Consider the following 56,216-nt stretch of genomic DNA (forward strand, 5'->3'; position numbering starts at 1 on the left):
ATGCGCCACCCGCCCGAATGGCTCAAACGAGAAATCCGGCTACGCGACGGGACCTGCCGCGGGCTGGGCTGCCGCACCCACTGGAAGCACTGCGAACTCGACCACACCCTGGCCTGGGAACACGGCGGCAAAACCGAACTCGATAACCTCGCCCTGCGCTGCAAGCCCGACCACCTGGCCAAACACAACGATGACTGGCACACCACCCAGCAACCCCACGGCGTCATCCGCCACCAAACCAGGACCGGCCAAACCTACACCAGCTACCCCGACGGCTCCTGGATCAACAACGGCCTCCAACCACCCCCACCCCCGCCGCCAGACCCCTACAACGACACCACCCCACCACCCTTCTGAGGCTGTGTGCGCCGTTGGAAATCTTAGGGCCGGGGACGGACCCTGCCCACGTGGAGGTGCGTGCAACTGCTGCGAAATTGCGCCCTAATGGGACTAACTCATTCACGGCCAGACCGGGATGTTGTGCGGTGTGATGATGTCGATCTTCGAGGCCTCTCCGGAGGGATCTTCGGGCAGCGCCCCGTGGTGGTGCAGCAGGATGCGGCAGCACCGGTTCACATCCAGCCGCAGGTCGTGGTGCAGCAGGGCACTGATCCTGCCGGCCCGCAGCAGCTCGAGGTTGTCGGCGTTCAGGTCGTGTCCGATGAATACCTCAGGCTCCCGGCCGACTGCCTCGAACGCGGCCAGCAGCCCCCGGTTGCCTCCGCCGGACGAATACACCCCGGCCGGCGGCTGCTCCCCTGCGAGCGCGCGCCCCATGATCTCCCGGGCGCTGTCGTCGAGCCCGTCCGATCCGTCCAGGTAGAGCACCGGCCGCTCGGGGTCCAGCTTGCGCATGGCGGCGCGGAAACCCATTTCCCGCTCCTCCTCGCCGCGGAACGCGTCATTGCTCACCGTCACCGCGACGCCGCCCGGCCGCCCGCGCAGCCACTGCGAGACCAGGTAGGCCGCCGTCGCCCCGGCCGAGCGGTTGTCGATCCCGACGTAGGCCAGCCGGCGGCTGAGCGGCACGTCGGTGACCAGCGTGACCACCGGGATGCCAAGGGCCAGCAGGCGGTCGACGGCGGCGGCGACCTCGGGCACGTCGGGCGCCTTGAGCACGACGCCGTGGCTGCCCTGCGAGCCGATGCGGTCCAGCTGCGCGACGCATGCGGCGGCGCCCCAGAGTTCGTGCAGGTGGAAGCGCGCCCTAAAGACGGCCGGGCGCAGCAGGGGCAGCTCGGCTTCCAGCGCCGTCCGAACGGCGAGGTGGAACCGGGCGGGCGCATCGGCGACGACGTCGATCATGAACCGGCGGCCGGTCAGTTCCAGCTGCTGCCGCTGCGCCTCGAGCTCCTGGATGGCCCGCTTTACCTGGCCGGTCGTGGCGGCGCGCACGCCGGGGCGGTTGTGCAGCACCCGGTCGACCGTCGCATCGCTGACGCCGGCCTGGCGGGCGATCTCCCGCACGGTGAACGGATGGGCCACGCTGCCTCCGGTGGTCTGGTACTGACGGATCCGTGACGTATCCGTGATGGATCCGGGCTGGGTTCGGATCGATTGCCGCCAGCATCGCACGGCAGCGAACGGCACGGCAAGGCCACCAGCAGCATCCGGCCCGCCCTCGACGCTGAGGGGTTTTTGAGGTACTTGCCCCCTTGCCGGCCCCTGGGTGCGGCGGAAGACTGGATCCAGTGCAGCCGGCCTGCACGCCATGGATTTCCTTACCTCTTCTGCTCCACTCTTCCTCGAAAAGGAGTTCCCTATGTCCACCACAGCCCAGCCCGGAACGGTCGGCCTCCGCCATGACGTCCAGTGGTTCAGCGCGGCCGACTGCCGGCTCGACGACTTCGTTCGCATCGTCGAGGCGGAGACCCGGCGCGAAGACTACCCCTTCGCGGCGGGTGTCGAGCGCAACGTCCTCATCTACGGGCCGGACCTGCAGCACCGGGCCGCGAACCCGGCTGTCCGGCGCGAAATCCAGGCGGAACTCGTGCGGGCCCTGACCGAAGGCCCGGGCATCGTGGTCTTCAAGCGCGCCTTCGCGGACACGGCCGTCGTCGACCGCGCCACGGAGGCCTTCAACCGGCTGATCGAGGACCAGCGGGCGGCGGGCACGGCCGGCGGGGACCACTTCGCCAAGCCCGGGGCAAACGACCGGGTCTGGGGCGCCCTGGACAAGCTGGCCGTCGCGGCGCCCGGGGTCTTCGCGGACTACTACGCCAACGATGTCCTCGCCCTCATTTCCCAGGCCTGGCTCGGCCCCAACTACCAGGTCACCTCGCAGGTCAACGTGGTCAATCCCGGCGGTGCAGCGCAGACGGCCCACCGCGATTACCACCTCGGCTTCATGGGGCTTGAGGAGGCCCAGGCCTACCCGGCGCACGTGCACCTGCTCTCCCCCGCCCTGACCCTGCAGGGAGCGGTGGCGCACTGCGACATGCCGGTCGAGTCCGGACCGACCCTGTACCTGCCGCACTCGCACAAGTATCCGGCGGGCTACATCGCCTTCCACCGGCCGGAGTTCACCGAATACTTCGAGCAGCACTACGTCCAGCTGCCGCTGGAGAAGGGCGACGCCGCCTTCTTCAACCCGGCGCTCTTCCACGGGGCCGGCCACAACCGCAGCGCCGGCATCCGGCGGATGGCCAACCTCCTGCAGGTCTCGTCCGCCTTCGGCCGCGCCATGGAAACGGTGGACCGGACCGGCATGTGCAGGGCGCTCTACCCCGTCCTGCGGCAACGCCTCGCCGCCGGGGCAGGCCCGGAGTGGATCCGCAACGTCGTCGCCGCGGCCGCCGAGGGCTACGCGTTTCCGACCAACCTCGACCGGGACCAGCCGATCGGAGGCATCGCCCCGGAGAGCCAGGCCGCGCTGGTGCTGCGCGCGCTGGAATCCGGGCTGGACGACGCGGCGTTCGAGACCGAGCTGTCGGCCCAGCAGCAGCGCCGCGGCAGCGGAGCCGCCTGACATGGGAGCGGACCGCAACTGCGAAGCCCGGAGGCCCCGGCTCCCCGCCGGGGCCTCCGGGCCCGCTGCCGCAACGGAAGGAGTATCGGCATGGCCCTCGACCACCTGATGCGGGGCAAGGTCCTGCTCGTCAGCGGCGGCACGCAGGGGGTCGGCGCCGGCGTCGCCCTCGCCGCCGCGCAGCAGGGCGCGGAGGCCATCGCCGTCGTCGGCCGCAGCGATGACAAAGGCCGGCGGTCGGTGGACGCCCTGGAGGCGGCCGGAACCGAGGCGTGCTTCATCCGGGCCGACCTGGCGGACCACGCCCAGGTTGGCACCGTGGTGGACACCGCCGTCGCACGCTTTGGCCGGGTGGATGCGCTGGTCAACGCCGCCGGGCTGACGACGCGCGGGACCATGCTGGATACCACCGGGGAACTCTTCGACGCCCACATCGCGGTCAACCTGAAGGCGCCGTTCTTCCTCATGCAGCAGGCCATCGCCCACCTGCGCGGCCGCGGCGCACCCGGCACCATCGCCAACATCATCACGATGAGTTCGCACGGCGGCCAGCCCTATCTGGCGCCGTACGTGGCGGCTAAGGCCGGGCTGGCCGGACTGACGAAGAACGCCGCCCACGCGCACCGCCGGGACCGGATCCGGATCAACGGCATCAACATCGGCTGGACCGCGACGGAAGGCGAGGACGGCATCCAGCGCCGCTTCCACGGGGCCGGCGACGACTGGCTCGAGCGGGCCGGCGCGTCCCAGCCGATGGGCAAACTGGGCCAGGTCGACGAGATTGCGGACTTCGGCGTGTTCCTGCTCTCCGAGCGCTCCGGCGTGGTCACCGGCTCCGTGATCGACTGGGACCAGCAGGTCCCCGGGGCCTACGACTAACGCCACGCGCCGGACCCGCCCTGCCCGGCTATGCGGGGAGGGCGGGTCCGGCAGGCCGCGTTACTGGAAGCCGCCGACGAACTCCTTCATGGTGTCCAGCTGGTAGCGGGCAACCTCGCGGGCGTGCTCGTTCTCGGCGAAGACGCTGGAAACCATCACGGTCTCCGGCCGGTCCAGGAAGCCGTTCTCGGCCAGCGAGCCGAAGAACTCCTGCCAGTCCACGTCGCCGTCGCCGATTTTCAGGTGCTGGTGCACCCGCACCGGGTTGCCCGGCGGGTTGGTGATGTAGCGCAGCCCGTGGGAAGCATGGTGGTCCATGGTGTCGGCCACGTGGACCACCCGCAGCCGGTCCCCGACGGCCTCCATGATCCGCCCCGGGTCGTCCTTCATGTGGAAGGTGTGCGCCGCGACGTACACGAAGCCGAGGTTGGGCGAATTGACGCCGCGGATGACGCGCCAGGCGGCCAGGCCCTCCTCGACGAAGTCGTCCGGGTGCGGGTCGATGGCGACGTGGACGCCCTCGCGTTCGAAGAGCGGCACGAGCTCCTCCATCGAGCGGTAGAACGCGGCCTCGGACTCTTCCGGCAGCTCCGGCCGGCCGCTGAACTCGGTGTTCATCTGCGTCACGCCGAGGTCGACGGCGATCTGCACCGCGCGCTTCCAGTAGCGGACGGCGGCCTCCCGGAGGTTCTCGTCCGGTGACGACCAGCGCAGGACCGGCAGCACCGAGGCGATTTCGACTTCCGCCTCGGCGCAGGCCTTCTTCAGGCCGGCGACCAGCGCGTCGTCGGCCTTCGGGTGGGTGAAGAACGGCAGGAAGTCCTGGTGCGGGGTGAGCTGGAGGTACTTGTAGCCCAGTTCTGCCGCCAGCTTAGGAAACTCCAGCAGCGAGTGGGTGTGGTGGAACGGGGTGGGATCAAGCGCGATCTTCATTGTTGGCGCCCTTCGTTGGCTCGATTCATGGCTCGATTGTCTGCCGGCCCTAGCTGTACAGCGCGGGCTTGTCGTTCAGCCGGACCTGGACCTTGGCGCCGGTCTTCTGGGCCTCGACCCCCGCCTCGCAGCACGCTGCGGTGGCATAGCCGTCCCAGGCGCTCGGGCCGCCGATCCGGTCCTCCAGAGCCGCGTCGACCCAGGCCTGCAGCTCCACGTCGTAGGCCGCGGCGAAGCGCTCCACGAACCCGGGCGTCACCTGCCCGCCCCAGCGCCCCTGGGTGCGGACGTAGGGTCCGGAATCGCTGCCGATGCTGACCACGCCCTGCTCGAAGGAGGCCTGGGTGGCCACCTCGTAGCCGAACTGGGCGTTGACGTAGATTTCCACATCGGCCAGCACCCCGGAAGCCGTCTCCAGCAGCACGTGCTGCGGATCGTGCTGGCCCTCGGGCGCGTTGCGGGTGCGCTTGCCCAGCCGCACCTGCACGGAGGTGATCTCCTCACCGGTGAAGAAGCGCACGGCGTCGAACTCGTGCACCACCGAGTCGTTGATCAGCATCTCATTGGTGAAGCCGGGCGGCGTCGTCGGGTTGCGGTGCTGGTGGTGCAGGACCAGCAGCTCCCCCAGCTCGCCGCTGCGGATGATCCGGCCCAGCTGCGCGTACTCCGCGTCGTAGCGGCGCATGAAGCCGACCTGGATCCGCTGGCGGCCCAGCTTCTCCTCGGCCTGGACCACCCGCCAGGAGGACTCGGCATCCGGGGTCAGCGGCTTCTCGCACAGGATCGGGATGTCCCTTTCGAGTGCCGCGTGCAGGATCTCCTCGTGCAGGAAACCCGGCGTGGCGATCAGCACGGCGTTGATGTCCGGCCGCTCCAGGGCCGCAGGCCCGTCGGTCAGCGCGAGGGCGCCGGGCACATCGGCGACGGCGGCGCGGGCGCGGTCCTCGTCGATGTCGACGACGGCGGCCACTTCCGCGCCGTGGATGCGGCGGTGCAGCCGCTGGATGTGGTCGATGCCCATGCGGCCCGCTCCGATGACGGCCACGCGGAGGTTCTGGTTCATAGCGGTTGGTTCCTTACTGGACGCGGGTGCGGGAGCCGCACGAGAGCAGGTACTTGCAGGTGCGCTGTGCGATGGGCATCGGCACGCCGAAGTCGGCCACCGGATACATGTCCTGCTCCACGATGCCGAAGATCGGCTTGTCCAGCCGTTCGACGGCGTCGATCACCTTGGACAGGTCGGGCAGGCCGTTGGGCGGTTCGATCATGACGCCGGCGGTGTTGGCCGCGGCGAAGGTCAGGTTCTGCTCGCGCACGGTCTTGAGCACCTCGGGGTCGACCTGCTTCAGGTGCAGGTAGCCGATCCGCTCCGGGTACTTCTCGATCAGCTCCACGCTGCTGGCCCCGCCGTACTCCGCGTGCCCGGTGTCCAGGCAGAGCGTGACCAGCTCCGGGTCCGTGTGCTCCAGGAACCGCTCGATGTCCGCCTGCACGCAGACGTGGGAGTCCGCGTGGGAGTGGAACTGCTGTGCCAGCCCATACTCCTCGGCCAGCACCTTGCCCAGCCGGTTGTGCCCGTTGAACAGGTCGTCCCACTGCTGCACCGTCAGCTCGCCGTTCTCCACAGCCTCGCCGGTGACGTCGTCGCGCCACATGGCCGGAATGACCACGATGTGCTTGCCGCCCATCGCTGCCGTCAGCTCCGCGACCCGGCGGGCCGGTTCCCAGGCCTCGTCCCACTGGCCGACGCCGCGGTGGAAGGCGGTGAACACCGTCCCGGCGGAGACCTTGAGGTCCCGCTGGGCCAGTTCGTCGGCCAGCTTGGCCGGGTCCGTCGGCAGGTACCCGTACGGCCCGAGCTCGATCCACTTGTAGCCGGACTCGGCCACTTCGTCGAGGAACCGCTGCCACGGCGTCTGCTTCGGGTCATCGGCGAACCAGACTCCCCACGAATCGGGGGCCGTGCCAATGATCAGCTTGTTCTCAACTTCGGACATTCTTCCAGGTCCTTTCAGTGCGAGTGGTGCGGCGGGACGGGTCAGTTGGACGGGAAGGCGAAGGAGGCGCCGGAGGCCTGCTTCGGTTCGGGCCAGCGCTGGGTGACGACCTTGCCGCGGGTGTAGAAGCGGATGCCGTCCGGGCCGTAGATGTGGTGGTCGCCGAACAGCGAGTCCTTCCAGCCGCCGAAGGAGTGCCAGGCCACCGGCACCGGCAGCGGGATGTTCACGCCGACCATGCCGACCTTGACGCCGCGGGTGAACGCGCGGGCGTACGCGCCGGACGAGGTGAAGATGGCGGTGCCGTTGCCGTACGGGTTCGAGTTGATGATCTCCAGTGCCTCGTCGATGCTGGCCACCCGCACCACGGCGAGCACCGGGCCGAAGATCTCCTCGCGGTAGGCGCTCATCTCGCGGCGGACGTGGTCGATCACGGTCGGGCCGACGAAGAAACCGTTCTCGTGGTCCTTGACCACCAGGTCCCGTCCGTCGACCACCAGCGCGGCGCCGTCTTCCTGGGCCTCGCCGACGATCTTCTGCAGCCGCGCCTTGGACTGCGGGGTGATGACCGGGCCCATGTCGGCGTCCGGCTCCATCCCGTTGGCGACCTTGACCGCCTCTGCGCGTTCCTTGAGCTTGGCGACCAGGCCCTCGGCGGCGTCACCGACGGCCACGGCGACCGAGATGGCCATGCAGCGCTGGCCGGCGGAGCCGAAGGCGGCCGCGTTGATGTGGTCCGCGGCCAGGTCCATGTCGGCGTCCGGCATCACCACGGCGTGGTTCTTCGCCCCGCCGAGCGCCTGCACGCGCTTGCCGTGCTGCGTGCCGGTCTCGTACACGTACCGGGCGATCGGGGTGGAGCCGACGAAGGAGATGCCGTCCACGTCCGGGTGGGTCAGCAGGCCGTCCACGGCCTCCTTGTCACCCTGCAGGACGTTGAAGACGCCGTCCGGCAGGCCGGCCTCCTTCCACAGCCGGGCCAGGAACAGGCTCGCGGAGGGGTCCCGCTCGGAGGGCTTGAGAATGAAGGCATTGCCGGTCACGATCGCCACCGGGGCCATCCACAGCGGCACCATCACCGGAAAGTTGAACGGAGTGATGCCGGCGACCACGCCGAGCGGCTGGCGGAACGAGAACACGTCGATGCCGCCGGAGACCTGGTCCGAGTATTCGCCCTTCAGCGACTGCGCGGCGCCGCAGGCATATTCCACGACCTCCAGCCCGCGGCCCACCTCGCCGGCTGCGTCGGAGACGACCTTGCCGTGCTCGCTGGTAACAACCTTTGCCAGCTCCTGGACGTTCTCCGCGAGCAGTTCGCGGAACTTGAACAGCACCGCCACGCGCTTGGTCAGCGACGTCTCGGCCCAGGATTCGGAGGCGGTCTTGGCGGCGGCGACGACGTCGTCGATGTCCGCGCGGTTGGCCAGCCGCAGCTCGCCCGTGGCCTCGCCGGTCGCCGGGTTGTAGACGGGCTGGGTCCGGTCCCCGGATCCCACGGTTTCCGCGCCGTTGATGAAGTGGGTGATGGTCGTGCTCATGGGTGCTCCTTGAAATCGTGCAGGTCTGGATTCGTGCAGGTCTAGCCGAGCAGCGGCTTCTGCCGGGACTTCTGGTCTGTGTAGGTGCGGTAGGCGTGCTGCGTGGACTCGAGCTCGGAGGCGCCGGAGACCGGCACGTCCCACCAGGACTCGGAATCCGGCGCGTCGAGCAGCGGATCGGACTCGATATGGATGAGCACCGGACCGCTGCCCTCGGGCTCGGCCTTCGCCTTGGCCACGGCGGCCTCCAGGTCCGCGATGACGTCCTCGCCCGGCTCCACGCGGATGACCCGGACGCCGAGGGACTCGGCGTTGGCGGCGAGGTCGATCGGCAGCTTTTCCCCGTCGTCGAAGGTGTGGTGCTTGCGGTCCAGGGTCCGGTACTTCGTGCCGAAGCGCTGCGAGCCGAGCGATTCGGAGAGCGCCCCGATGGAGGCGTACCCGTGGTTCTGGATGAGGACCGTGATCAGTTTGAGGCCCTCGGCCACGGCGGTGACCAGTTCTGTGTGCATCATCAGGTAGGAGCCGTCGCCGACCATAACGACGACGTCGCGCGGCCGGGCTTCGGCGGACCCTTCGGCCGCGCGGTCCGCCTCGTCCGCGGCCGCCCGCTTCACGCCCAGGCCTCCGGGGATCTCGTAGCCCATGCAGGAGTAGGCGTACTCCACGTGGTAGCCGAACGGGTCCCGGACCCGCCACATCTTGTGCAGGTCGCCGGGCAGCGAACCGGCGGCGCAGATCACGACGTCGCGTTCGTCCATCGCGCGGTTCACGGCACCGATGATTTCGTTCTGGCTCGGCAGCGGGGTGTGCCGCGTGTCGAAGGCTTCGTCCACGGTCCGGTTCCAGCGGTCCTTCTCCGCCGCGGCGAGCTGCGCCAGGTCGGCGCCGACGCGGTAGCCCGAGAGCCCCGAGGCCAGCTTCGCCAGCGTCTTCCGGGCGTCGGCGACGATCGGCAGGCTGGTGCCGTGCTTGTAGGCGTCGATCGGGGCGACGTTGATGTTGACGAACCGGACGTCCGGGTTCTGGAAGGCGGTGCGCGACGCCGTCGTGAAGTCCTCGTAGCGCGTCCCGACGCCGATGATCAGGTCCGCTTCGCGCGCGACGGCGTTGGCCGCCGTCGTTCCCGTGGAACCGATGGCGCCGAGGCAGTAGGGCGCGTCCCACGGCAGGACGCCCACGCCCGCCTGGGTGTAGGCCACGGGGATGCCGGTCAGTTCGGCGAGTTCGGCCAGCTGCTCGGTGGCGAAGGCGTAGAGCACGCCGCCGCCGGCGATGATCAGCGGGCGCTTGGCCGCGCGGATCAGCTCCACCGCACGGCGGATGTCCTGCTCCTCGGGCTCGGGGCGGCGGATCCGCCAGTCCCGCTCGGCGAGGAATTCCTCGGGGACGTCGAAGACCTCGGCCTGCACGTCCTGCGGCAGCGAGATGGTCACGGCGCCGGTCTCCGCCGGATCGGTCAGCACGCGCAGGCCGTGGTGCAGGGCGGAGAACAGCTGCTCCGGGCGGGAGACGCGGTCGAAGTACTTCGACAGCGGGCGGAACGCGTCGTTGACCGTGATGTCGTAGGCCTCGGGCCGCTCCAGTTGCTGCAGCACCGGATCCGCGGCCCGCGTGGCGAAGGTGTCCGAGGGCAGCAGCAGGACCGGCAGGCGGTTGGCCGTGGCCAGCGCTGCGCCCGTGAGCAGGTTGGACGAGCCCGGGCCGATCGAGGTGGAGACCGCGAACGTGGCACGACGCCGGTTGTGCCGGGCGTAGCCGACGGCCTGGTGCGACTGCGCCTGCTCGTTGCGGCCCTGGTAGTAGGGCATCAGCGCCGGATCCTTGGCCTGCCACTGCTTCAGCGCCTGTCCCACCCCGGCGACGTTGCCGTGGCCGAAGATGCCGAACATGCCCGGGATGAGCCGGCCGCGGTAGTCCTCCCCGCCGACGCTGTCCACCAGGTACTGCCTGCCCAGGAACTCTACGACCGCCTGGGCGACGGTCATTCTGCGGGTAGCCATCAGCTGGCGACCTCCTGTCCGGTGTGTGCGTTCAGCAACGAAGCGGCGGCGGCAACGGCCTCCTCGACCGTCCCCTCCTTGGGGTAGAGCAGGGCCCGCCCGACCGTCAGGCCCTGGACGCCGGGCAGCTTGAGGGCGGCGCCCCAGCTGGCGAAGACCTCTTCCGGCGAGCCGGACGGGTCCCCGCCCAGGAGCACGGTGGGCAGCGTGGTGGCGGCCATGACTCGTTCCATCTCCGCCACGACCGGCAGCTTCATCCAGGTGTAGGCGCTGGTGGACCCGAGGCCCGAGGCGATGGCGACGGACTTGATCACCGCGTCGGCGCTGAGGTCGTTGCGCACCCGGCCGTTGTCCCAGACGGAGATGAACGGCTCCACCATGGCGACCAGCCGGCGCTCGGCCAGGCTGTCGATCGCCTTCGCGGTCGATTCGAGCGTGGCGACCGTGGCCGGGTCGCCCAGGCAGATGCGGGTGAGCATCTTGCCGCCGTTGGCGCCCAGCGCTTCGAGGGCCTCGGCGGTGTGGCCGGTGAACCGGTCGTCCATCTCGTTGACGAAGCCGGACAGGCCTCCGCGGTTCATCGAGCCGAAGAGGAGCTTACCGTCCAGGGCGCCGAGCAGCAGCAGGTCGTCCATGATGTCCGGGCTGGCCAGCACGCCGTCGACGGCGGGGTTGGCCAGGGCGGCCTGCAGCCGGTCGAGCAGGTCGCGCCGGTCCGCCATCGCCGTTTTGTTGTCGCCGACGGCGAGCGCGCCGCGGGCGGGATGGTCGGCGGCGACGATGAAGTTCTGCTCGCCGAGCTTCAGGCCGGGGTGGGGGCGGCGGACCGCGGCGGCCCGCGAGACCGCGTCCGGGTCCTCCAGCCGGATCCGCGAGAGGTGTTCGTAGCGGCGCGGGTTGTCGTCGAAACGGCTCATCGGACGGCCTCCACGGTCCCGGGCAGGGCGCGCCCGCGTTCGGCCAGCAGCGCGTTGACTTCCTCCGGGGTCGGCATCGCATCGGCGCACGAGAGCCGCGATGCCACCAGCGCACCGGAGGCGTTGGCATAGTCGAGCACGGCGGCCAGCGGCCAGCCGGCCAGCAGTCCGTGGCAGAAGGCTCCGCCGAAGGCGTCCCCGGCGCCCAGCCCGTTCAGCGTCTCCACGGGGACCGGGGCGGACACCACCCGCTCGGTGCGGGTCTTGGCCATGACGCCGTCGGGCCCCAGCTTCACGACGGCGATCTCCACTCCCGCGTCCAGCAGGCGGTCCGCCTGTTCGTCCGGAGTCCCCTCGCCGACGGCGACGGCGCACTCCTTGTCGTTGCCGATGGCGACGGTGACGTGCGGCAGGATCACCGACACCTGTTCGCGGGCTTCCTCCTCGGACGCCCAGAACATCGGCCGGTAGTCGAGGTCCAGCACCGTGTACTGCCCCGGACGCAGGCCCTCGCGCGGCCGCGCCTCATGCGCCGCCAGGTGGGCCGAGCGGCTGGGCTCCTGGCTGAGGCCGGTCACAGTCGACCAGAAGATCCCGGCGTCGCGGATGGCTTCCCGGTCCAGCTCACCGGCGGCGATCTGCAGGTCGGGGGCCGTCGGGAACCGGCCGTAGAAGTAGAGCGGGAAATCGTCCGGCGGGAGGATGGCGCAGAACGTCGCCGGGGTCTGCAGTCCCGGCACCGACGTCACGAAGCCGTCGTCCACCCCGAACTTCCGCAGTTCGCGGTGCAGGTACTCTCCGAACGGATCCTCGCCGGTGCGGGTGATGACCGCCGACCGCCGGCCATGCCGGGCCGCCGCCACCGCGACGTTGGAGGGCGAACCGCCCAGGTATTTGCCGAAGCTGTTGACATCCGCCAGCCCGACCCCGACGTCATTCGGGTAGATGTCGACGCTGATCCGTCCCATGGTAAGCAAGTCGTGAGCCACTAGAGATCATCGGCCTTTCTGTTCGGGGCGAGCCGCCTGGCCGCCTGCCTGGCAGGCTGTGAGCCGAGCCACATTCATACTTTGCCTGAAGGACTTTGTCCTGTCAAACCTTTGTACTGACATATTTACAAGATCGGTTGATGCGGTCTAGCTGCGAACTGCGGTCCTGTCCGGCCCCTACTATGGAACCGATGAGAATCTACGACCCCTCGCAACCGCGCGCGGCCGGGGGCAGGGCGCCCGCCTTCCGCCATGTCCGGAGCAGCCTGCTACGCCCGGGCGTTCGGCTGCCGGTCCGGCTCGCCCGGCGCGGACTGGCCATCGGCATCGACATCGGCGGCACCAAGGTTGCCGCGGGCGTGGTCGACGGCGAGGGGCGGATCCTGGCCGAACGCTACCGGGACACCCCGGGGCATGACCCCCGCGAGGTGGAGCAGGTCATCGTCTCGCTGGTGCGCGAGCTGTCCGCCGAGTTCAGGGTGTTGTCCGTCGGCATCGGAGCCGCCGGGTGGATGGACCGCAGCGGCAGCACAGTCCTCTTCAGCCCGCATCTGGCCTGGCGGAACGAGCCGGTTCGGATGAACCTGGAGAAGCTCCTCCACCGCCGCGTCGCGGTGTCCAACGACGCCGACGCGGCCGCGTGGGCGGAGTTCCGCTTCGGCGCAGGCATGGGACAGGACCGGCTCGTCTGCATCACCCTCGGCACGGGCATCGGCGGCGGCATCGTCATCGACGGGCGGATCGAACGCGGCAACTGGGGCGTGGCGGGCGAGTTCGGCCACCAGATCATCGTGCCGCAGGGCCACCGCTGCGAATGCGGCAACCGGGGGTGCTGGGAACAGTACGCCTCGGGCAACGCCGTCGGCCGGGAAGCCCGCGAACTCGCCGCGGCCAACTCTCCGGTTGCCCAGGAGTGGCTGCGCGCCGCCGGCGGAGACGCGGACCGGATCACCGGAGCCATCGTCACCGCCCTGGCCCGCGAGGGCGACACCGCCAGCATCAACCTGCTCGAGGACATCGGCGAGTGGCTCGGCCTCGGCCTGGCCAACCTCGCGGCGGCGCTGGATCCCGGGATGTTCGTCATCGGCGGAGGGCTGTCCGAAGCCGGGGACCTCCTGCTCGGTCCCGCCCGCAGCGCCTTCAACCGCAACCTCACCGGGCGGGGCTTCAGGCCCGCCGCGCCGATCGAACGGGCCGCCCTGGGTCCGAAGGCCGGCCTCATCGGCGCCGCCGACCTGTCCCGCGTGATCGCCTGGCGCTGACCGGGCGCTGACACAGGGCGGGAGGCCGCGTTCCTTAGCTTCCGCCGCCCGCACCGCCGTCGTCAGTATGCTGGCCCTGAGCCGGCGCTCCGAGGCCGGCCGGGCCCGGAGCGGAGGAATACATGCCGATGTGGCTGCAGGCGCTGCTGTGGGGAACCCTCGCCGGCGCCGCGCTGGTCCTCGGTTCCGCGATCTCCTGGCGCTGGCGCATCAACGCCAAGACCGTCTCGACAATCATGGCCTTCGGCGCCGGGGTCCTGATCTCGGCGCTGGCCTTCGAGCTGGTCGCCGAGGCCGAGAGCAACGGCGGCGTCGTGGCCACCGTAGCCGGCTTCCTCGTGGGGGCCGTCATCTTCGTCGCCGCCAACTTCGCACTCGCCCGCCGCGGGGCGAAGCACCGCAAGCGTTCGGGCTCCCAGCAGCCCAGCGAGCAGGATTCACCTGGCAGCGGGACGGCGATCGCCGTCGGCGCGCTGCTCGATGGCATTCCCGAATCCCTCGTCCTGGGCCTTGGCCTGATCAGTGCCGGCACCGTCAGCCCGGCCATGCTGGCCGCCGTCTTCATTTCCAACGTCCCCGAGGGCCTCTCCAGCTCCGCTGGCATGAAGAAGGCCGGCCGCAGCGCCGCCTACGTCTTCACCGTCTGGGGGTCCATCGCCGTCCTCAGCGGCGTCGCCGCCTGCCTCGGCTTCCTGGCGCTGGACCAGGCTCCCGCGGAACTCGTCGCCTTCATCACCGCCCTCGCGGCCGGCGCCATCCTCGCCATGCTGGCCGACACCATGATCCCGGAGGCGTTCGAGGAGCACCACCTGCTCACCGGCCTCACCGCGTCCGTCGGCTTCGTGACTGCGTTCGCGATCCATGTCGCCGGCGGCTAGCTCCGCCCGCTGGCCGCTCGTGGTCGCCATTCCGGCACGGGGCTGCACGCACTTAGCAAGCATGCTTATGCTGAAGTGCAGCGGGCCTTTTCCCGCAAATGTTCGGATCAAGAATCAACTGTGATTGGAGACGAGAACCATGAGCCATGTTCAGTCCATGCTGGATGCTTACCCCAAGGACCTCGGCGGCATCGACAAGGCCAAGCTCGCCGCCTGCATCGCGGCGTGCTTCGAGTGCGCCCAGACCTGCACGGCCTGCGCGGACGCCTGCCTCGGCGAGGAGCAGGTGGCGGACCTCGTCACGTGCATCCGCACCGACCTCGACTGCGCCGACATCTGTGCGGCGACGGGCAATGTCCTGACGCGGCGCACCGGCGGCGATGCCGCGACGGTCCGGGCGCTTGTCGAAGCCTGCCGGACCGCCTGCCGGGCCTGCGCCGAGGACTGCGAGCGCCATGCCTCCATGCACGAGCACTGCCGCCTCTGCGCGGAGGCGTGCCGGCGCTGCGAGCAGGCCTGCAGCGACCTGCTCGGCGCCCTGGGCTGAAGCCCAGGCGGGCGGCGTGCCGGCTTCGCGAACCATGCCGCCAAGCGCGGTTCCCCGAGGCCGCCGGCTCCCGCCCGTAAAGATGACCGTCATGAAGGCGATCGTCGTGGGTGCCGGTATCGCCGGCCTGGTCACCGCCCGGCAGCTGGGCCTCGCCGGCTGGGAGGTCGATCTCGTGGAGAAGTCCGACGGTCCCCGCCGGGACGGCTACATGATGGACTTCTTCGGCCCGGGCGTGGAGGCCTCCGAGCGGATCGGCCTGTATCCGCGCCTGGCCCGGGTGGCCTACCGCGTGGATGGAGTCGAATATCTTGACGCCCGGGAACGGGTCCGGGCCCGCCTCGACTACGACCGGTTCGCCCGGCTCGCGGGCGGCAAAGTCCTTAGCCTGCTCCGCCCGGATCTGGAACGCGCCGCGCTGGGCGCCCTCGAGGACGTCCCGCACGGCCGGGTCCGCCTCCACTACGGAAACCGTGTCACCGGGGTCTCGATGCAGGACGACGGGGTGCGGGTCGCCGTCGACGGCCCCGCGGCAAGGCTGCCGGCAGCGGACGTTGTCGTCGGCGCCGACGGAATCCATTCCGAGGTCCGCGCCCGCGTCTTCGGCCCGGAGACGGACTACCTGCGCCCGCTGGGCATGCGGGCCGCCGCCTTCATCGTGCGGGAGGCCGAGCTGAATGCCCGCTTCCGGAACCGCTTCGTGCTCACCGACAGCCTCGACCGGACCGCGGGTCTCTACGGCCTCCGCACCGACAAAGTCGCGGCATTCCTCGTGTACCGCGACCCGCCCGCCGGTGCCGGCCGGGACACTTCCGCCCCGCGGGACAGGCTGCGGAACGAGTTCTCCGGCCTCCACCCGGCGGTCGACCGGCTATTGGACCTCTGCCCGGCCGACCCGTACGACGACGTCGTGGCGCAGATCGTGCTGCCGCATTGGTGGAAGGGGCGTGCCGTACTCGTCGGCGACGCCTGCGGAGCCGTCTCCCTCCTGGCCGGGCAAGGAGGTTCACTGGCGATCGCGGGCGCCGCGCTGCTGGGCGACACGCTCGGGAGGGTCACATCGGCCGACGGGATCGCGCCGGCCCTCACGGAGTTCGAGCAGGCTTGGCAGCCCGTGGGGGCGCAGGCCCAGGCATCCGGACGGCGGGCTGCGTCCTCGTTCCTTCCCGCGAACCGGACCCAGCGCCTGCTGAGGCGCTGGGTCATCCGGGCCACGGCGCTGCCGGGAATCGACCGCCTCGTAGCCCGGCAGGTCCTGCGGAGCATTGCGAAATAGACCGCCCCGACCTAGCCCCGGGCAGGACCGAACCAGCGGGCCCCCGAGGCCGCCAGCCCGCCTGCCATCCATATCGCCGGCGGCTAAGGGCAACCGTCGGAGTCGGACCGCCGGCCATCGATGCACCGCCCACGATCGACAGCTCGGCGAACGGCTCGTTAAAATCGACTTAGGGGTATTCCGAGGACGGAGGCGGCTCCATGCCCGTTATCCTGTTCGTCCGGATCACGTCCGGACTCGATGCGCAGGAGTTTGAACGGCGGCTGCTGGAACGGCGGCCACGCTTCCGCGACGTTCCAGGTCTCCTGCAAAAGGTTCACGGCCGCGACAATGCAACCGGCGACGTGTGCGGCATCTACTTCTTCGAGAGCGAAGAGGCGCTCGACGCATTCCGGGAGACCGAACTCGCCCGCACCATCCCCGTTGCCTACGAAGCTGTCGCGGTTCGCCGCGAGGTGTACGAGGTGCTCTACTCGTTGCGGCCCGACCGGGGGCCGTTCGCCGGGTCCAGCCACCCGGCGGCGTGAGCCGTCGGCGGAATGCCCCGGGATTGGGGCTAGCCTCGGGCGGGACCGAACCAGCGCTCCAGCGCGTCCTCCAGCCCGTCGTGCGTTCCCTCTCCCACCCAGGCGACGTGGCCGTCGGGGCGGATCAGCACGGCCGCCGGAGCGCTGACCGGGCCAATCACCGGCAGCTCCCACCCGCCGTCGTACGTGGCGTCCACGGTCCGCACCCGGTCGGCCCATGGCCCGGCGCCGATGCTGCCCGGCGCGCCGAGGTTGAGCAGGACGGGACGGGCAGGGTGCAGGAGGGCGGACACGCGCAGCGGGCCGTCGGCGGTGACGACGTCGGGGTCCGGCATGCGGCGTCCCAGCAGCGGGTGCCCCTCGCCGAGGTCGTAGCGGACATCCAGGCCGGAGATGAGCCCGGCCACGCGTTTCCGGGCCTCGTCGATGGCCAGCAGGTCGGTCACGGTGTCGGCGAGCGCGCCAATGCGCGGATCGGCCTTCTGCATGACCGACTGCGCCATCGTGTGCTTCAGCGCGCGGGTCCCGGCGGGATGCCGCTCCTCGTGGTAGGTATCGAGCAGGCTGTCCGGCGCGCTGCCGTTGACCACTTGGGCGAGCTTCCAGCCGAGGTTCACGGCGTCCTGGATGCCGAGCCCGATCCCCTGCCCGCCGGAGGGCGCGTGGATGTGCGCGGCGTCCCCGGCGAGCACCCGGCCGCTGCGGTAAGCCGCCGCCTGCCGCGTGGCGTCCGTGAACCGCGAGATCCAGGTGGGATTGCGGACGCCGAAATCCGTGTCGAAGACCTCCCTCAGCGCCCTGCCAAGGTCGGCCAGGGTCGGCTCGGCCGCCGGTCCGATCTCCTTCTCGGTCACGACGACGCGCGTGGTCCGCCCGTCCTCCATCAGGTGCAGTCCGTGGATCCCGACCTCGTCGATGCGGATTCCCGCCGGCGTCTCTTCGGTCACCTCCACCTCGGCGACCAGGCTGCTCCTCGTCGCATCCCAGCCGGGGAAATCGATGCCCGCCGCCTTGCGGATCGTGCTCCTGCCGCCGTCGGCGCCGACCAGGTACAGCGCGCGCAGCGGGCGCCCGCCGGCGAGCATCACGTCGACGCCGCTCTCGTCCTGGTCGAAGCCGGCCACCTCGAGTCCGCGGTGGACCGGCACCCCCAGTTCCTCGATCCAGCCGATCAGGATCCGCTCAATGTGGTTCTGCCACAGGCCGAGCGTGTAGGGATGCCGCGTCGGGAAATCGCTGACATCCAGCATCATGTTCCCGAAGAACGCAGCCTGGACCGGCTTGCCCTCGGCCAGGAACCGGCCGGCGATCCCGCGCTGGTCGAGGATCTCAATCGTGCGCGAATGGAACCCGCCCGCCCGCGAGCCGGCCAGCTCCGGAGTCGGGCGGCGCTCCACAATCGCCACGTCAACCTCGGCCAGCCTCAGCTCGCCGGCCAGCATCATCCCGGTCGGACCTCCGCCGGCAACAATCACCTCGACCATTACAGCCCCTGCCTATTCGCGCCGTCCGAGCACCTCGTCATCGCACGTCCGGCCTAGTTTGCGCCCTGGCGGGGGCCTTGCCGCAAGCCCCCGTGGCCGCGATAAATTGGAACTGTCGGGACGCCGCGATCCGATCCCGGCCAACCCCTTCTGCCGGTCCGGCCCCGGCACTAGCGTGGAGATAGCCGGGCATCCCCCGCAGCCCCGGCAGCCGACCAGGCAAAGGAGATTTCCATGGGACTCGGAGACAAGATCAAGCACGCCGCGGACGAGCTGCTCCACGGCCACGGCAAGCCCCGGCAGGACGCCGACGATACCCGGGACCCCTCGGAGTTTCCCGAAGCCGAGCCCCTCGGTGCCCGGGCGACCGGCCCGGATGGCGACCCGTTCGAGGACCCCGATGTCGACCCGGACTCGGACGAACCGCCGAGCAGCGAGCCGGACCTCGACCCCGATGAGCCTCCCCTGGACGACGCGCATGACCCCGACGGCGAAACGACCGGCGGCTCCTTCAGCGGCCCCGTCCCGGACGACCCGGTGGAGCGCATCGCCAGCCCCCGCGAGGACAAGCCCCCGGCCCTCTGACCGGGCTTCCGTCTAGGGCAGCCTCACGCAGTTTTCCGGCCGCAGCATCGGCCGGATCCCCCCGCCCGTCTTCCGGCAGCGCAGGTTTATCCATTATCCTGTTGGCGGTCTCTTGGCTCCGCCGAACCGTCAAAGCGAGCCGACTCCCCGGGGGAAACACCAATGCCAGTCTCCAGCCGCCCTGTGTTCAAAGCCGCCGCCCGCATCGCCAGGCGGGCCTCGGCCGCCGCCGTCGCCGCCACTGTGCTCGCCGGCTCCGCGACCCTGGCCGCACCGGCCCACGCGGCGCCGGCCAACGCCACGCCGGCCCTCGCGGCGACCGTCCAGCCTGCCGCCGCCACCAGCAACGTCCTCAACGACAGCAACCGCGCACAGGTCCAGCAGGTCTTCGACGGAATCAACGCCTTCCGGAAGTCGAAGGGCCTGAAACCGGTGCGCTTCTACGTGAACGCCGCCAAGGTCTCGCAGGACTGGTCCATCACGATGGCCAACACCGGGGTCTTCAAGCACAATCCCGGCTACACCGAGGACCCGCGCATCGCCGGGTGGAACCGGGCCGGGGAGATCATCGCTGCCCGGTCCGACCGCCAGGGCCAGGGCCTCGTGGACCAGTGGATCAAGTCCCCTGGCCACAACGCCATCATGTCCGACCCGAACTACAGCGTGATCGGCGTCGGCATCGCCTTCTCCGACGAGGGCGGCGGCCGCTACGAGATGTACGGGACGGCCAACTTCTTCCGCTACTCGTCCGAGCCCTCGGGCACGTATTCCTCGCCCAACGCGTACTACGCCACCCTCGCCGCGCCGGCACCGGCAGTCCAGCCCATCGCCCAGTGCACCGCCGTCGCCGGCGCACCCGCGGCCGGCAGGGACCTCTCCCGCGCCAGCATCAAGAGCGCCGCGGACTACGTCGCCGCGGACTCGGCCGGCCGCCTCTGGCGCTACCCGGAGAAGTCCAGCCGCGCGCTCGGCAGCCGGGTGCTGATCGGTAGCAGCGGCTGGCAGCACGCCCGCTCCACCTCGGTCACCGACTGGAACAACGACGGCTACCTCGACATCGTCGCCCACTGGTCGGACGGCAAGGTCCGCGTCTACAAGGGCAAAGCCACCGGCGGATTCTCCACCTGGTTCAGCGCCGGCAGCATCTCGGCGTCCTCCACCGTCATCGCCGACCGCCTCTGCGCCAACAACCCGTTCCCCGGGCTGGTCGCCAAGGACGCCGGCGGCAACCTCTCGCTCTACCAGAATCTCAGGGGCGCCGCTTTCTACGCCGCCCCCAACAAGTTCAACACCGGCTGGAGCAACTACAGCATCGCCCTGACCGACTTCGACCAGGACGGCCGCAAGGACATTCTCGGCGCCAACAAAACCAACGGCGTCCTGAAGCTCTACCGCACCAACGGCAAGGGCGCCCTCATCCCCGAAACCCGCCCGACCGTGGGCCGCTCCGGATGGTCCACCGCCGCCACCTTCACCGACGCCCCCGGATTCGGCGCCGGCAGCGCCAACGGCATGACCGTCAAATTCCGCAACGGCACCGTCCGCTATTACGAGCTCCCCGCCGGCCGGGTCGGCACCGCCAAGCAGATCGGCACCGGCTTCGGCACCTACAACACCTTCTCCTGACCGGCCGGCGTCTCCGGTGTGACCTCACCCTGCCCGACCTGCTAGCCTCGGGAACTCAGCCGGAAACGGAAGGACTTTATGTCGAGCAACAAATGGCTAGTGGCAATCGCTGTCGCCGGAGCCGTGACCCTCACGGCCTGCGGCGGAGCAACCGAAGCCGGCAGCGCAGGCCAGACGCAGCAGGCGTCGCCCAGTGCAAGCGGCCAAGCACAGGACCCCGCGGCCGGCCAGCAGGAAATGCCGAAGCCGGACCTGAATGGAATTCCCGACGTCGTTGCCGAAGTCAACGGCACCAAGATTTCGAAGGAAGACTTCACCACCGCCTACGAGGCGCAGTTCCAGCAGATGGCGATGCAGTCCCAGATGATGGGCCAGGAAGTCGACCAGGCCAAGCTCAAGAAGCAGACCGCCGAAGGGATCGTCGGCACCGAGCTGCTCATCCAGGAAGCCGGCAAGCGCGACCTCACCGCCTCCGACAAGGAGACGGACAAGGCCCTCGACGAGATCGTGAAGTCCAACCAGCTCAAGTCCACGGACGAGTTCATGGCCGAGATGAAGAAGCAGGGCATGGACGAGGCCAAGGTGACGGAAGAGCTCAAGAACCAGGTCATGGTCGAGAAGCTGATCGCCGAGGAGGCCGGCGACACCAAGCCGACCGACAAGGAGCTCAAGGCCGCCTACGACGAGGCCAAGAAGCAGCAGGAAGCCATGGCCAAGCAGGGCGGCCAGGCCGCCGAAATGCCGTCCTTCGAGGAGGCCAAGCCGCAGCTCGAGGAGCAGGTCAAGTCGCAGAAGGAAGGCGAGATCGTGCAGAAGCTCGCCAAGGATCTGCGCGCCAAGGCGGACGTCAAGATCAACGTCTAGCCAGCGGTTTCCAGGAACGACGGCGGGTGGCCGGCTTTGCAGCCGGCCACCCGTTTTAGTGTCCGGGCCAGCCGGACGAAGAGGGGGTGCTGGCATCTGTACGCCTTCGGGGTCCGGGCGTAACCTTTAGTCGAGTCGACTTCGCAGGTTCAGCGGGCGCGACCGCAGATTGCTCAGGCGCGAGATGCATCCACATGGCCATCATCCTCTTGCCGCTGTCGTTGCGGCGGCAGGCCTTTCCCTGATCGCGGGCTGCGGGATTGGCGCGCGGGAGGGCGCGCCGGACTCGACGGATACCCAAGGACCGGCCGGATCCGAAAACCCCATGGCGACGACGGGGACACCGGGCGCCGGCGAGGGTACCGGGTCCGGCAATAATCCGGGTTCCGGCGGGCAGTCCCCGCCTGTGCCGACGCAGGGCGGTCCCGACGACGGCCAGTTCGTGCCGCCTGGGCCGGCGGCTCCCGGTGGTCCGCCCGCGGGCGCCGGCGCACCGGTTATCAGCTGGCTGCCGGTCGGACCGGTGGGCCGGGGCGATCCGACCTGGTACCTCTACCTGAAGAGCGGGAACTGCGACCAGCTCGTGGAACCGGGCGAGCAGCCTCAGACGGTGCAGGATGTGGCGAAGGTGTTCTGCCTTGCCGTGGCCGGCGACGAGGCGGCCTGGGCCCAGGGAGCGGAACTGTTGGCCGGGCTTCCCGTCCCGGACTCGGACTGCTGGTCGAGCACCGCCAATTCGGTACTCCGGTCGGTCGTGGATTTCCGGCAGCGGAACCCCGGCGTTGCCTATGAGCTCGTCGAAGGCAGCGGACTGGCCTGCGATCCGACGTTCTACGAGCTGGACGACGACGGAAGCGACAACAACGGCCGGAACCCGCAGGCCTCGGTGTGCGGCGGCACGCAGATGCACATGGTCGGCACGCTGGGAGGCCTTCCCGCCGGGAGCATCCGCAGCGTCGTCGTCGGTTCGCAGCCGGAGCCGGTCACCGTGCCGGTTGAACCGCTTGGGCCGGACTTCGTCTTCATGGCCCCGCCGTCCACCCAGGCAGGTTCGACGACGGTGAGCGTCGCCGACGGCGATTTCCTCGTCACCGAATCGGTCGACCTGGAATATGTCGGCGACCCGAATACCTGTCCAGGCGTCGAGCCTCCCCCGGACAACGGCCCCTCCGCCAATCCCGGCGAACCCGGTCCGGCCCCTGGCGAACCCGGCCCCGTCGAACCGGACAACGGTCCCTCCGTCACCCCCGGCGAACCCGGCGAACCCGGTCCCGGTCCGAGCGGCCTGCCGCCGTCGGCCGCTGCCCGTGCCGATCGGACACCGGCAGGTGTCCCTGCGGGCCTGTTCCGGTGACCGACTCTCCCGACGAAGGACGCTCGCTCTGGTCGCGTGTCCTCGGCGTCATCTCCGCCGTCGGCCCGCCCGTCACCGTGGTGACCGCGCTGCTGTTCTATTTCGGCTGGGCCCGTGCGGATGCCCAGGCCAGCAGCATGGGGCTGGACGAGAGCCTCTTTGGCTACGCCGCCCAGGACTACATCCTGATCAGCATCAGCGCCCTATATTTGCCATTGGTGCTGCTCCTGATCGTCGGCATCATCTGGTTTGCCCTCGACAGGTGGCTGCGCCGCCAGATCGACGAAGACCGCCACCGGACTCTGGCGGCCAAGGTCGCCGGGAGCGCGGCGGTAGTCGCCGTCGTTATTGCCTCCGGCGCCCTGCTGGTGGCCTTCCTCCAACCGGCCAGGACAGCGATCTTCGCGCCGTATGTGATGGCAGGCGGCGTCCTCGTCGCGGCCTGGGGCCTCCGGCTGAGGCGCCACGCCCGGGCAGGGCATGCTCCGGTCCTCAGGGCGGAAGAGCGCGCCGTCGAAGCGACCCTCGTGCTGAGCATCGTCACCCTGCTGCTGTTCTGGGGCACCGCTGACTATGCGCAGGCCGTGGGACGCGGACTCGCCGCCAATTTCGAACAGAACGTCCAGTCCCTGCCCCGCGCCGAGGTCTACAGCCCGCAACCGCTCGGGATAGGAGCCGATGCAGTCACGGTGAGCGACGTGGGCACCAAGGAGCAGCCCCTGTACCGGTATGACGGCCTGCGCTTCCTGGTCCTGAGCGGCGGCCGCTTCTTTTTCCTGCACGACGGCTGGACCACGGAGAACGGCACCGTGGTGGTGCTCCCGGACGACAACTCAATCCGCGTCGAGTTCAGCAGGTGACTGCACGACGGCGGGCGGCTGGGGCTGCTCCGGGGCTGCGTTCCGCTGGCCGAGGCTCCCCGAAATGTTCCAGGCCGTGACGGCGATGACTGCGAGCACAATCAGGCGGAGCACGTCGGCGCGGCGGCTTCTCGCGGCACGCCTCCGTCCGCCGCTTCCCTTGCGCCTGTTGCCGGAGGATGTCCCGTATTCACCGGGTTGCTGCCGCCGGCGGCCCTTGGCGGACCGGCGTCCCTTCGCCGCCGCGGCGGACGGCTGTCCGGCAGTCGCGGCAGGAGCGGATGAACCGGAAGCCGGTGCCGCGGCCGGCTGGCCCGTTGGCACATGAGCCTGCAGGTTCCTACGCGGTGCCCGCTCCGGCGCAGGAACCTGGGCAGGTTCCGGCGAATAGTCCGGCCGGAGACCAGGCACGCCCGCGGCGCCGCTGTTCAGCAGCTGCGGGCTGCGGGGTCCAAGCAGCAGCTGCCGCAGGTAGTGGAAGACAATCTCGACTTCGGCCGGGTCGAGGACCGGGGGCAGGCTGCTGACCGCGAACCGGAGCGATGCGAGTCCCACGACCCTCACGCCGTCCGCGGTTTCGGACCGCAGCTCCGGATGGTTGACCAGGCAGATCCAGCCCTGGACGAGCCGCCGGTGCTGGGGTTCCAGGACAGCAGCGACGGCCGCGCCCTGCTCCAGCGCACCCGTGGTCTCCCGGAGCCGCGAGTAGCCGTTCTGCGTCAGCCGCCCGTTACGCAGCTCGACCCGGCCGGTCCAGTTCTTCGCGTCGATCACCAGGATCCCGCCCGGCCCCACCAGCACATGGTCCAGGTTGGCCTTCGGCCGTCCCGGCCAGTGGGCGTCGTTCAGGAGCCGCCAGCCGCGGGCTTCCAATTCCCGGAGCTCCGCCGCCACCTGCACTTCCCCGGCGGCGCCTGCCGCCCAGGCCCTCGCGCTCCGCTCCGCCTGCTCGGCTTGGCGCCGTAGCTTCGCCGCCCGCTCGCCGGCCAGCCGCGACTGTTCCGCGGCCCTCTCCCCTGCCGTCATGTTTCCCCCGGTTGATATGCAGTTGTCGAAAAAATCAGGACCCGAGCCGAAGCGTCTCCCAGCCCCCGACGCCGATGACGGAGCGCTTCTGGATCCGGTTGGTGCTGACGCCGTAGTGGTACAGGTTGCCGTTCCGGTCGCCCGCGAGGATGCCCGGTTGGCCGGCGGCCACGTGGTCGGAGATGCCCGAAAGGTGCGTCATCGCGTTCCAGCCGGAGCTGCCGACCACCCGGCGGTCCTCCGCGAGGAAGCGGCCGGCTCCGTTGGAGCGGTAGAGCTTCAGCTGCCCCGCCGCGGTCCTGGCCACGAGGTCCATCTTGTGGTCACGGTCGTAGTCCATGGCCATGACCTTCAGGTCGCGCCAGCCGGAGGAGCCGATCAGTGTCCGGGCTCCGTGGCCGGCGCCGGCCGGATTGGCGTAGGCGTAGAGCTTGCCCTCGGCGAGGTTCTTGGCGACGATGCCCGGGAACTGGTCGGACTGGCGCCAGTTCGTCACGAGGATCTCGTAGCCCTGCCAGCCGGAGCGGCCGATCTCCGTGCGCTTGAACCCGCCGGCGGCCTTCCCGAAGTCCACGGTCAGTTTGCCGGACTTCCAGTTGGCGACGAGGTCCTGGACGCCGTCCTTGTTCCAGTCTGCAACGTCCACCGAGACGGCGGACTGCCAGCCGCTTGAGACGAAGCTTCGCAGGGCCAGATCCCCGCCCTTCGCGGACGGGTAGACGTAGAGCGAGCCGCCCGCGTCGACCGCCGCGATGTCGCCGGCGAGCACCTTGGCAGACGCGTTGGCGGGCAGCATTTTGTCCGGCAGCACCCGCAGGTCGCGGGCCAGCAGGGCGGGCATGTCGTAGGTGTAGTGGGTGACGCCGGGAAGCACCGTCATCGTGGTCTTCGTGAAGCCGAGGCCCGCGTACATGGTCCGGGAGTACTTCGCGGTGTCCAGCGCCGACCAGGTGGCAAGCGTCGTGCCGCCAAGCCCGTCGAGGCTGCCGGAGATCCAGTTGAGGTTCATTGCCTTGACCGCCGCGGTCGGCGCCGTCGGCACGCCGCGCCATCCGCCGCCGCCCACGATCGTCGCGCCGCCGCCCTTGATCCAGCCCTGCCGGTCGGCCAGTACCTCGAAAGTGATGAACTCGGCTCCGCCGGAATAGCCGTGCAGCCAGACCCGGCTCGCGTCGACTCCGTACTTGGAAATGACCATCGCGGCCAGGGCGCGGAAGTAGTCGCCGTTCTTGTCCACGTCCTCCCACCAGGTGATGCCGCCCTTCTTGTCGGGCGTGACCACCGGGACCATGATCATGTTCTTCTTGGCGGCCTCGGCCGCCATCGCCTTCATCACGGCGCCGTTGGGCTGGTGCACGTAGGACTGCGCCGGGTAGCTGTAGTCGCCGTGGAAGACGAACAGCACGCCGACCTTCTGCGAGCGGTCCACGTTGTTGCCGTAGACGTGGTACTGGCCGGTCAGTCCGTTCGGCGCGGTGAAGGACTGGTAGGTCGCATCCGACGGCGCCGGGGCGTACGCGGCGGCCGCGGTCTGCGCGGTGGTTACTGTGGCGGACAGGTAGTTGGTCTTCGTCGCCGTGATCTTCACCGACAGCCTGAGCCCGAGGTCGGCGGTGGTCACCTTGTAGGTGGCCAGGGTCGCCCCTGTGATGGCCCTGCCGCCGCGCAGCCACTGGTACTTCAGCGTGGCGCCGGACGTCCAGCTGCCCTTGGCGGTGAGGGTGCTGCCCACGTAGGCGCTTCCGCCGACGCTCGCGGCGACGGTGTTGGCCACCGTCCCGAGGACAGCCTTGGCCGTGGCGGCCGACGTCGCGGTCGCGGAGGTCATGCCGGCCTTGGCACCCGTGACGCGCACGCTCAGCCGCTTGCCGGCGTCCGCGGTGCCGACGGTGTAGGTCGCGGCGGTCGCGGCGCTGATCGGCTGGCCGTCGCGCAGCCACTGGTAGGTGAGCGTCGCGCCGGTGGTCCAGGTTCCCGGCGCAGCGGTGAGCTTCTGGCCCAGCACCGCGCTGCCCGAAATCGTCGGGACGGCAATGTTCCGGACCGGCTGCGGCTCGGCCTGCGCCGTTACCGGCGCCTCGGTCGGGGCGGGCTTCGGCGTGGACGACGCCGTCGGAGCAGGAGCCGGTGCGGCGGAGACCGTCGGAGCCGGGGTTTTCGTCGGCGAGGGGGTCGCGGTCGGGACCGGCGACGGCATAGGCGTCGGCGTCGGCGTCGCCGAGGCGGTCGGGGCCGTTGCAGCCGTCGCCCGGGCCAGGTCTGCCTCGACCGTCTCGGAGACGGCGGTGGTGCCGACGACGGCGGCGCGGTACTTCAGCATGCCGGTCGCCGTGAGCTTCTGGGTGTGTTCGAAGTCGGCGTCACCGGAGGCCAGCGGGTCCGAGACCCACAGTTCCTGCCACTTGGCGTCCTGGTAGACCTCCAGCCGGACCGTCTTCCCCGCCGCGTTGACCGCGCGGCCTTCGAATCTGAGCTCGGGGTCGCCGGCCTTGCGGGCCAGGAGGTCCAGCTCCACGGCCGGCGCCGTCGCGGTCGCGGTCGCCAGGGCGGACGCCGTGGCGAGGGACGGCGCCGCAGCCGAAGTACTCCCCGCCGAAGGCGCCCCGCCGGACGGGGCCTGCCCCGCCGCCGTCGTTGTTTCCTCCGCGGCAGCGGCAGGACCGGCGACGGGCATGACGGACCCGGCCACCAGGATTCCGGCGGCCATCAGCGCAGCAAGACGTTGTTTCACGGTTCCCCCAATATCAGCGGAACCGCGGGCCGGCTCCGAGCCACAGGACTGTGCCCGGCAAGCCGCGGCCATTCCCCCGCGAAAAGAGTAATCGCTAAGTGAAAGCTTTCATACCCCAGTACGACCCTAGTTTTTCCTTGGGGTACGACGGCGGGCGGTTGACAAAGTGCCGACCGCGGCGGATGCGTCCTACTGCTCGGCGATGCGGTAGCTGCCCCAGCCGGTGCCGATAAGGCTCCTGGCAGCCCAGCGCTTCCGGTCCGCCTGGTAGTACCAGAGCTTGCCGGCGGCGTCACGGGCGATCAGGCCGGTGGTGCCCGCTCCCCCGAATCCGTTGGAGCTGACGATGTTGCCCATCTGGTCCCAGCCGGAGCGGCCGATGACCAGCCGGAACTCGCTGATGAAGCCGCCCTCGCCGTCGCCGCGGAAGAGCTTCAGCTGGCCGGCTGGCGTCCTGGCCACGAGGTCCTTGCGCCCGTCCTTGTCCCAATCGAGGGCGGCCAGCGCGTACTGCGCCCAGCCCCTGCTGCCCAGCAGGTAGCGGGGCGAGAGGCGCGACCCGGCAGGGTTGCCGTACACGTAAAGTCTTCCGGTCCTGCGGTCCTTGGCGATGATCGACGGGTAGTCGTCCCCGCTCTTCCACCGCACCACGGTCAGGTCCAGCGGCCCCCACCCGCTGCTGCCGATCGTCGAGCGGGAGAATCCGCCGGCGGCCCGCGCGGTGTAGAGGTAGAGCCGCCCGGCCTTGGACTTGGCGACGATGTCCGTGTACCCGTCGTCGTTCCAGTCCGCCGTGTGGAGTTCGTCCATCGTGGTCCACCCGGACCCACCGATCAGCTTCCGGGTGGAGGCCGACCCGCTCTTGCCGTAGTTCCAGAGCTGGCCGCGGGCGTCGTAGGCCACGAGGTCCCCGGGCCGGATCGACGGCGTGGCCCGCGGCGCCGACGGCGTCACGCCGGTGAGCGCAGCGGCGGCGTCCACCAGCCCGGCCCCGCAGCCCGCCGCACACCCCGAGGCCAGCGGCCGGGCCGTCGCCTTCAACCGCTGCTCCACCGCCGCCGGCGAGAGGGATCCGCCGGCGGGTGACATCAGCAGCGCCGCCACCGCGGACACGTGCGGCGCCGCCATCGAGGTGCCCTCCGCGTAGGCGTAGGATTCGGCCCCCGCCGCACTGACCCCGCCGTTGGAGGTGGACGGAATCCCGTTGGCTTCCGCCGCGGCCATGTCCCCGCCCGGCGCCGTGACATCCAGCAGCGATCCGTAGTTCGAGTAGGCCGCCCGGCGCCCGTCGCGCCCGCTGGCCCCGACGGTGATGACGTTGCGGCAGTTGCCCGGGCTCGCATTCGCCGCATCCACATGCTCGTTGCCCGCCGCCACCACCACGGCGGTGCCGGCGCCGTAGGCGTAGCTGATCGCCTCCTGCGTGGTCGACGAGCACAGCCCTCGGTTGCCGAGCGACAGGTTGACCACCTGCGCCGGATTCGCGTTCAGCGGGGCGCCGTCCACCGCCCCGCCGGCGGCCCAGACGATCGCGTCCGCGATGTCCGACATGAAGCCGCCGCAGGCGCCGAGCACCCGCACCGGCAGGATCATCGCGCCCGGGGCCACGCCCGCCACGCCCTTCGCGTTGCCGGCGACCGCGGCGACCGTCCCGGCCACGTGCGTTCCGTGCCAGGACGAGCCTTCACCGTCCTGGTTGTCGCCGCACTCGAGCGGCCCGAACCAGTCCCCCTCGTCCCGCGGGTCGGCGTCCCGGCCGTCACCGTCGCGCGCCATCTCCGCCTCGGAGACCATGTCGTAGCCCGGCAGCACTTGGCCGGCCAGGTCGCTGTGCGGCGTGATGCCGGTATCGACGACGGCGACCACCGCGCCTTCTCCGGTGCCCACGTCCCAAGCCCCCGGCACCCGCAGCCCGGCCCGGTCCTCCCACAGATTCCACTGCAGGCGGTACAGCTCATCGTTGGGCGCGGCGGCCAGCGGCCGCATCAGCCTGTCCGGTTCCACGTACGCGACGTCGGGGTGCGCCTCGAGCGCGGACACCAGGTCTGCGGCCTGGGCGCTGTCGAGCGGCTCCTCCGCCGCCACCACCCGGGCGCCCGTCGCCGTCGCCCTGACCTCCTCGACCCCGACCCCGAGCGCCTGCGCCGCCCGCCCGTACGCCTTGCTCCGGCCGGCCGAACTGTGCCCGGCCCGCTCCTTGAACTTGACGATGAAGCGCCCCGCCGCCGGTCCCCCATCGCCGGTTTCGGGCTGCTCCGCCGGCCGGACCGATGCGGCCGGGCGGCCCGGCTGCTCCGCCGCCCCCGCGGGCACGGCGGCCAAACTGCCGGCCAGCACGGCGGCACAAATGGCCGCGGTGCCGAACACGGCTCGGGAGGGACGGAAGACGGGCATGGAGATCCTTGCGAGAGGCGCGAGACTGAGCGGGCGCTCTGCAAAGACCATCCTTCGCGCCCGGTCTGATCATAACGGTTAACCAAGCGTTAGGCTCAGGGTTTTCCACAGGCGCTTCGTCCGGCTCGCTTCAATTAGTTGTACGCAATCGAATTGCACGCTACTGTTTACGGGTGCCAGACTCTCCGACCCTCAGCCAGCAGGTGTGCTTCGCCCTGTACTCGGCCTCGCGCGCCACCACGGCCCTCTACCGGGCGGTGCTCAAGGAACTCAACCTGACGTATCCGCAGTACCTGGTGATGCTCGTGCTCTGGGACGGCGACGGGCTGGAGGTCCGGGAGCTGGGCCGGGAACTCCAGCTGGACAGCGGCACGCTCTCCCCGCTGCTGAAGCGGCTGGAACACCTCGGCCTCGTCGAGCGCAGCCGCCTTGCCGAGGACGAACGCCGCGTCCTGGTCCGGCTCACTCCCGCCGGCCGCGGACTCCAGGCCAAGGCCGTCGATGTTCCGGGCCGGATCGCCGCGGCCACCGGCCTGGACGAAGAAGAACTGATCGCCCTGCGCGAGACCTTGCACCGGATCTCCGCCACCTTGCAGACAACCGAAAGCGAGACCACCTCATGACTGCCCTGTACACCGCCGAGGCGCTGGCCACCGGCGACGGCCGCAACGGACGCACCCGCTCCGCCAACGGCCGCCTCGACTTCAAGCTGGATGCCCCCGTCGAACTCGGCGGCAGCGGCGTCGGCACCAACCCGGAAGAGCTCTTCGCCGCCGGCTATGCGGCCTGCTTCCACTCCGCCCTGCAGCTCGTGGCCCGCCAGGCCAAGGCCGACCTCACCGACTCGGCGGTTGGCGCGCAGGTCAGCCTGGGCCGGCAGGACGGCGGCGGCTTCGGGCTCGCGGTCGTTCTGGAAGCCTCGCTCCCCAACGTGCCCGCCGAGCAGGCGCAGGCGCTGCTGGAACAGGCGCACCAGGTGTGCCCGTACTCCACCGCCACCCGCGGGAACATCGACGTCGAGATCCGCCTCGCCGAGGACTGATCCGCGTCCGCCGGTCCTCGGCGGAACACCGCCCGGTAGAATCCGAAAACCGGCAGGAAGGCCCGACGTGATCGACATGCTGCTTCGCCGCCCGGACGGGCCCTCCGCCCGGATCGCCGACGGCCTGCGCGCGCTCGGGCTGCTCAGCGTCCTCGCCGCGTTCATCGGCTGGGGCCTGGTCGAGGTCCTGCTGTTCCTGCTGGTCCTGCTGGGCCAACTGCTCACCCGGGCCGCCGGGACGCATCCCGTCCTCGACGGCGCCACCAGTGCCGTGCTGCTGCTGGCCTCGTGGAGCGCGGTCCTGGCCTGGTACGCGGCCGTCCCGGCGCTGGACCTCGCCGTGCACTTCGCCGCCACCGGGGTCCTGGCCGCCCTGGCCTTCCGCCTCTGGCTGCGCTGGCCCGAACCGGCGCCGCAGCCCGCGGCAGGAGCACGGGCCGTCCTGCACGTCCTGTCCCTCGGCGCCCTGCTGAGCGTCCTGTGGGAATTCGGCGAATGGTTCGGCTACTACCTGGTCAGCAGCGAGATCAACGTGGGCTACGACGACACGGTCGGCGACCTCGCCGCCGGCCTGCTCGGCTCGCTCGCCGCCGGAATCCTGCTGGCCCTGCGCCGTCCCGCTGCGGATGTAGCCGGAGGCGCCGGCCCCCATGCCGGCGCCTCCGGCGGCTCTTCCGGCCGCCCGGGCGGTTCCTACTTCCCGCCCGCGGACGAGGGGTAGGCCGCGTCCACCTCCACCTCGACCAGCCAGCCGTCCACCGGCAGGTTTTCGATCTCCAGCGCGAACCTGGACGGACGCGCCGGATTGGCCACCAGCGGCTCTGCCGGCTCCGCGGTGCCCAGCCGCACCGGCACCGGCTTGCCGGTCGCCACGCTGGTGTTCGCGAAGTACTGCCGGTAGGCCCGGTTCCAGCCGGCGAAATCCATCTGCTCCTCGCCGTCCGGGTTCTGCAGGAACACGCGCATGGTGATGACGTCGTCGTACGACAACCCCGCCCGCTCCAGGTTCTCCCCGATGCGCGCCAGCACGTTGATCCCCTGGGCCTCCGTGATGGTGACGCCCGCCGGCAGCTCCCCGCCGGGGAAGACGTCCGTGTCGATGTAGCGTTCCTCGCTGCCGGCCGGCGCCGCCGTATTCATCGCCGCCGGACCGAGCCCGCTGCTCTTGTAGATGGCGGTATTGGCCCCGATCGCCACGCCCTCGGCAATCATCGGATTCTCCTGCCCCTCGGGCAGCATGGACACGGTCTCGGTGGGCTTCGGTCCGCCGAATTTCTTCGCGATTTCCGGGGCGGCCACCGCGGCGGTGGCGGAGAGGGAAACAACGACGACGGCGGCGGCCATCGCCGGCAGCTTGCGGCGGGTCATGGGATTCCTTTCGGGGACGTGCGGATGGGTACGGGCGGGGCGGATGCGGCGCATCATGCGGCCATCACCCGGCTGTGCAGCGCGGTGACGCTGGCGCGCGCCGAGACCATGGCGCCGTGCTGCCAGGCGATGGCGTGGCTGAGGTGGTCGCCGGCGAAGTAGATGTTGCCTTCGGGTTCCAGCAGCCTCTTGTAACTGTCGTCGGTCTGCGACGGCCAGCCCACCCAGGCGCCCTCGGAGTGCTCCACGTTCTTCCAGTCCACCGAGAAGGACGAGGCGACGTCCTGGCCGTAGACGGGGCCGTGGATCTGCGCCCCCTTTTCCAGCGCCGAGGCCAGCCGGCCGGCCGGCTTCATGGCACCGTAGGTCCGGGCGCTGGCGCCGGTGTTGTAGTAGCCGATCATCGTGCCGCGTTCACCGTGGAAGCCGCTGGAGGGGTACCACATGTTGCCCAGTCCGGTGGTGGTGTTGGTGATGCCGCCGTAGATCCGGTGGTCCAGTTCCCACCAGCGCCGGCTGTATTCGATGCCGATCTTGCCCGCGTCGGCCGGCTGCGCGTAGGCGAGGGCCGCGACGGCCTCGGCCGACAGGTTCCCCGGGACCTTGGCGGCGATGTGCGGCGGCAGCGCGCAGATCGCGAAGTCCGCCTCGAGCACCTTGGACTGCCCGCCCGGATTCGTGTAGGCGACCTCGACGCCGGCAGGGGTGTTGCGCAGGTCGAGCACCTTGGCGCCGTACTTGATCTTGTCCAGCCCGATGGCCTTTTCGAACGCGTAGGGAATCCGGTCCATGCCGCCGACCGGCTGGAACATCATCATGGCCTGGTCCCAGCCGAACTCGAACGAGAAGTAGTTGCCCACGCCGCTGGCCAGCACATCGCTCAGCGGATAGGGCGGCAGCGGCGTTCCTGCCTCCAGCCCGGCCCCGGGCTCGACCTCGTAGCCGCGCCGCCCGGTACCGGTGTATTTGTAGCTGGCGGCGGCATCGCCGGAGACCTTCGGGCCGATGGCGCCGAAGCTGCTCAGGAAGGACATCAGCGCCTCCTTATCGGCCGCCGTGAGGTAACCGTCCAGCGAGCCCTGGTCGGTCGCCTTGGCCAACAGCTCCGACACGTAGCCGTAGACGTCCGCCTTGGCCGCCCGGTGCCGAACCGCTGTGTTGGACAGCGCCGTGCTCCCCTCCCGGTAGAGGTAGGCATCGGCGTTCTGGTTCACGAACGGCTCGATCGCGACCCCGAGTTCGCGGCAGTAGTCCAGGGTCACGTGGTGCTGCGGGATCCGGCCCGGCCCGGCGTTCATGTACTCGCCCTTGGTGAACTTCGCCGTCTGGCTGATGCCTTTCAGGTCCGTCTCGCTGGTTCCCCCGCGGACCGTCCAGTTCCGCCCGCCGGGCCGGTTGCGCGCCTCCAGCACGGTCACCTTGTAGCCGGCCTTGCCGAGTTCGTAGGCCGCGGTCAGCCCGGCGATGCCGCCGCCGAGCACGGCCACGGACTTCCGGCCGCGGCCGCGCAGGTCACCCGCGTTGGGCGCCGTATACGCCGGCGTTTCCGCCGCCGCCGGAGCCAGACCCATCGCGCTCATCGTGCCGTACATGACGCCGGCTCCCCCGGCGATGCCTACATATCTCAGAAAATCCCTGCGGGTGTTGGGCAACTTCGTCTCCTCATCAAGGCCGTTCGCTGAACTGACACTGGTGAAACTATTCAGTCCTCGTTTCCGGGCGTGGCCGGCAAGATGCCGGCCGCGTTAAGCCACAAACCGCGCAGGTAAACTCCGTTGCAGCGCGGTAAACCGGCACCCGGACCCTCGACAATCCCGACGCTGCCGCCTAGGATGACCCGCCGCCGTCGGGCCCTGCCGCTGCGGCGCCACCGGCGAACACGCCGTGGAAATTAAACGCCACCTGACCATTGACTCTTTCAATCGTTCGAATAAGCATTAGTTGTCCGATTAAACGATCTAACAGTCAGGTTCCCCAATGACCCGCACTTTGCGTCAAAGCTGCCGCACGATTGTTTCCGCCACCGCCCTCTCGGCCGTCCTCGCAGCCGCCGCACTCCCCGCCGCGGTTGCCGCTCCCCAGGCCACAAACGGCTCCTCTCCCGCGGCCCCCGCCCAAGCCGCCCCCTCGGTCGCCACCGGCGCCCTGGCCAACGGCGCCACCTGGCGCGCCGAGGTCCCCGCCGACTGGAACGGCAAGCTGGTCCTGTTCGCGCACGGGTTCCGCGCCGGCCCCGCCAACCCGGCCTGGGACAACAGCTTCGCGCCCACCGCCAGCGAACTGGTCAAGCGCGGCTACGCCGTGGCCTCGTCGTCGTACGCCGCGACCGGCTGGGCGCTCGAGACCGCCGCGCAGGACCAGCTGGACACCCTCGCCGCCTTTGAAGAACAGTTCGGCGAGGCGGAGCGCGTGATCGCCATGGGCCGCTCCATGGGCGGCCTCGTGACCAGCATGATGGCCGAGATTCCGGACGCCGGCATTGACGGCGCCGTCAGCACCTGCGGACTGGTCGGCGGCGGCGTCGCCCTGAACAACTACCAGCTGGACGCCGCCTACGCCGCGGCCGAGCTCCTGCTCCCGGGCCAGGACGTCCGGCTCACTGGCTTCACCACGCCCGAGCAGTCGGACGCCACCATCGCCAGCCTCAAGGCGGCGCTGCAGCAGGCCACCGAATCGGCGGAAGGCCGGGCCCGGATCGCCCTCGTCGCCGCGCTGCTGAACACCCCCACGGAACTGCACGGCGTCGACGTCGGCAATCCCGATACCCTTGCCGCCGCCCAGGCGCAGCTGGTGCTCAACACCCTGCCCACCGTGATCGAGCGGCGCCACACCATCGTCAACGCGGCCGGCGGCGACAGCGGCTGGACCGCCGGCGTCGACTACGCCAAGGTCCTGCGCGCCTCCGCGCAGCGCCCGCAGGTCGAGCACATGTACCGGCTCGCCGGCCTGGACCTCTCGAAGGACCTGGGCACGCTGACCGCCAACGCCGACATCGCCCCGGACGAGGCCGGCCTCGCCTGGATGCAGCGCACCTCCACCCCGACCGGCGAGCTGCAGGTCCCGCTGCTGGCCACGCACACGCTCGTCGACCTGCTCGCGCCCGTCGAATACCAGGAGGAGTATGCCGAGACCGTCCGCCGGGCCGGCGAAAACGCGCTCTTCCGCCAGGCCTTCGTGGACCGCGAGGGGCACTGCAGCTTCACCGTGGCGGAGAACGTCGCGTCGGTCGAAGCCATGGACCGGCGCCTGGACACCGGCCGCTGGGCCGACTCCGCCAAGACCTCGGTCCTGCAGCAGAGCGCCGAATCGCTCGGCCTGGACGGGGCCGCCTTCGTGGACTTCCGGCCCGCGGAGTTCATCAACGACCGTATCTGGAACGGCTAAGGGAGCGGACATGACCAACACCATCCAGCGCCGCGCCATGCTCGGCGCGGGCCTCGCCGCCGCAGCCGGCCTCGCCACCGCGGGCTCGGCGGCCGCCGCCGACAGCAAGGGCACCCAGCCGACACTCACGGACAAGAAGTTCGGCGACCTGCTCGCCAGCATCCCGATGGACCAGGTCGGCACCGAGCTCGCCTTCGAGGCCGTCGTCGACATCGCGCCCAGCGAAGACCTCGGCGCCGGCCCGCTCGGCGGGCGCCGCATCGTGCCCATCACCGGCGGCCGGTTCCGCGGGCCGCGGATCAGCGGCACCATCGAGGCCGGCGGCGCGGACCGCCAGCTCATCCGCGGCGACGGCATCCGCATGCTCGAAGCCACCTACGAGCTGCGCGCCGATGACGGCACCGTCCTCAACGTGGTCCACAACGTCCTGATCGACCAGCCCGCCCCGGACAACCGCTACGCCCGCTCGTTCCTGACGGTCACCGCGCCGACCGGCCCGCACGACTGGCTGAACCGGCGCATCCTCGTCGGCACGCTGAACTCCTTGAAGCCGGCCCGGGACGCCGTCCTCGTGCGCGTCTTCGTCCTCACCTAGGTCACCGGGGCCAGGGCAATAACGACGGCGGTGGCCGGCTTTCCTGCCGGTCACCGCCTTTGTCCGTGCTTGCTTAGGGTTCGGCGTGCTCGCGGCCGCCGCGGGTGTGGACCTTGCCGTGCTCGTGCAGCACCAGGACGGGGCAGGCGGCATGGGCCACGCAGGCCGAACTCACGGAACCGAGGTGCATGCCGCGGAACCCGCCGTGGCCCCGCCGGCCGACCACCAGGAGCGCGGCCTCCTCGCCGGCCTGCACCAGCAGTTCGGGCGCGGGGCCGCGCATCAATTCCGTGGTCAGGCCCGCCGGCTGGTCGTTGCCGAAGGCCTGCTGCAGCGCCGCCTCCAGCTTTTCCTTGGCCGAGGCCTCGAAGGCTTCGAAGTCCGGCGGCACGTAGCCTTCGTAGATGCGCGGGAAATGCCAGCACGCTATCGCGTGGATCCCGGTATCCAGCGCGGGCGCCAGCCTCGCCGCCATCCTCAGCGCCTCCACCGAGGACTCGGAACCGTCCACGCCTACAACGATCTTGCCGTTCGACAACGCCATCCTGCCCTCCAAGTGTTCGCCTGCAGGACCCCACCATGGCACGTGACAGGTCGGGCGGGTAAGGGAACAAAGCCCCGAATCAGATGGCGGGGATCAGGACCAGGCACCGCCTCGCTGGACCAGGTTCTCCGGCTCGGCGCCGCTGCCCAGTGCAGCCAGCTGCCGCTTCAGCAGCCGCACGATCCGCGGCTGGAACGCGGAAGTATCGCCTCCGACGTGCGGAGTGATCAGGGCGTTCTCCGCCTGCCACAGGGGATGCTCTTCCGGGATCGGCTCGGGATCGAACACATCGATGGCGCAGCTGATCCGGCCCGAGACCACTTCGCGGGTCAAGGCGTCGGAGTCGACCACGGCGCCGCGCGCCACGTTGACCACGAGCGCCCCGTCCGGCAGGGCCGCCAACACGTCAGCATCAATCAGGCCGCGCGTCGCGTCGGTCAGCGGCGTAATGACGATCAATACCTCGGCCTCCCGCGCCAGCTCGACCAACTCGTCGCTGCCGTGCACGTGGCCGTGTTCGTCCTCCCGCGCCTTGCTGCCGACCCGCGTCAGCTCCACCTCGAACGGCAGCAGGCGCTTGGAAATCTCCGCGCCGATGCCGCCAACCCCGACCAGCAGGACCTTCCGGTCGGCCAGGGACAGCCTGCGCTCGTGCCGCCACCGGGCGTCTCGCTGGTCCCGCGCCGCCGCATCGATGCCCCGCAGCGAGGCAAGCGCCAATCCAACGGCAAGCTCCGCCGTCGACGCCGCATGCACGCCCGCCGCACTCGCAATGGCAACATCGCTGCCCACCGCCTCAGCCACGCCGTCGACCCCGGTGGTCTGCGCCTGAACCAGCTTCAGGTTGGTGGCGCGGGAGAGCACGTCCAGGATGTCCTGCGCGTTCAGGTACGGCAGCACCACGGCGTCGATATCGGCCACGTCCACGTCAGCCGGATCGCCCCGGAAATCCCACACGGTCCCGCGCAACCCGTCCGGCAGCGGCCGCACCGCCTCCAGCAGGTCCTGGTCGGGAAAGCTGATCGTCTTGATCGCAGCTGCAGAGTCGCTCATGGAACCTCCGGGTGGTGTCTTCTTCTACGGACAAGTCTTAGTTTTCAGCCGCCGACGGAACATGCGTCAGGGGCGACCCTGCCGACCTTAGCGGTCGATGGGCGGGATCGCCTTCTTCGAACGCCTGGGCGAAGCGCATATAGGCAAGGGACAGGTGCTGGCGCATCGCTTCCTCCGCCCCCATGGGGTCACAGTCCCTGATGGCCTGCCATACCTGGCGGTGTTCCTCGAGGGTTATGGCACCGCCGATGTCCGCGGGGTAAAGGCGGAAGATGTGAAGGTGACAGTGCGTCTGGCTGTACGCGTTACGAACTACGTCGTTCCGGGTCGCCGACATAATCAGGTCATGGAATCTCGTATCGTGGCTCACCAGGTCACCACGGATATCCGCTGCTGATTCGGTGGCCTCTTCGAACTGCGCCAACTCTTTTTCCAGGCGACGGGCTGGATTCTCCAGCCGGTCAACCGCCGCCGACCGGGCGGCCCACGGTTCGATGAGTAGCCTGAATTCGAAAAGGTCGCGCAACTCTGCCAGGTCCAGCAGGGCAGTCGTGCTGTAGCCGCGGCCGGAGGTGGCCACTACGAGGTTGTCCCCCTGCAGCCGATGCAGCGCCTCGCGGACGGGTGTCGGCGAGACGCCGAGTTGGCGGGCGACAGCTTCAATGTTGACCCTGCTCCCCGGCGGGATCCGATTCTCCAGAATCTGGGCGCGCAACTGTTCGTAGACCTCGCCAGCGGACAGCTTGATCCTGATTGACTCCTGGGACTCTCCCACGCGGTTCCTTCCGTCCTTTGACAGGTCGCCTCCTGCCCTCGGCCTGCCGGCAGTGCGCCTCTTCAATCTCTTGAGTAGCACCCCTTGCATTGTTGTTTAAATCATATAGGGTTTTCACGAATCCTATATGGAACGTTACGGAGAACACATTTTGGAACCCACTCGCTACTCCACCGAAGAACTGGTCCGTTTCTCTTCAGCAGCCCTCCAGCACGTCGATGTGCCGGCTCCCGACGCCGATCTCACCTCGCGTTCACTGGTCGAGGCAGACATGCGCGGCATCAATTCCCATGGCCTGCTGCGCCTGCCGCTCTACGTCTCAGCTATTGAGCAGGGCGGCATCAATCCGAATCCCCAGTTGGACTGGCGCGCTGACACAGGGTCGGCTGCACTGCTTGACGCGGACGGCGCCCTTGGCCAGATCGCGATGCGAGCCGCTACCGACTACGCGCGATCGCATGCCTCCGACCGCGGCGTAGTTGCGGTCGCCGTGCAGAACAGCAGCCACTTCGGCGCAGGCATCTTCTGGTCCGACCGCCTGGCTGCCGCCGGGCTGATCGCCTTCCTCACCTCCACCACTGGTCCCACCGTGGCACCCTATGGCGGCGTCGCCAAGGTCTTCGGAACCAACCCGCTGACGATTGCAGCCCCCAGCGCGGCGGGCCATCCCCTGACGGCCGACATGGCCACCAGTACCGGCGCCTACGGCAAGGTAATTGCTGCCAAGAACGAGGGGGCCGCGATCCCGGAGGGGTGGGCTGTTGATCCCGCCGGGGAGCCGACAACCGATCCCGTTCAGGCCATGGCCGGTGCACTCATACCGTTCGGGGGACATAAAGGTTCGGCCGTGTCGGCTCTCCTCGAAGCCGTCGCCGCGTCCCTGGGCACCGGTACTTTCGCCCACGAGACCGAAGACATCTGGTCCAATCCCGCGTCCCGCATGAATACTGGACACCTGCTCGTCGCCCTCGATCCGGCGGCGTTCACGGGCAGGCGGCATACCGAAGAACGCGTCGCCCGGCTTCAGGACCGCATCCGGAAATCCGGCGCAAACGGCGCATCCGTCCACGCTCCCGGGGACCTCGAGTACGCAAGGGGCCAGGCGAACCGGGAGGTCGTGGCGCTGGCGCCCTCCACGACCCAACTGCTGAACCGACTGGCGGAGCACTTGGGCCTTCCCCCGGCCGAACGCGCTGCCTGATCCACCAGCACCTCACTTGCCGTAAAGAAAACGCATCAACAGCCAAAGGAGAATCAACAATGTCCAGTTCACGAACAACGGGAAACCCAGCACAGCAGTCAAAGAGCGGCCGGAAGAAAGTGCTTGGACTGTCCCTAGCGGCCGCGGCCACGGTCATGCTGGCCGGGTGCGGGGTCGGCGGTCCGGTGCAGGCCGGCGGGTCCAACGCCGCCGGCGCCAACGGAGACAAGGTCCTTCGGCTGGCCCACGTCTACGAGGCGGGGCATCCGGTCGAGAAATGCGGCGTCGGAACGCTCAAGGAGGAGCTTGAAGGTAGCGGCATCACGGTAGAGAGTTACCCGGCAGCCCAGCTCGGGAGCGAGGCCGAATCCCTCGAGCAGGTAGCCACCGGCGGACTCGACATGGCGATTGCAGGTCCTTCCTTCCTGGGAGTCTGGCACGAGCCCGCCGCCGTCCTGGACGGCGCCTACCTCTTCAAGGACGTCGACCACTTCGTGGAAACCATCGAAGGTCCGGTGATGAAGAAGGTCTACGACGACATGAACGCCGAGACGGGAATCAAGGTTCTCTCCGGCTGGTACTACGGCACCCGGCATGTCACCTCCAACAAGGAGATCAAAGGCCCCGAAGACATGCAGGGCATCAAGATCCGCACGCCCGACGCTCCCCTGTATTTGACCAACACCAAGATCATGGGCGGCACAGCGACCCCGATGGCTCTGGACGAGGTCTACCTCGCCCTGCAGCAGGGTGTGATCGACGCGCAGGAGAACCCTGTTCCGACCATTGCCTCCGCAAAGCTCAACGAGGTCCAGGAGTACATCAACTTGACCGGTCACATGATCCAAGGCGTCAATATCGTGACCGGCTCCGCCCTGTACGACTCCCTGCCCGATGACCAGAAGACCGCGCTCGATTCGGCCATGGACGCCGCCTCGGACAAGGTCCGCGAGTGCGTCGAGACGGAGGAGAAGGAGACCCTCGAGGAGTGGAAGAAGGGCAGCGGCATCAAAGTCAACGAGGATGTCGACCGCGACGTCTTCGCGGAGCGCGCCCGCGACATGCTGCCCAGCGAAGTTTCGTGGGGCGACCTCTACAAGCAGATCCAGGATGCCAAATGATTCCGGAACATCCCGATGAACCTGACTTCCTCGAGTCCCGCAGCCCGCTGCTGCGAACCGTAGTCAACGCCGAGCGGGTGGCGGCAGCAGCGCTGCTGAGCCTCACCCTCGTCCTGGTGCTGATTCAGGTGATCAGCCGCTACGTCTTCTCCAGCCCGCTGTCGTGGACGGAAGAACTCGCCCGCTTCGCCCTGGTGTGGCTGACGTTCATTTCGGCCGGATTCGTCATGGCCCGGCGACTGCACGTCACGGTCGATCTGGTAGCGGCGAAGCTCAGCAAGCGCGCGGCCGTGCTGATGGATGCCTTCGCCATGCTGGTGGTCCTCGTCGTCTCGGCTGCCATGACGGTGGCGGGAACCCAGTTCGCCCTTTCGGCTGCCCGTCTGCACGCACCTGCTACGGACATTCCCATGAGCGTGGTTTACACCGCAGCTGTCCTCGGCTTCGCACTGATTTTCCTGCACGGCGTGCTGAACACCTTCGTCAATCTCAGGCACCCGGAAAAAGTACCGGAGGCCATGGAAAACCTCGAAAAAGAAGCCATCTGAGGGAACACTCATGACACTGACCTTAATGCTCGTGGGCCTGCTGGTCCTGCTCGCCCTCCGGGTCCCCGTGGCCATCGCGCTGCTGGTGCCGTCCCTCATCTACGTCACCATGGACCCCACGGCCTCGCTGGGCATCGCCGTCCAGCAGACCACCTCCGGCGTCAACAGCTTTGCCATCCTCGCCGTCCCCCTGTTCATCCTCCTAGGCAACGTGGCGAACGTCTCCGGTGTTTCGGACCGGCTCTACTCCACGGCCGTCGCCTACCTCGGCCACATCCGCGGCAGCCTCGGCTACGTCAACATCGCCACCAGCTTCGGATTCTCCTGGATGAGCGGCGCCGCCATCGCAGACGCCGCGGCCATGGGCAAGATCCAGGTTCCCGCCATGAAGCAGCGCGGGTACAAGGAGGAATTCAGCCTGGGCATCACCGGTGCGTCGTCGCTCATCGCCCCGATGATTCCGCCCAGCATCCCCGCCATCATCTACGCCGTCACGGCAGGGGTCTCGGTCGGAGCGCTCTTCATGGCGGGTATCATTCCGGCGATGGTGCTGATCCTGTGCCTGACCTTCATGGTCTGGTGGCTGACCCGCAAGGACCACCACCTCATCATGCCGAAGGCATCCTGGAGCGAGCGCGGCCGGGCCCTCCTGGGGGCGCTGCCGGCCTTCGGCGCCGGCGTGGTCATCCTCGGCGGCATCCTCAGCGGCATTTTCACGCCGACCGAAGCGTCCGGCATCGGGGTGCTCTACATCTTCATCCTCGCGCTGATCTACGGGTCCCTGACCTGGCGGAAGACGTACCGGATCCTGCTTGGATCGGTGGAAACTTCGGGGTCGGTCCTGCTGATCGTTGCCGCAGCCGCCCTGTTCGGGTGGGTTTTGGCCCGTGAACAGGCGCCCCAGCTGGCAGCGGACTTCATCCTGAACTTCACGAACCACCCGATCGTGTTCCTCATCCTCGTGAACGTCCTGCTGCTGATCATCGGCTGCGTGCTGGAGCCGACGGCCGCCATCCTGATCCTCGTTCCCGTCCTCGGACCTGTCGCCGAGACCTTCGGCCTCAGCCCGATCCATTTCGGCGTCATCGTCATCTTCAACCTGCTGATCGGGCTGCTCACGCCGCCGGTGGGACTGGTCCTGTTCGTGCTCTCCAGCGTGACAAGCATTCCCGTCCCCAAGGTCATCAAGGGCGTACTGCCCTTCTTCATCCCCATGCTGGCCACGCTCCTGGTCATCACCTTTGTCCCGGCCCTCAGCCTCTGGCTACCGTCCCTGCTCGGCTTCGCCTAAACACACGAAAGGCATTTACCTTGTCGAAAATCACCTCTGTCCGCACCGAAGACATCCGCTTCCCCACCTCGCTGGATCTGGACGGTTCCGACGCCGTCAATGTCGATCCGGACTACTCCGCCGCCTACGTCAGCATCAACACGGATGACGAATCCGGCCACGGCTTCGTCTTCACCTGCGGCCGCGGCAACGAGATCATCACCGCAGCCATCGAATCGTACGGTCAGCTGCTGGTAGGCCGTGACCTGGACGAACTCGTCAGCGACCTTGGCGAATCCTCGCGTCGGCTGATCCATGATTCCCAGCTGCGCTGGCTCGGTCCCGAGAAGGGTGTCTCGCACATGGCCGCCGGAGCGCTGGTTAACGCCCTGTGGGACATCCGTGCCAAGCGCGAGCAGAAGCCGCTGTGGCGGCTGCTCAGCGAGATGCCGGCCGAGGAAGTCGTCAACGCAGTCGACTTCACGCACATCAGGAACGCCCTCACTCCCGACGAGGCCCTCGAGATCCTGCGCCGCGGCGAAAACGGAAAGGCAGGGCGGATCGAAGAGCTGCAGCGCTCCGGTTACCCCGCGTACACCACCACGCCGGGCTGGCTCGGCTACAGCGACGAAAAGCTGGTCCGCCTCAGCAGGGAAGCCGTCGCCGATGGGTTCGGCATGATCAAGCTCAAGGTCGGCGGGGACCTGAACGAGGACCGGCGCCGAATGAAGTTGGCCCGGGAGGCGGTAGGCGAGAACGTCAAGATTTCCATCGACGCCAACCAGCGTTGGGAAGTCCAGGAGGCCATCGACTGGGTCAACGAACTGGCCGAATTCAATCCGTGGTGGATTGAAGAACCCACCAGCACGGACGAGATCCTCGGCCATGCCGCGATCCGCCGGGGTGTTGCCCCCGTCAAGGTCGCCACCGGTGAAGCCGTCGCCAGTCGAATCATTTTCAAGCAACTGCTCCAGGCCGGCGCCATCGACGTCATGCAGATCGATTCCACGCGCGTGGCAGGTGTCAACGAAAACATCGCCAACCTGCTCCTGGCGGCCCGGTTCGATACGCCCGTATGCCCGCACGCCGGAGGCGTCGGTCTGTGCGAACTGGTGCAGCACTTCTCCTTCTTCGACTACGCCGCAGTCAGCGGCAGCATGGAAAACCGGATGATCGAATTCGTCGACCACCTGCACGAGCACTTCATTGAACCGGTACGTGTGGAAGGCGGCCGCTACCTTGCGCCCCAAAAGCCGGGCACAGGAGCCGAAATGCTCAAGGACTCGCGTGACCGCTGGACGTTCCCATCCGGCTCGGGCTGGCAGCAGGTCGGGGACCGGGCTGCAGTAACCGGGAGCAGCAACCGATGACGACTACCTCAGCAGAACAGGCCGCCGCGCAGATCGAGGCCGCCCACAAGGCCTACGAGCAGTCCCGGGATGAAACACCGCAGACCCGCGCCGCCTGGCTCGAGGCCCTCGCCGGCGGGCTGGAACAGCATGCCGACGAACTGGTCGGAATCGCAGCACGCGAGACCCATCTGGCAGAGGGCCGGCTCCGCTTCGAACTCCAGCGCTCCGTCTTCCAGTTGCGGCTCTTCGGTGACGAAGTGTTCCGCGGCGAGAACCTGGACGCGACCATCGACCACGCCGACCCCGAGTGGGGCATGGGCCCCCGGCCGGACATCCGCAGGATCAATGTGCCGCTCGGCGTCGTCGGCGTCTTTGGCGCCTCCAACTTCCCCTTCGCCTTCAGCGTCATGGGCGGCGACAGCGCCTCGGCCCTGGCGGCAGGCTGTGCCGTTGTGCATAAGATCCACGACGGCCACATCGAGCTGGGCCTTCGCACCGGGGAAATCGCCGCCGAAGCACTGGCCGCGGCGGGCGCGCCCACCGGTCTTTTCTCGACGGTCAGCGGCCGGGCGGCCGCCGAGGCCCTGGTGGACCACCCTCTCGTGACGGCCATCGGCTTCACCGGATCCACGGCCGGAGGACGGGCGCTGTTTGACCGGGCATCCCGGCGGCCGGTCCCCATCCCGTTCTACGGTGAACTCGGCAGCATCAATCCGGTCTTTGTCACCGAGGAAGCCTGGAACCGGCGCAGCGAAGAGATCCTCGCCGGTTATGCGGGCTCATTCACCATGGGCATGGGACAGTTCTGCACCAAGCCGGGACTGCTGTTCGCACCCGCCGGCAGTTCGGAGGAGATCGCGCAGGTCCTCGGCCGCGAGCTCGCCGGCAAGCCCATGGCTCCCCTGCTCAGCCCCCGGCTCCGCGAGGGCTTCGACGAGGCTCTCGCAGGCGTCCGGAACGCCGAAGGCGTGGATGTGCTCATCGACGGGGACGGAGCCGAAGCACCCTCTCCCACCGTGCTCCTGACCACGTCCGATGCCGTCCGCGAGCAGCCCGGGCTGCTGGAGCAGGAGATGTTCGGGCCAGCCACCCTGATCATCCAGTACAAACCGGGAACCGACCTGGCGGAACTGGCGACGCTTCTCCAGGGGCAGCTGACGGCGACCGTCCAGGCGGAACCGGATGAAGACCTCGCGGCATTGCTGACGGTCCTGCGCGAAAGGAGCGGCCGTGTGCTCTGGAACGCTTGGCCAACAGGGGTCACCGTGACCTATGCGCAGCAGCACGGCGGTCCCTATCCGGCGACGACGGCCCCCAACACGACCTCCGTGGGAACCGCCGCCATCCGACGGTTCATGCGGCCCGTTGCCTACGATTCCTTCCCGTCCGCCCAGCTGCCCCGGGCGCTGCAGGATGGGAACCCCTGGGCAATCGGGCGGCGCGTGGACGGTCGCTGGGAGCACCCTGCTGAAGGAGGCAACTGATATGGAACGCTTCGCTCCGCAAGACATATTGCCGAAGGATTCCGTCCCGGCCCGGCTGGTCGGCCGGGTCTGGGATCCGGAATCGGGCGGCCCCCGAGTCGTCGCGGTCAGGGGGGAAGACGTCTACGACATCACCGGCCACGCCCGCACCGTCGCGGATCTCATGGAACAGGCCGATCCCGGCCGGATCGTGGCGGGGGCCCTGGACCGGCCGCGCTGGAAACTGGCCGAGCTGGTCGAGGCTTCATGGAACAAGGACACCGATCGCCCGCACCTGCTGGCTCCGGTAGACCTCCAGGTCATCAAGGCCTGCGGCGTGACCTTCGTGGAAAGCATGGTCGAGCGCGTTATCGAGGAACGCTGCGCCGGCGATGCCAACAAGGCCGCCGAGGTCCGGGAACTGGTCGGCAAGGCGTTGGGCGGCAGCATATCCTCGCTCCGGCCCGGTTCGGAAGCGGCCATGCAGGCCAAGAAGGTGCTGCTCTCCGAAGGCATGTGGTCCCAGTATCTCGAAGTCGGCATCGGCCCGGATCCGGAAGTATTCACCAAGGCTCCGGTGCTGTCCGCTGTTGGTTTCGGCACCGACGTCGGCCTGCCGACCTTCTCCTCGTGGAACAATCCCGAGCCGGAATTGGTCCTCATCGTCGACTCGCGCGGCAGCGTCCGCGGGGCAACCCTCGGCAACGACGTCAACCTGCGGGACGTCGAGGGGCGCAGCGCTTTGCTGCTCGGCAAAGCCAAGGACAACAACGCTTCCACCGCATTGGGCCCCTTCATCCGGCTCTTCGACGGGGACTTCACCCTGGACACCCTCCGCCAGGAGGAAATAACCCTCGAGGTGCGGGGACAGGACGGCTATCTCCTGGAGGGCCGCAACAACGTCGCAAAGATCAGCCGGCCCTTCGAGGAACTGGTCCGCGCCGCCTGCGGCCGCCACCACCAGTATCCTGACGGCTTTGCCCTCTTTACCGGCACGCTGTTCGCCCCGACCCAGGACCGGGACGCGTCCGGCCAAGGCTTCACGCATCACCCCGGCGACACGGTAGCTATCAGGAGTGAGCACCTTGGAGCGTTGGTCAACCGCACCGGCGTGACGGAAGAGCTGCCGCCGTGGACCTACGGCATCAGGGATCTGTTCGCCTATCTCCAAAGCCCGGCAGCAGCTGGCACACCTCAACAGGCTGGAAGGAACTCATGAAACTCGTACGCTACGGCGCCCCCGGTGCGGAAAAACCCGCCGTCATCGCCATGAACGGCGACGGCACCGAGCACGCCTATGATCTGTCACCCGTGACCGACGACATCACGGGTGAATTCCTGGCCGCGGATGGCCTCGCGGCCGCCAAGAGGGCCCTCGACGCCGGCGACCTGCCAACGGTCGAGCTCGACGGCCAGCGCCTGGGCGCACCCATCGCCCGTCCGTCGGCCATCATCTGCGTCGGCATGAACTACGCCGAACACGCCGCCGAGTCCGGATCGGCGCCGCCCACCGTGCCGATCATCTTCTTCAAGACCCCGAACACCGTGGCCGGGCCGGACGATGAAGCCTTCATCCCCCGCAACAGCACCAAGACGGACTGGGAAGTCGAACTCGGCGTCGTCATCGGCAAGCGTGCCAGCTACCTCGAATCCCCGGAGCAGGCTGCCGGGCACATCGCCGGTTACCTGACGGCCAACGATCTCTCGGAGCGCACCTTCCAGATCGAAGATTCCGGCGGCCAATGGTCGAAGGGCAAGTGCGCCCCGGGGTTCTCGCCCCTTGGCCCGTGGCTGGTGCCGGCCGAGAACGTAGATGCCAACAATCTGCGGCTGCGCAGCTGGGTGAACGGCGAGCCGCGCCAGGATTCCACCACCGCCGACATGATTTTTCCGGTCGACTTCCTGGTCCACCACCTGAGCCAGTACCTGACCATGGAGCCGGGCGACGTGATCCTCACGGGAACACCCCAAGGCGTGGCCTTGTCCGGCAAGTACCCGTACCTGAAGGCCGGCGACATAGTCGAGATCGAGATCGAGGGACTCGGCCGCCAGCGCCAGGCATTCGCCCAGGCATGAGCAATCATCGGCAGGAAAGGAGCGGCATGACCAAGGAAATGGAAGGCCTGGTCGCCCTCGTGACCGGAGGTGCCTCCGGTATCGGCGCGGCTACCGCGGACAGGCTCGCAGACCTGGGTGCACACGTCGCCGTACTCGACCTGGCCCCGGAGTCAGCCAGCAAACGGCACTTGGCCGTGCGGTGCGACGTATCGGACGATGCCTCCGTGCGGGCGGCGGTCCAAACCGTCGTCGAACACTTTGGCCGGCTGGACGTCGTCGTCAATAACGCGGGCGTCGGCGCGCAGGGAACAGTGGAAGACAACGACGACGACGAATGGCACCGCGTCTTCGACATCAACGTCATCGGGATGGTCCGGGTGAGCCGCGCGGCGTTGCCGCACCTCCGGAAGTCGCCCGCGGCCGCCATCGTCAACACCTGTTCCATTGCGGCCACGGTCGGGCTGCCGGCCCGGGTTCTCTATGGCGCGTCGAAGGGTGCCGTCCTGTCGATGACCATGGCGATGGCCGCAGACCACCTGCGCGAGGGCATCAGGGTCAACTGCGTCAAACCCGGGACGGCGGACACTCCCTGGATTGGCCGGTTGCTGGAGAAGGCCGAGGACCCCCAGGCGGAGCGCACGGCCCTCGAGGCGCGACAGCCGCACGGCCGGCTGGTGCAGCCGGACGAGGTAGCGGCCGCCGTGGCCTACCTGGCCTCCCCCGCCGCCGGGTCCACGACCGGTACCGCGCTGGAGGTCGACGGCGGCATGCAGGCCCTGAGGCTTCGGCCCGCCGGCTAAGGACACGGGTTGGGCGGCGCCCTGCGACAGCGCGGCGCCGCCCTATCCAGGCTCGGTGCATAAAACGGTTAACACCAGGAGGGCGATGCGTTACGGGCGGGTGGCAGGGCGGGCATCCGGGCGTCGGTTCCCGTTCATCCGGCTGGGCAACAGTTGGTGGTGCCGGCCCACCCCAACTGGCCGGCGATCACTCGACCGGAGGTTCCATTCGTGCACCTGTCCATGTCCACCCGACAAAGATCAACCTGGCTGTCCCGCCCGCTGCGCCTGACCGCGGGCGCCCTGGCCCTGCTGGCCACCGGCGCGCTGGCCGGCCCCGCTGCCACCGCCTCGCCTGCCCAGCCCGAATCCGACTGGGCCGCCACCGCCTACCGCGGAGGCGTCGACGTCGTTAAGTCCGCGGACGCGGACCAGCAGACCCTCGACGGCACCGCCTTCGACGACAAGAACAAGAACTCGAAGCAGGAATCCGGCGAGCCCGGCCTGCCCGGGGTAAAGGTGTCCAACGGCCGCGACATCGTGGCCACCGACGGCCAGGGCCGCTATGAGCTGCCGGCCTTCGACAACATGACCGTGTTCGTCACCCAGCCGCGCGGCTACCAGGTCCCGGTGGACGAGCACAACGTGGCGCAGTTCTTCTACAACCACCTGCCCGAGGGTTCCCCCGAGCTGAAGTTCGGCGGGCTGGAGCCGACCGGCGCGCTCCCGGACAAGGTGAACTTCCCGCTGGCCCAGAGCCAGCTGACGCAGTCGCCGGAGCAGCACTGCGCTGTGGGCGCCGACGTCCAGACCTATGACCAGGAGGAGGTCGGCTTCGCGCAGAACGGCGCTTTCGCGGACCTGGCCGCGCGGACCGACTATGCCGGCTGCGGCGCCCTCTTCATCGGGGACATCGTCGGCGACGACCTCTCGCTGTACCCGCAGACCCGCGAGCTGACTTCGATGCTCAACGGCCCGGCCCGCTTCCTGCCCGGCAACCACGACCTCGATTTCGACGCCCTCGACGGCGAGCACGAGTTCGACAGCTACCGCGCCCAGTTCGGCCCGGAGTACTACTCCTACGACGCCGGCAAGACCCACGTCGTCGCGCTGAGCAACATCACCTACCCCACGCAGATCCCGGCGAAGAAGGGCAGCTACGCCTACGGCCTCGGCGAGCGCCAGCTCGAGTGGCTGCGCCAGGACGTCGCGTCCGTGCCCAAGGACCGGGCCATCGTCATCGCCTCGCACGCGCCGCTGACCGAGTTCTACTACTCGAACACCTACAGCCACGCGCAGATCCAGGAGATCTACGAAATCCTCGAGGGCCGCGAAGTCGTCTCGGTCGCCGGGCACACCCACATGTCCGAGAACCTCCGCAAGGGCGACCTGATGGCGGGCTGGACCGACACGTTCGGCGAGGCCGGCCTGCCGTTCACCCACCTGACGGCCCCGGCGGTTTCCGGCCAGTGGTACAACGGCCGGGTCCTCGAGGAGGGCTTCCCCACCGCCATCCAGCGCGACGGCACCCCGCCCGGCGTGCTGACCCTGGACATCAAGAACACCAGGATCAGCGAGCGCTTCACCGCCACCGGCGACGACGGTTCGGACCAGATGGCCCTGGGCATCAACTCGCCCGCCTACCGCGCCTGGTTCGACGAGTACAAGAACCAGCGCGGCAAGGCTCCGGCCCCGGAGAACCCGAACGCCGTGGCGAAGGGCGAACTCGGCGGGACCTGGCTGACCACCAACTTCTGGATGGGCGCCACCGGCTCCACCGTGCAGGTGTCCATCGACGGCGGCGCGGCCACCGAGGCCACGCGCACCCAGTCGATGACCGCCGACGACGTCCCCCGGATTGGCGCCGAGTACACCGATCCGTCCGCCACCCTTGAGCAACTGGTGCACGGCGGCGGCCTCCACGACCGGACCTCGCACCTGTGGCGCCTGCAGCTGCCGGCCGACCTGGCCGTCGGCGAGCACACCGCCACGGTCACCGCCACCGACGTGCACGGCCGCGAGTCCACCGAGACCCTCACCTTCGAGGTCATCGAGTAGGCAAACCCTGGTACGACGGCGGGTGGCTGCGCTGAGGTTTCGGGCGCAACCACCCGCCGTCGTACTTCCCCGCTGCGCCGCCGCGAACTGGTCAGGATCGCACCCAAACCCGATGTCCGCAAGGGGGTTCCACTGCCCGCCGCGGCGCCTGTAGCGTCCCTTACGTGGCTGCCGGACGGCAGCCGCCCTGAGGAAAGGAGAGAACGCCCGTGCGCAAAACCATCTTTGCTGTAGGAATGTCTGCGGCGTTCGTCGCCCTGTCGGCGGGACCTGCGTCGTCGGCAAGCTTCGATTCGGTCGAGACCGACGATGCCATCATCCGCCTGGCCCACGTCAGCGACGGTGTGCCCACCATGGGTCCCGCCGCGTTCGCCATCGATGCCAAGGACCCGAGCCAGGCAGCGAACGACGACGCGGAGGGGACCATCACCTACGACCTCCTCGACGCCAACGGCGGGAAGACCGGAACCGGCGGTACTGCCGACGTCATTTGCGTCGCCGCGGAAGAGTCCGGCTCCAGCCGGAATGCGACAGTCTGGGGCTGGCTGGACAAGCCCGAAGGCGCCACCACGGCCGTCGCCATCACCGTCTCGGACCTCGACAAGGACGGCGTCTACGACCGGGCGACGGCGGGCGAAGTTGCCGGGGCACCGTCACGCGAGGCCATCTCGGCAGCCTGCGCCCACTCCAGTGCGACGGGAACCCCGCTCATCGGCGGAACCCTGGCAGTCGTCGACGGCGTAACGCCCGCTCCCTGACCCGAACCGCAGCGGCAGCCAGCCGCGTCCGCGGCCTGGGAGCCCGCGGAGTAACCATGACCCACGCCCGACGGCGGGTGGCTGCGTTGCGCAGCCACCCGCCGTCGTCGGCGTTCTGCACTGCGGAGCCCTACTGGAGGAGGTTGTAGACCTCCATCTCCGTTGCCTCGGGCATCGTAGTGAAGCCTCCTTCGACTCCGGCCTGCAGCTTCGGCATCAGCGTCCCATCGCGGAAGGCCTCCCAGCTTTCCTTCGAGTCGTGGACGGCGATGACCCGCCAGCCGCCGTCGGACGGGCCGGCCGCATGGAAGATCTGGCCGGGCGGACGCTGGCCGGGGCCGGGATGGACGGCCGCCACGGATGCCTCGTACTGTTCCTTGGTGCCGCCGGGGAAGAAGTGCACGATCGCATAGGCCGAGTTGTTCATGATGGGCTCCTTCGAAGATCGAACACCATCATGGTGGTCCCGCGGCCCGGGCAGGACCAGAGGCTTTCCGCTCAGTCTTCGTCCCGGATGTCGTACGGGTCCTGCCAGGCCGACTCGTGCCGCTCGATCCGCCGCACCCAGGCCGCGGGAACCCAGCGCGTGTGCATCCGGTAGTCGGCATCCTGCCACTTCAGGTGGACGTGCTCGCGCGTCCAGCCAATAGCCTTGGCGTCCACCGTCGCCGCGCCCTTCGCATCCAGCCGGGCGCGCACATAGGGCTCCCGGCCGTAGGGCGCGCGCGTCGGCGGGAACCGCTTGAAATCCGGGTGCCCGGAACTCTCCTGCTGCAGCAGCCCGCGGGCCTTGGTGCGGTCCACCTTATAGAACATGTGCTCTATTATCGGACTATTCGCCCGAACATAGGTGCCCGGGCCTTTTGGCCCTAGGGGCTCCCCTGCTTAATCGTTACCGTTGTGTAACGCACCGGCGGCGCCGCCGGATGGGGAGGATGCGGCGGCGCTGGTGCCGGGTTGGGGGTATTGATGTGGAGCCCGGTCAGGGGAACGACGGGCTCCACACAGCCCCCGGTTTCGGTTCCGCGCCTTCCAGCACACCCGGCTTCTCCGGCGTATACAGCCACATGTCGAACAGCGGGCCCAGGTCCTTCCCGGACACCCCCTCGGCGAGCGCGATGAACTCCCCGATCGTGGCGTCGCCGCCGCCCTGCTCGTCCGGCCACCGCCGCAGGATCGTGAAGAAGTCGTCGTCACCCACGGCCTGCCGCAGCGCGTGCACCGCCATCGCCCCGCGTTCGTAGACCGCAGGGTCAAAGAGCGCGGCCGCGCCCGGATCCCCGATCACCACTTTCCAGAAGGGGTCCGACGCCGGAATCGCGGCCCGGACGTCGAAGAGCTGCTGCGCAGTGTCGAGGCCTTCCTCCTCGCTCCACAGCCATTCGGCATAGGAGGCGAAGCCCTCGTTCAGCCAGATCTCCCGCCAGTCGGCCACCCTCACGCTGTCCCCGTACCACTGGTGCGCCAGCTCGTGCACCACCACTCCGTCGGCCAGCGGCTGGGCGTAGAAGAAGTCTTTCGCATAGACCGGCCGCGTCTGGTTCTCCAGCGCGAAGCCGACTCCGGACAGGTCGTCTACGATCCCGCCGGCGTCGCGGAACGGATAGTCGCCGAAGTAGCCTTCGAGGAATCCGAGGATCTCGGGCTCCCGGGCCAGCGACGCCTCAGTGCGGGCACCGACAGTCGGCGGCGGTTCCTCGGTCGCGGTCCAGCTTTCCCCGATTTCGGGACTCCCCGCGGGCGGAGGTGCGGCCGCCCACCCGTCCCACGTGTCGCCGTCGTCCTCGAAGGACGTGCGGCCCTTCCCCGTGGACGCCGCGATGTCATCGACGAACAGCCCGTTGTAGGCCACCTTGGCGTCGGAGGCGTAGGTGATGGAAAGTTCGACGTCGGTGCCCGCGTAGGCGGAGAGGTCCACCTTCCACTGTTCCCACGTCTCGCCGGCGTCGGTCGCGGCGTTCCACGTGCCGGAGGAGCCCTTGGGCGCGCACATGCCGTCCGGCTTCGCCGCCAGGTAGTGCTTCAGGAACGGATGGAGCTTCAGCCAGTCCGCGCAGGCCCTGCCGGCCGCGGCGGAGGTATGCCCGTTCAGATCCGGCAGGGTCGTCCAGTCCTGCCGCCCCGCCGTCCGGGCCTCGACGAACGCGAAGTCCCGGCCGCGCTGCAGCTCCCGGTTCACCCAGAAGGACAGTTCGGCCCCGCCAGCCGGCACTGCAAGGGTCCGGGTCAGCCGCTTGTACGCCGCGTCGCCGGCCTGCGCGGTCGCGAACTGCCGGCCGCCATGGGCTGTGAGCGGCGTGAACAGGTCCGGATCGTACGCGTCGACGAACTTCAGCTCGTCCGCACGGTACTCGTCCAGGTCGAAGTGGCCGACGTTAAACGTGGCCAGGTAGGACGCCATCGGCTCCTCGGCCTCCCACACCCACCGGCTCCTGCCGCCCACGGTCTCCTCGTCCGCCAGCCGGCCGTTGGCCACCACCTGCAGCCCCGCCGGCACGGTCACCTCGAAGGTGTAGCCGGCTGGGTCGGACGGATGGTCGTTCACCGGGAACCAGGTCGCTGCGACGTGCGGCTCGCCGATCACCAGCGCGCCGTCATCTGTGTGGAAGAACCCGGACAGCCCGAAGGCGTCCTTGATGGTTTTCGGCACGCCGTGGTACGTGACGACGCTCTCGAAGCCCTCGCCGTCGTCAATCCCCGCCGAGGGAATGACCGTCAACTCGCCGCCCGCCCGCCTGAACGCGGCCTTCTCCCCGTCCACCTCCACCGCGTCGACCGTCAGCCCGTCCAGGTCCAGGTTGAACCGGCTCAGGTTCTGCGTGGCCTCCGCGCGCATCTCCGCCCTGCCCGTCAGCACGTCGGTCGCCGGCTCGTAGCCCACCTCCAGCGCATAGTGGAGCGCGTCATAGCCGCCGTTGCCGTCCTTGGGGTAGTACGGATCCCCCAGTCCCGGCGCCCCGGGGGTGTACGACGGCGGGGCCTCGCCGGGGTTTCGGGCGTCGACTGGGGCGGTGGTCAGCAAGGCGACCGAACACGCGAGCGCACAGACCGCCGCTCCGCGCGAACGCAGCGATTCCGAACGGCCAACCCGGCTGGACTTCTTCATCATGACGGTTCCTGATCGAACGTCTGGTTTGTCCGCGGCGTGTCCGCGGAAGGGACACGCGGTCGGGAGCGGCACGGCTCCCCTCGGAATACCCGGCTCGTCGGCACCTCGGACTCACCCGCCAACCGGGCCTGTGGGACATTACGCTCCTCCCGAAGCAGGCCGCCGTCAAGGCGGAAGACCGAGGATCAGTAGCGCCGTCTTCCCAAGGTTCTTTAAGCATTTACCTCGTACTTTTGCCCTGGTAGTTCCAGGCTGGAACGGGCACTCGAGGGGGAGGCGGTTCAGGAAATGGCAGCTAACACATGGCAGTTGCAGCTCATTGACGGTTGGCGTCTGCGCTCCGGCGGCCGGGACGTGAAAGTAGGCCTGCGCCAGCAGCGGCTGATTGCCGCCCTGGCGCTGCTGGGCAGCCAGCCGCGTTCCTTCCTGTCCGGGCTGCTGTGGCCGGAGAGCACCGAGAAGCAGGCATCGGGCAGCCTGCGCGCGGCAGTGTGGACAATCTCGCAGCAACTCCCCGGCCTGCTGGTCACAGACAACAACAGGCTGGAGCTGGCGGAATCAGTGCAGGTGGACGTGTCCGGCTTCCTGCGCGAAACGCCCGGCCCGACGGCCAGGGCTTTGGGAACCCGGCTGGACGCGCTGGCCCGGGCCGAGCTGCTGCCCGGATGGTACGACGACTGGGTCCTCGAAGAACAGGAACAATTCCAGCGCCGCCGGCTCGCCTTCCTGGAGACCACGGCCGAAAACATGCTGGCCCTCGGCGAATCAGCCGGTGCACTGGAAGCGGCCTGGGCCGCGCTGCGGATCGATCCGCTGCACGGCACCGCCATGCGCCTGCTCCTGCGCGCACAGCTCCAGGAAGGAAACCACGCCGGCGTCCTCTCCGCCTACCGGGACTTCAGCTCCCGCATGCGCACCGAGTTCGGCGCCCGCCTCCCCGCGGACATCACCGCAATCGTCTCCCCGCTGCTCACCGGCGCCGTCTGAAAGAGCTTCGCAGGGTCGTCTTTCGCCTTCCATGCGTCGGATCTCATGCGTCGGATCAGCTTCTGGTGCTCGCCAGCGGCGAGGTCAAGCGGGTCAGGAACGCTGTGGCCGTCCAGTCAAGGAAGTTGGAGGCGGCCGCATCAAGAGCTTCGAGCATGTCAGGAAGCAGCGGGTTGGGATCGGTGCAGCGCCGGACGCCGTAAATGCGGCGCCGCGGCGGAGCGCCGGAGAGCCGCTGCATTTTGATGTTCCGGTCGATGCCGAGGGCGAGGGCTGGAACGAGCGCCACGGCGAGCTGTTCACTGACGAGACCGCGGATGACGTCGAAGTCGTTGCTGTTGAACCGGATCCGCGGGCTGAAACCCGCCTCGGCGCACAGCAGTTGCAGCACCTGCTCGCTGTCCGAACCGCTGGCATTCGTTGACCAGACTTCCTCGGCGAGGGCTTCCAGGCCGACCCGCTCATCCCGTTCCGTGTTGGGCCCGCCTCTGAGGATCACCATCTCCTCATCCAGCACCAGCCGGTATTTCAGGTCCGGATGCCGCTTCGCAGGGAGCAGCGGGTATTCGTAAACGATCCCGAGGTCGACCTCGCCGCTGAGGACCGCATCCGGTAGGTCGGCCGACTGGATGTCCTCCACGCGGAGCTCGGCTTCCGGGCGCCTGTCCAGGATGCGTGCCATTGCCTTCGGAAGAAGCTGTGCGGCGACGGTTCCGGACGCGCCGACTTTCAGTCGGCCCCGGTCGCCGTGCGCGTAGGAGGACATTTCGTCTTCCGCGTGGGCCAGTTGGGTAAGGAGGGTGCGGGCGTGCCTTGCCATCGCCACGCCGGCAGGCGTCGGCCACAGGTTCCGGGCACCGCGTTCAAAAAGGGCTACGCCCAGGGCCTTTTCCAGCGCGGCAACCTGCTGGGAGACGGCAGAAGTCGTGTAGCCGAGCTCCTTCGCGGCGGCGCTGTGCGAGCCGGCTTCGAGCACGGCCAGCAAGGTCCGCAGGTGAACAAAGCTATTGGTGCTGCTCATGTTCTGCATTCTGCCTGCATTCCCGGGGCTAGCGGTGCTTGGCGACAACTCGTTACGGCGCTGCCTTGAGCAGGTCGAGGCAGAGGGTTGTC

Annotated in this window: 52 protein-coding genes (1 of these 52 running past the window's edge); 30 read left to right on the forward strand and 22 right to left on the reverse strand. The window is 69.0% G+C overall.

The features are described from left to right. Positions 1 to 357, forward strand: a 357-nt coding sequence (locus tag AHIS1636_RS11265) for an HNH endonuclease signature motif containing protein (protein WP_264795924.1), incomplete at its 5' end; no start/stop codon positions are given. A gap of 102 nt (positions 358 to 459) precedes the next feature. Here AHIS1636_RS11265 and AHIS1636_RS11270 read toward each other — a convergent pair. Beyond that, complete coding sequence (locus AHIS1636_RS11270) at positions 460 to 1,485, reverse strand: LacI family DNA-binding transcriptional regulator (protein ID WP_264795925.1); 1,026 nt, start codon at positions 1,483 to 1,485, stop codon at positions 460 to 462. Between the two features lie 277 nt (positions 1,486 to 1,762). On the opposite strand from AHIS1636_RS11270, the gene AHIS1636_RS11275 reads away from it, so the two are divergent. Then, complete coding sequence (locus AHIS1636_RS11275) at positions 1,763 to 2,968, forward strand: phytanoyl-CoA dioxygenase family protein (protein ID WP_264795926.1); 1,206 nt, start codon at positions 1,763 to 1,765, stop codon at positions 2,966 to 2,968. A 90-nt stretch (positions 2,969 to 3,058) separates the two neighbouring features. Then, a complete protein-coding gene (locus AHIS1636_RS11280) occupies positions 3,059 to 3,847 on the forward strand; it encodes an SDR family oxidoreductase (RefSeq protein WP_264795927.1) in 789 nt (262 codons plus the stop codon). Positions 3,848 to 3,907: 60 nt separating this feature from the next. Here the strand turns inward: AHIS1636_RS11280 and AHIS1636_RS11285 are convergent, their stop codons facing one another. From AHIS1636_RS11285 to iolC, 7 genes are read right to left on the reverse strand one after another with little or no spacing between them, the layout of a single operon-like run. Then, complete coding sequence (locus AHIS1636_RS11285; protein WP_264795928.1) at positions 3,908 to 4,780, reverse strand: sugar phosphate isomerase/epimerase family protein; 873 nt, start codon at positions 4,778 to 4,780, stop codon at positions 3,908 to 3,910. A gap of 49 nt (positions 4,781 to 4,829) precedes the next feature. Then, entirely contained in the window at positions 4,830 to 5,843 is a 1,014-nt protein-coding gene (locus AHIS1636_RS11290) for a Gfo/Idh/MocA family protein (protein ID WP_264795929.1), read from the reverse strand. A 13-nt stretch (positions 5,844 to 5,856) separates the two neighbouring features. Beyond that, the gene (locus AHIS1636_RS11295; protein WP_264795930.1) at positions 5,857 to 6,777 is read right to left on the reverse strand and encodes a sugar phosphate isomerase/epimerase family protein; all 921 of its coding nucleotides are present in this window, start codon (positions 6,775 to 6,777) and stop codon (positions 5,857 to 5,859) included. A gap of 41 nt (positions 6,778 to 6,818) precedes the next feature. After that, positions 6,819 to 8,315 carry a CoA-acylating methylmalonate-semialdehyde dehydrogenase gene (locus tag AHIS1636_RS11300; RefSeq protein ID WP_264795931.1) on the reverse strand — a complete coding sequence of 499 codons (1,497 nt, stop codon included), beginning with the start codon at positions 8,313 to 8,315 and terminating at the stop codon, positions 6,819 to 6,821. Between the two features lie 41 nt (positions 8,316 to 8,356). Beyond that, entirely contained in the window at positions 8,357 to 10,303 is a 1,947-nt protein-coding gene (gene iolD / locus AHIS1636_RS11305) for a 3D-(3,5/4)-trihydroxycyclohexane-1,2-dione acylhydrolase (decyclizing) (RefSeq protein WP_264796027.1), read from the reverse strand. Between the two features lie 14 nt (positions 10,304 to 10,317). Next, on the reverse strand, positions 10,318 to 11,235 hold the full coding sequence (locus AHIS1636_RS11310; RefSeq protein WP_264795932.1) for a Cgl0159 family (beta/alpha)8-fold protein: 918 nt from the start codon (positions 11,233 to 11,235) through the stop codon (positions 10,318 to 10,320). Further along, positions 11,232 to 12,224 (reverse strand): 5-dehydro-2-deoxygluconokinase, encoded by a 993-nt coding sequence (gene iolC, locus AHIS1636_RS11315; RefSeq protein ID WP_264795933.1) that lies wholly within the window; start codon positions 12,222 to 12,224, stop codon positions 11,232 to 11,234. Before iolC ends, AHIS1636_RS11310 begins: the two co-directional genes overlap by 4 nt. A 191-nt stretch (positions 12,225 to 12,415) precedes the next feature. Here iolC and AHIS1636_RS11320 point away from each other — a divergent pair, with 191 nt between their 5' ends. From AHIS1636_RS11320 to AHIS1636_RS11340, 5 genes are all read left to right on the forward strand, one after another. Next, a complete protein-coding gene (locus tag AHIS1636_RS11320) occupies positions 12,416 to 13,486 on the forward strand; it encodes an ROK family glucokinase (protein ID WP_264795934.1) in 1,071 nt (356 codons plus the stop codon). Between the two features lie 122 nt (positions 13,487 to 13,608). Continuing rightward, on the forward strand, positions 13,609 to 14,364 hold the full coding sequence (locus tag AHIS1636_RS11325) for a ZIP family metal transporter (RefSeq protein ID WP_264795935.1): 756 nt from the start codon (positions 13,609 to 13,611) through the stop codon (positions 14,362 to 14,364). Positions 14,365 to 14,503: 139 nt separating this feature from the next. Next, complete coding sequence (locus AHIS1636_RS11330; RefSeq protein WP_264795936.1) at positions 14,504 to 14,911, forward strand: four-helix bundle copper-binding protein; 408 nt, start codon at positions 14,504 to 14,506, stop codon at positions 14,909 to 14,911. Positions 14,912 to 15,002: 91 nt separating this feature from the next. Further along, the gene (locus tag AHIS1636_RS11335) at positions 15,003 to 16,187 is read left to right on the forward strand and encodes an FAD-dependent monooxygenase (protein ID WP_264795937.1); all 1,185 of its coding nucleotides are present in this window, start codon (positions 15,003 to 15,005) and stop codon (positions 16,185 to 16,187) included. Between the two features lie 200 nt (positions 16,188 to 16,387). Beyond that, a complete protein-coding gene (locus AHIS1636_RS11340; protein ID WP_264795938.1) occupies positions 16,388 to 16,714 on the forward strand; it encodes a YdhR family protein in 327 nt (108 codons plus the stop codon). Positions 16,715 to 16,743: 29 nt separating this feature from the next. Here the strand turns inward: AHIS1636_RS11340 and AHIS1636_RS11345 are convergent, their stop codons facing one another. After that, positions 16,744 to 18,198 (reverse strand): FAD-dependent monooxygenase, encoded by a 1,455-nt coding sequence (locus AHIS1636_RS11345; RefSeq protein ID WP_264795939.1) that lies wholly within the window; start codon positions 18,196 to 18,198, stop codon positions 16,744 to 16,746. Between the two features lie 234 nt (positions 18,199 to 18,432). On the opposite strand from AHIS1636_RS11345, the gene AHIS1636_RS11350 reads away from it, so the two are divergent. The 5 genes from AHIS1636_RS11350 (at position 18,433) to AHIS1636_RS11370 (ending at position 23,487) form a co-directional block, all read left to right on the forward strand. Next, positions 18,433 to 18,783: a hypothetical protein gene (locus AHIS1636_RS11350; RefSeq protein ID WP_264795940.1), complete on the forward strand. Its 351-nt coding sequence runs from the start codon at positions 18,433 to 18,435 to the stop codon at positions 18,781 to 18,783. A 162-nt stretch (positions 18,784 to 18,945) separates the two neighbouring features. Further along, positions 18,946 to 20,409, forward strand: a complete 1,464-nt coding sequence (locus AHIS1636_RS11355) for an FG-GAP-like repeat-containing protein (protein WP_264795941.1) — start codon at positions 18,946 to 18,948, stop codon at positions 20,407 to 20,409. Positions 20,410 to 20,508: 99 nt separating this feature from the next. Continuing rightward, complete coding sequence (locus AHIS1636_RS11360; RefSeq protein WP_264795942.1) at positions 20,509 to 21,273, forward strand: SurA N-terminal domain-containing protein; 765 nt, start codon at positions 20,509 to 20,511, stop codon at positions 21,271 to 21,273. A 325-nt stretch (positions 21,274 to 21,598) separates the two neighbouring features. Beyond that, positions 21,599 to 22,627, forward strand: coding sequence for a hypothetical protein (locus tag AHIS1636_RS11365; RefSeq protein WP_264795943.1), 1,029 nt, complete (start codon positions 21,599 to 21,601; stop codon positions 22,625 to 22,627). Further along, entirely contained in the window at positions 22,624 to 23,487 is an 864-nt protein-coding gene (locus AHIS1636_RS11370) for a hypothetical protein (protein ID WP_264795944.1), read from the forward strand. Before AHIS1636_RS11365 ends, AHIS1636_RS11370 begins: the two co-directional genes overlap by 4 nt. On the opposite strand, the gene AHIS1636_RS11375 is transcribed toward AHIS1636_RS11370, so the two are convergent. The 3 genes from AHIS1636_RS11375 to AHIS1636_RS11385 form a co-directional block, all read right to left on the reverse strand. Beyond that, positions 23,461 to 24,513, reverse strand: coding sequence for a nuclease-related domain-containing protein (locus tag AHIS1636_RS11375; RefSeq protein ID WP_264795945.1), 1,053 nt, complete (start codon positions 24,511 to 24,513; stop codon positions 23,461 to 23,463). The genes AHIS1636_RS11370 and AHIS1636_RS11375 overlap by 27 nt on opposite strands. Positions 24,514 to 24,547: 34 nt before the next feature. Beyond that, positions 24,548 to 27,244, reverse strand: a complete 2,697-nt coding sequence (locus tag AHIS1636_RS11380; RefSeq protein WP_264795946.1) for a hypothetical protein — start codon at positions 27,242 to 27,244, stop codon at positions 24,548 to 24,550. A 189-nt stretch (positions 27,245 to 27,433) separates the two neighbouring features. Further along, positions 27,434 to 29,638, reverse strand: coding sequence for a S8 family serine peptidase (locus tag AHIS1636_RS11385; RefSeq protein ID WP_264795947.1), 2,205 nt, complete (start codon positions 29,636 to 29,638; stop codon positions 27,434 to 27,436). 173 nt (positions 29,639 to 29,811) lie between these two features. On the opposite strand from AHIS1636_RS11385, the gene AHIS1636_RS11390 reads away from it, so the two are divergent. From AHIS1636_RS11390 to AHIS1636_RS11400, 3 genes are all read left to right on the forward strand, one after another. Further along, complete coding sequence (locus AHIS1636_RS11390; RefSeq protein ID WP_264795948.1) at positions 29,812 to 30,261, forward strand: MarR family winged helix-turn-helix transcriptional regulator; 450 nt, start codon at positions 29,812 to 29,814, stop codon at positions 30,259 to 30,261. Beyond that, the gene (locus AHIS1636_RS11395) at positions 30,258 to 30,680 is read left to right on the forward strand and encodes an organic hydroperoxide resistance protein (RefSeq protein WP_264795949.1); all 423 of its coding nucleotides are present in this window, start codon (positions 30,258 to 30,260) and stop codon (positions 30,678 to 30,680) included. Before AHIS1636_RS11390 ends, AHIS1636_RS11395 begins: the two co-directional genes overlap by 4 nt. 76 nt (positions 30,681 to 30,756) lie before the next feature. Then, complete coding sequence (locus AHIS1636_RS11400; RefSeq protein ID WP_507762588.1) at positions 30,757 to 31,401, forward strand: DUF2238 domain-containing protein; 645 nt, start codon at positions 30,757 to 30,759, stop codon at positions 31,399 to 31,401. On the opposite strand, the gene AHIS1636_RS11405 is transcribed toward AHIS1636_RS11400, so the two are convergent. Further along, complete coding sequence (locus tag AHIS1636_RS11405; RefSeq protein WP_264795951.1) at positions 31,374 to 32,048, reverse strand: Rid family hydrolase; 675 nt, start codon at positions 32,046 to 32,048, stop codon at positions 31,374 to 31,376. The two genes, AHIS1636_RS11400 and AHIS1636_RS11405, sit on opposite strands and share 28 nt — an antisense overlap. A 53-nt stretch (positions 32,049 to 32,101) precedes the next feature. Beyond that, the gene (locus tag AHIS1636_RS11410; protein ID WP_275116376.1) at positions 32,102 to 33,700 is read right to left on the reverse strand and encodes a flavin monoamine oxidase family protein; all 1,599 of its coding nucleotides are present in this window, start codon (positions 33,698 to 33,700) and stop codon (positions 32,102 to 32,104) included. A 325-nt stretch (positions 33,701 to 34,025) separates the two neighbouring features. Here AHIS1636_RS11410 and AHIS1636_RS11415 point away from each other — a divergent pair, with 325 nt between their 5' ends. Together AHIS1636_RS11415 and AHIS1636_RS11420 are read left to right on the forward strand one after the other, a co-directional pair. Continuing rightward, positions 34,026 to 35,432 (forward strand): alpha/beta hydrolase family protein, encoded by a 1,407-nt coding sequence (locus tag AHIS1636_RS11415; protein ID WP_264795952.1) that lies wholly within the window; start codon positions 34,026 to 34,028, stop codon positions 35,430 to 35,432. 10 nt (positions 35,433 to 35,442) lie between these two features. Next, positions 35,443 to 36,027 (forward strand): DUF3237 domain-containing protein, encoded by a 585-nt coding sequence (locus tag AHIS1636_RS11420; RefSeq protein WP_264795953.1) that lies wholly within the window; start codon positions 35,443 to 35,445, stop codon positions 36,025 to 36,027. A gap of 73 nt (positions 36,028 to 36,100) precedes the next feature. On the opposite strand, the gene AHIS1636_RS11425 is transcribed toward AHIS1636_RS11420, so the two are convergent. The 3 genes from AHIS1636_RS11425 to AHIS1636_RS11435 form a co-directional block, all read right to left on the reverse strand. Further along, positions 36,101 to 36,571, reverse strand: a complete 471-nt coding sequence (locus tag AHIS1636_RS11425) for a universal stress protein (RefSeq protein ID WP_264795954.1) — start codon at positions 36,569 to 36,571, stop codon at positions 36,101 to 36,103. Positions 36,572 to 36,664: 93 nt separating this feature from the next. Next, complete coding sequence (locus AHIS1636_RS11430) at positions 36,665 to 37,624, reverse strand: 2-hydroxyacid dehydrogenase (RefSeq protein WP_264795955.1); 960 nt, start codon at positions 37,622 to 37,624, stop codon at positions 36,665 to 36,667. A gap of 37 nt (positions 37,625 to 37,661) precedes the next feature. Next, on the reverse strand, positions 37,662 to 38,399 hold the full coding sequence (locus AHIS1636_RS11435; RefSeq protein ID WP_264795956.1) for a GntR family transcriptional regulator: 738 nt from the start codon (positions 38,397 to 38,399) through the stop codon (positions 37,662 to 37,664). A 151-nt stretch (positions 38,400 to 38,550) separates the two neighbouring features. On the opposite strand from AHIS1636_RS11435, the gene AHIS1636_RS11440 reads away from it, so the two are divergent. From AHIS1636_RS11440 to AHIS1636_RS11490, 11 genes are all read left to right on the forward strand, one after another. After that, positions 38,551 to 39,600 carry an Ldh family oxidoreductase gene (locus tag AHIS1636_RS11440; RefSeq protein ID WP_264795957.1) on the forward strand — a complete coding sequence of 350 codons (1,050 nt, stop codon included), beginning with the start codon at positions 38,551 to 38,553 and terminating at the stop codon, positions 39,598 to 39,600. A gap of 59 nt (positions 39,601 to 39,659) precedes the next feature. Further along, the gene (locus tag AHIS1636_RS11445; RefSeq protein WP_264795958.1) at positions 39,660 to 40,721 is read left to right on the forward strand and encodes a sialic acid TRAP transporter substrate-binding protein SiaP; all 1,062 of its coding nucleotides are present in this window, start codon (positions 39,660 to 39,662) and stop codon (positions 40,719 to 40,721) included. Then, entirely contained in the window at positions 40,718 to 41,269 is a 552-nt protein-coding gene (locus AHIS1636_RS11450) for a TRAP transporter small permease (protein ID WP_264795959.1), read from the forward strand. Before AHIS1636_RS11445 ends, AHIS1636_RS11450 begins: the two co-directional genes overlap by 4 nt. Positions 41,270 to 41,279: 10 nt before the next feature. Then, on the forward strand, positions 41,280 to 42,560 hold the full coding sequence (locus AHIS1636_RS11455) for a TRAP transporter large permease (protein ID WP_264795960.1): 1,281 nt from the start codon (positions 41,280 to 41,282) through the stop codon (positions 42,558 to 42,560). Positions 42,561 to 42,580: 20 nt separating this feature from the next. Further along, positions 42,581 to 43,909, forward strand: coding sequence for an enolase C-terminal domain-like protein (locus tag AHIS1636_RS11460; RefSeq protein WP_264795961.1), 1,329 nt, complete (start codon positions 42,581 to 42,583; stop codon positions 43,907 to 43,909). Continuing rightward, positions 43,906 to 45,375 (forward strand): aldehyde dehydrogenase (NADP(+)), encoded by a 1,470-nt coding sequence (locus AHIS1636_RS11465; protein ID WP_264795962.1) that lies wholly within the window; start codon positions 43,906 to 43,908, stop codon positions 45,373 to 45,375. The genes AHIS1636_RS11460 and AHIS1636_RS11465 overlap by 4 nt, the downstream gene beginning before the upstream one ends. A gap of 1 nt (position 45,376) precedes the next feature. Next, on the forward strand, positions 45,377 to 46,573 hold the full coding sequence (locus AHIS1636_RS11470) for a fumarylacetoacetate hydrolase family protein (protein ID WP_264795963.1): 1,197 nt from the start codon (positions 45,377 to 45,379) through the stop codon (positions 46,571 to 46,573). Beyond that, positions 46,570 to 47,430 (forward strand): fumarylacetoacetate hydrolase family protein, encoded by an 861-nt coding sequence (locus tag AHIS1636_RS11475; protein ID WP_264795964.1) that lies wholly within the window; start codon positions 46,570 to 46,572, stop codon positions 47,428 to 47,430. The genes AHIS1636_RS11470 and AHIS1636_RS11475 overlap by 4 nt, the downstream gene beginning before the upstream one ends. Positions 47,431 to 47,456: 26 nt before the next feature. Beyond that, positions 47,457 to 48,212 (forward strand): SDR family NAD(P)-dependent oxidoreductase, encoded by a 756-nt coding sequence (locus AHIS1636_RS11480; protein ID WP_264795965.1) that lies wholly within the window; start codon positions 47,457 to 47,459, stop codon positions 48,210 to 48,212. 210 nt (positions 48,213 to 48,422) lie between these two features. After that, positions 48,423 to 50,249: a calcineurin-like phosphoesterase C-terminal domain-containing protein gene (locus AHIS1636_RS11485; protein ID WP_309298608.1), complete on the forward strand. Its 1,827-nt coding sequence runs from the start codon at positions 48,423 to 48,425 to the stop codon at positions 50,247 to 50,249. A gap of 209 nt (positions 50,250 to 50,458) precedes the next feature. After that, positions 50,459 to 51,007, forward strand: a complete 549-nt coding sequence (locus tag AHIS1636_RS11490) for a hypothetical protein (protein ID WP_264795966.1) — start codon at positions 50,459 to 50,461, stop codon at positions 51,005 to 51,007. 130 nt (positions 51,008 to 51,137) lie between these two features. On the opposite strand, the gene AHIS1636_RS11495 is transcribed toward AHIS1636_RS11490, so the two are convergent. From AHIS1636_RS11495 to AHIS1636_RS11505, 3 genes are all read right to left on the reverse strand, one after another. Then, on the reverse strand, positions 51,138 to 51,434 hold the full coding sequence (locus AHIS1636_RS11495; RefSeq protein ID WP_264795967.1) for a hypothetical protein: 297 nt from the start codon (positions 51,432 to 51,434) through the stop codon (positions 51,138 to 51,140). Positions 51,435 to 51,505: 71 nt separating this feature from the next. Further along, positions 51,506 to 51,823: a hypothetical protein gene (locus tag AHIS1636_RS11500; RefSeq protein ID WP_264795968.1), complete on the reverse strand. Its 318-nt coding sequence runs from the start codon at positions 51,821 to 51,823 to the stop codon at positions 51,506 to 51,508. Positions 51,824 to 51,989: 166 nt separating this feature from the next. Then, complete coding sequence (locus AHIS1636_RS11505) at positions 51,990 to 54,116, reverse strand: M1 family metallopeptidase (protein ID WP_264795969.1); 2,127 nt, start codon at positions 54,114 to 54,116, stop codon at positions 51,990 to 51,992. Between the two features lie 288 nt (positions 54,117 to 54,404). Between AHIS1636_RS11505 and AHIS1636_RS11510 the strand changes: the two genes are divergently transcribed. Next, the gene (locus AHIS1636_RS11510; RefSeq protein WP_264795970.1) at positions 54,405 to 55,103 is read left to right on the forward strand and encodes an AfsR/SARP family transcriptional regulator; all 699 of its coding nucleotides are present in this window, start codon (positions 54,405 to 54,407) and stop codon (positions 55,101 to 55,103) included. A 55-nt stretch (positions 55,104 to 55,158) separates the two neighbouring features. On the opposite strand, the gene AHIS1636_RS11515 is transcribed toward AHIS1636_RS11510, so the two are convergent. Together AHIS1636_RS11515 and AHIS1636_RS11520 are read right to left on the reverse strand one after the other, a co-directional pair. Next, complete coding sequence (locus AHIS1636_RS11515) at positions 55,159 to 56,124, reverse strand: LysR family transcriptional regulator (protein WP_264795971.1); 966 nt, start codon at positions 56,122 to 56,124, stop codon at positions 55,159 to 55,161. A gap of 52 nt (positions 56,125 to 56,176) precedes the next feature. Next, on the reverse strand, positions 56,177 to 56,216 hold the final stretch of the coding sequence (locus AHIS1636_RS11520; protein WP_264795972.1) for an aspartate/glutamate racemase family protein. 617 nt of this gene lie beyond the right edge of the window; 40 of the gene's 657 nt are visible here — the last part of the coding sequence; its start codon lies off the right edge, out of view; its stop codon occupies positions 56,177 to 56,179.

The organism is Arthrobacter mangrovi (assembly GCF_026011795.1).
Taxonomy (GTDB): Bacteria; Actinomycetota; Actinomycetes; order Actinomycetales; family Micrococcaceae; genus Crystallibacter; species Crystallibacter mangrovi.

Bases quoted from the DNA above. Each gene is read 5' to 3' on its own strand.
- AHIS1636_RS11375 (WP_264795945.1), bottom strand. From the start codon at position 24,513: ATGACGGCAGGGGAGAGGGCCGCGGAACAGTCGCGGCTGGCCGGCGAG.
- AHIS1636_RS11345 (WP_264795939.1), bottom strand. From the start codon at position 18,198: ATGGTCGAGGTGATTGTTGCCGGCGGAGGTCCGACCGGGATGATGCTG.
- AHIS1636_RS11450 (WP_264795959.1), top strand. From the start codon at position 40,718: ATGATTCCGGAACATCCCGATGAACCTGACTTCCTCGAGTCCCGCAGC.
- AHIS1636_RS11330 (WP_264795936.1), top strand. From the start codon at position 14,504: ATGAGCCATGTTCAGTCCATGCTGGATGCTTACCCCAAGGACCTCGGC.
- AHIS1636_RS11290 (WP_264795929.1), bottom strand. From the start codon at position 5,843: ATGAACCAGAACCTCCGCGTGGCCGTCATCGGAGCGGGCCGCATGGGC.
- AHIS1636_RS11495 (WP_264795967.1), bottom strand. From the start codon at position 51,434: ATGAACAACTCGGCCTATGCGATCGTGCACTTCTTCCCCGGCGGCACC.
- AHIS1636_RS11400 (WP_507762588.1), top strand. From the start codon at position 30,757: ATGCTGCTTCGCCGCCCGGACGGGCCCTCCGCCCGGATCGCCGACGGC.
- AHIS1636_RS11515 (WP_264795971.1), bottom strand. From the start codon at position 56,124: ATGAGCAGCACCAATAGCTTTGTTCACCTGCGGACCTTGCTGGCCGTG.
- AHIS1636_RS11365 (WP_264795943.1), top strand. From the start codon at position 21,599: ATGGCGACGACGGGGACACCGGGCGCCGGCGAGGGTACCGGGTCCGGC.
- AHIS1636_RS11420 (WP_264795953.1), top strand. From the start codon at position 35,443: ATGACCAACACCATCCAGCGCCGCGCCATGCTCGGCGCGGGCCTCGCC.
- AHIS1636_RS11320 (WP_264795934.1), top strand. From the start codon at position 12,416: ATGAGAATCTACGACCCCTCGCAACCGCGCGCGGCCGGGGGCAGGGCG.
- AHIS1636_RS11355 (WP_264795941.1), top strand. From the start codon at position 18,946: ATGCCAGTCTCCAGCCGCCCTGTGTTCAAAGCCGCCGCCCGCATCGCC.
- AHIS1636_RS11280 (WP_264795927.1), top strand. From the start codon at position 3,059: ATGGCCCTCGACCACCTGATGCGGGGCAAGGTCCTGCTCGTCAGCGGC.
- AHIS1636_RS11310 (WP_264795932.1), bottom strand. From the start codon at position 11,235: ATGAGCCGTTTCGACGACAACCCGCGCCGCTACGAACACCTCTCGCGG.
- iolD (WP_264796027.1), bottom strand. From the start codon at position 10,303: ATGACCGTCGCCCAGGCGGTCGTAGAGTTCCTGGGCAGGCAGTACCTG.
- AHIS1636_RS11340 (WP_264795938.1), top strand. From the start codon at position 16,388: ATGCCCGTTATCCTGTTCGTCCGGATCACGTCCGGACTCGATGCGCAG.
- AHIS1636_RS11500 (WP_264795968.1), bottom strand. From the start codon at position 51,823: ATGTTCTATAAGGTGGACCGCACCAAGGCCCGCGGGCTGCTGCAGCAG.
- AHIS1636_RS11415 (WP_264795952.1), top strand. From the start codon at position 34,026: ATGACCCGCACTTTGCGTCAAAGCTGCCGCACGATTGTTTCCGCCACC.
- AHIS1636_RS11430 (WP_264795955.1), bottom strand. From the start codon at position 37,624: ATGAGCGACTCTGCAGCTGCGATCAAGACGATCAGCTTTCCCGACCAG.
- AHIS1636_RS11350 (WP_264795940.1), top strand. From the start codon at position 18,433: ATGGGACTCGGAGACAAGATCAAGCACGCCGCGGACGAGCTGCTCCAC.
- AHIS1636_RS11325 (WP_264795935.1), top strand. From the start codon at position 13,609: ATGCCGATGTGGCTGCAGGCGCTGCTGTGGGGAACCCTCGCCGGCGCC.
- AHIS1636_RS11285 (WP_264795928.1), bottom strand. From the start codon at position 4,780: ATGAAGATCGCGCTTGATCCCACCCCGTTCCACCACACCCACTCGCTG.
- AHIS1636_RS11480 (WP_264795965.1), top strand. From the start codon at position 47,457: ATGACCAAGGAAATGGAAGGCCTGGTCGCCCTCGTGACCGGAGGTGCC.
- AHIS1636_RS11425 (WP_264795954.1), bottom strand. From the start codon at position 36,571: ATGGCGTTGTCGAACGGCAAGATCGTTGTAGGCGTGGACGGTTCCGAG.
- AHIS1636_RS11465 (WP_264795962.1), top strand. From the start codon at position 43,906: ATGACGACTACCTCAGCAGAACAGGCCGCCGCGCAGATCGAGGCCGCC.
- AHIS1636_RS11295 (WP_264795930.1), bottom strand. From the start codon at position 6,777: ATGTCCGAAGTTGAGAACAAGCTGATCATTGGCACGGCCCCCGATTCG.
- AHIS1636_RS11505 (WP_264795969.1), bottom strand. From the start codon at position 54,116: ATGATGAAGAAGTCCAGCCGGGTTGGCCGTTCGGAATCGCTGCGTTCG.
- AHIS1636_RS11395 (WP_264795949.1), top strand. From the start codon at position 30,258: ATGACTGCCCTGTACACCGCCGAGGCGCTGGCCACCGGCGACGGCCGC.
- AHIS1636_RS11385 (WP_264795947.1), bottom strand. From the start codon at position 29,638: ATGCCCGTCTTCCGTCCCTCCCGAGCCGTGTTCGGCACCGCGGCCATT.
- AHIS1636_RS11405 (WP_264795951.1), bottom strand. From the start codon at position 32,048: ATGACCCGCCGCAAGCTGCCGGCGATGGCCGCCGCCGTCGTCGTTGTT.
- AHIS1636_RS11470 (WP_264795963.1), top strand. From the start codon at position 45,377: ATGGAACGCTTCGCTCCGCAAGACATATTGCCGAAGGATTCCGTCCCG.
- AHIS1636_RS11275 (WP_264795926.1), top strand. From the start codon at position 1,763: ATGTCCACCACAGCCCAGCCCGGAACGGTCGGCCTCCGCCATGACGTC.
- AHIS1636_RS11335 (WP_264795937.1), top strand. From the start codon at position 15,003: ATGAAGGCGATCGTCGTGGGTGCCGGTATCGCCGGCCTGGTCACCGCC.
- AHIS1636_RS11445 (WP_264795958.1), top strand. From the start codon at position 39,660: ATGTCCAGTTCACGAACAACGGGAAACCCAGCACAGCAGTCAAAGAGC.
- AHIS1636_RS11300 (WP_264795931.1), bottom strand. From the start codon at position 8,315: ATGAGCACGACCATCACCCACTTCATCAACGGCGCGGAAACCGTGGGA.
- AHIS1636_RS11455 (WP_264795960.1), top strand. From the start codon at position 41,280: ATGACACTGACCTTAATGCTCGTGGGCCTGCTGGTCCTGCTCGCCCTC.
- AHIS1636_RS11475 (WP_264795964.1), top strand. From the start codon at position 46,570: ATGAAACTCGTACGCTACGGCGCCCCCGGTGCGGAAAAACCCGCCGTC.
- AHIS1636_RS11510 (WP_264795970.1), top strand. From the start codon at position 54,405: ATGGCAGCTAACACATGGCAGTTGCAGCTCATTGACGGTTGGCGTCTG.